A 57,671-nucleotide genomic window follows, 5' to 3' on the forward strand; every position below is an offset into this window, starting at 1 on the left:
CGTCTTCATCCTCGCGTTCGGCATCATGGGCGCGATCGCCTCCGCCGGTGAGGAGTTCTTCTCCCGGGCGGACATCTGGGCGCTCTGGCTGAAGACGAACATGGCGTTCTCGCTGCTGTCGATCGTGCTCGGCGCGATCCTGGTGGCCGGCTACGTGATCGGCGGCGACATCAGCCACTGGATCAACTACTACGGCAGCTGGGTGCTGCTGGCCGGTGGCCTGGCCGGGATGGCGGTCATGCAGACCGAGCTGAACGTCATGAACTGGTCCATGGTCAATGTGATCGTGTCGCTGGTCTTCGGCACGCTGATCCTGACGGCGGGGCTCTACGACAAGGCCGGTCCCCGCGAGTCGGCCGACGCCGAGGAGGCCTTCCGGCACAACCGCGCGGCCCCGGCCAAGGGCTGATCCCGCGCGCCTTCGCTCTGCTTACCTGGACGAATCGGACACGCCGCGAACGCGGATATATCGCCCGTGCCGCGTCGTGGGGCGCCGGTGGGGCGGCCTCGCGGCGGCGAGGTAAGCAGAGCAAATCGGGCTTACGGCAGCCGGTAAGCACAGCAAACCGGGCACGGGTCTCGCGGCGGGCGGGTAAGCAGAGCGACGGGGCTCGGGTCGGGGTGACCGGGTGCGGGACGTGCAGGGAGGCCGGCCACGGCCGACCGGTGCCCGCGGGAGCATGCGGACCGGGACCGCGCCGGAAGCGGGTATATCGGGAATGTGGTGGTCGGCTATCGGCCGGGGCGGGTGATGAGGGTCGGCTTGGCGTCGAGGTTGGAGAGGCCGTTCCAGGAGAGGTTGACCAGGTGGGCGGCGACCGTCTCCTTGCGGGGCTTGCGGACCTCGAGCCACCAGCGGCCGACCAGCGCGACCATGCCGACCAGTGCCTGCGAGTAGAGCTCGGCGAGCTTGGGGTCGTAGCCGCGGGACTTGAACTCGGCGCCGAGGATGTGCTCGACCTGGTGGGCGACGTCGTTCATGACGCTGGAGAAGTTGCCGGCGGCGATCAGCAGGGGGGACTCGCGGGTGAGGACGCGGAAGCCGTCGGTCTCCTCCTCGATGTAGTCGAGGAGCGCGAGGGCGGCCTGTTCGAGCAGTTCGCGGGGGTGGCCGGCGGTGAGCGCGGTGGTGATCCGGTCGAGCAGCGCGCGGACCTCGCGGTCGACGACGACGGCGTAGAGGCCCTCCTTGCCGCCGAAGTGTTCGTAGACGACCGGCTTGGAGACCCGGGCGCGGGCGGCGACCTCCTCGATCGAGGTGGCGTCGAAGCCGCGCTCCGCGAAGAGCTGGCGGCCGATCGTGATCAGCTGTTCGCGGCGCTGGGCGGCGGACATGCGCACCCGGGACGCGCCCTTGGCGGTGCGGACGGACGCGCGGGAGGCCTCCGGGGTGCGGACGTGGTCGCTCTGCGTGTCGTCGGCCATCCGCCCATCCTGCCAGGTATGCCGGGCGGGCCGGTTTCCGGCGGCGGCGCGGGGCAATGTCGATTCCGTGCCGGTGGCGGGAGGCGCTAGGCTGACGGGGCGCTGCGATCGGCCGTGGTGTAATTGGCAACACTTCGGGTTTTGGTCCCGACATTCTAGGTTCGAGTCCTAGCGGCCGAGCTTCTCGATCATCCTCCGGCCCGGCACTCGATCGGGGTCACCGTCCGATTCGCGACTTGGGGGGATGCCCGGCCCCGTGGCCCCATCTGGCCTAGCATGGGGCCGCACCCCGCCCCCACGCGGAGAATCGGAGCATCCCGTGAGCCAGGCCCGGCCCCGCACCGTCATCGTCCTCGCCGCCGGTGAGGGCAAGCGGATGAAGTCCCGCCTTCCCAAGGTCCTGCACCCGCTGCTCGGCCGCACGCTGGTCGGCCACGTGCTGGCCGCCGCCGCGTCCGCCGGCGCGGACCGCACGCTGGTGGTCGTCGGCCACGGCGGCGACGCGGTGCCGAACCAGCTGGCCGAGATCGCGCCGGACGCGCTGACCGTGCGCCAGGAGCGGCAGAACGGCACCGGGCACGCGGTCCGCATCGCGCTGGAGTCGCTGGACGCGGGCCTCACCGGCACCGTGGTGGTGCTCAACGGCGACGTGCCGCTGCTGCGCGGCGAGACCGTGGCCGCGCTGATCGAGGCGCACGAGACCGCCGGCGCCGCCGCGACCGTGCTGGCCGCGTCCGTGACCGACCCGACCGGGCTGGGCCGCATCGTGCGCGCCGCGGACGGCGGGCTGGAGCGGATCGTGGAGGAGCGCGACGCCTCCGCGGCCGAGCGCCTGATCGCGGAGGTGAACGCGGGCATCTACGCGTTCGACGCCGCGATCCTGCGGACCACGCTCGGCAAGCTGTCCACCGACAACGACCAGGGCGAGGAGTACCTGACCGACGTGTTCGGGCTGCTCGCGGCCGCGGGCGAGCCGGTCGGCGTGCACGTGGCCGCCGACCCGGAGGAGACGCTCGGCTGCAACGACCGGGTGGAGCTGGCCGGGCTGCGCGCGCGGTTGCGCGACCGGATCAACACCGCGCTGATGCGCTCCGGCGTCGCGATCCTGGACCCGGCCACCACCTGGATCGACGTCACCGCGAGCGTCGAGCCGGACGCGGTGATCGACCAGAACACCCAGATCCGGGGTACGTCGTCCGTGGCGGCCGGCGCGACGGTCGGCCCGGACGTGACGCTGATCGACACCACCGTGGGCGCCGGCGCGACCGTGCTGCGCGCGCACGCGGTGGGCGCGGAGGTCGGCGCGGGCGCGAGCGTGGGGCCGTACGCGTACCTGCGCCCGAAGTCGCGGCTGCACGAGAAGGCGAAGGTCGGCACGTTCGTCGAGACGAAGAACTCGGAGATCGGCGCCGGCAGCAAGGTGCCGCACCTGTCGTACGTGGGCGACGCCACCATCGGCGAGCAGACCAACATCGGCGCGGCCACGGTGTTCGTCAACTACGACGGCGTCGACAAGCACCGCTCGGTGATCGGCGCGCACGCGCGCACCGGTGCCGACAACATGTTCGTGGCTCCGGTCACCGTGGGTGACGGTGCCTACACCGCGGCCGGATCGACGATCACCGAGGACGTGCCGCCCGGCGCGCTGGGCGTCTCCCGCGCGCGGCAGCGCAACATCGAGGGCTGGGTGGAGCGCCGGCGGCCCGGCACCGCGGCGGCCGAAGCCGCAGGCAGGGCGCGCGCAAGCCAGGGTGAGGCTTCTAACGACGTTGCGGACCCCGATGGATCGGGTAGCTGACGGGGAGATACTGCATTCTGCTGGCGACGATGATGTCCGCTGGTGACAGTGACCTCAGTCAGACCCTCGATCGGGGAGCGTTACGCCGATGGGCAGCATCGTCGCGGAGAACCGTAAGAGCTTGATGCTCTTCAGCGGCCGGGGGTTCCCGGAACTCGCGCAGGAGATCGGCAAGACCCTCGGGGTCGCGCCGACGCCGTCCGACTCGTACGAGTTCGCGAACGGCGAGATCTTCGTCCGCTTCAAGGAGTCGGTGCGCGGATCGGACGCGTTCGTCGTCCAGTCCGTCACCGAGGGTGTGAACCGCTGGGTCATGGAGACCCTGATCATGGTTGACGCGCTGAAGCGCGGGTCGGCCAAGCGGATCACCGTGGTGCTGCCGTTCTATCCGTACGCGCGGCAGGACAAGAAGCACCGCGGCCGGGAGCCGATCTCCGCGCGGCTGGTCGCCGACCTGCTGAAGACCGCCGGCGCCAACCGGATCTTGACCGTGGACCTGCACACCGCGCAGATCCAGGGCTTCTTCGACGGGCCGGTCGACCACCTCTTCGCGATGGACACGCTGGCGTCGTACGTCGAGCAGAAGTACAAGGGCCGTCCGATGACCGTGGTCGCGCCGGACTCCGGCCGGGTGCGCGTGGCGGAGCGCTGGACCGACCGGCTGGGCGGTTGCCCGCTGGCGTTCATCCACAAGACCCGCGACCCGATGAAGCCGAACCAGGTGGTGGCGAACCGCGTGGTCGGCGACGTCGAGGGCCGGGTCTGCCTGATCGTGGACGACATGATCGACACCGGCGGCACGATCGCGAAGGCCGCGGACATCCTGCACGACTCCGGCGCGGCGGACATCGTGGTCGCGGCGACGCACGCGCTGCTCTCCGACCCGGCCACCGAGCGGCTGAAGAACGGCCCGATCAGCGAGATCGTGGTCACCAACACGCTGCCGCTGCCGCCGGAGAAGACGCTCGACAAGATCACCGTGCTGTCCATCGCGCCGCTGCTGGCTCGCGCGATCCGGGAGGTCTTCGACGACGGCTCGGTCACCACGCTGTTCGGTGGCCTTTCCTAGGGTTCGACCCGTTCTTCCTGGCGAAAACCCTCCGCCGGTTGTGGCTGATGGTGTCAACTGACACCGGTAGGACTGTCGCCGGTCGGGCCCCCTGACCGGCGACAGAGCGTTTGTGCGGACGGTCGCGATCAGCCGCGGCGTGCGGAGCAACGGGGGTCACGTCGGGGCGGCGAATCGCCGTGGGTAAACTGGTCAGGTTGCCACGGCGAGGGTGCCCTGCGGGCCGATGCTGACGAAGCACTGGCCGCATGGAGGCATCGTGATCGACGCGGTGTTCCGGGCTCGTTCGAGAGCCTTGGGCCCCGCGCCCAGCGCGCCTCTCGCCCGGCACCGCAGCCACTTCATCCGGTCGTGACCGGGTGAGCATCGCACACGAGCCCGACGAAAGCATCAGGAGTTACTTCCGTGTCCGAGGTAAAGATCAGCGCCGAGCTTCGCACCGAGTTCGGCAAGGGCGGCGCCCGCCGCACCCGCCGTGCCGGCAAGGTCCCCGCCGTGCTGTACGGGCACGGCGAGAAGCCCCAGCACATCGCGCTCCCCGCCCGTGAGTTCGCCGCCGCCATCCGGCACGGTGGCGCCAACCAGATCTTCGCGATCGACATCCCGGGCGGCAGCCCGATCCTGGCGCTGGCCAAGGCGATCCAGCGCGACCCGATCAAGGACTCGTTCGACCACGTCGACCTGCTGATCGTCAAGCGCGGCGAGAAGGTCACCGTGGACATCCCGGTCACGCTGACCGGCGAGGCCGCGAAGAACACGCTGATCGTGCACGAGAGCGACACGCTGTCGGTCTCGGCCGAGGCTCTGCACCTGCCGGAGTCGCTGGAGGTCTCGATCGACGGCCTGGAGGCCGGCTCGCAGATCACCGCCGGTGACATCCCGCTGCCGCAGGGCACCGAGCTGGTCGCCGACCCGGCCCAGGTCATCGCGCTCATCTCGGCCTCGCCGACCGCCGCCGACCTGGAGGGCGACACCGCCGAGGCCGGCGCGGAGCCGGCCGAGGCCACCGCCGAGTAACACCTTTCGCTTTCGTCGCGAGCCATGTGAGGCGCCCGCTCCCGGACCGGGGGCGGGCGCCTTCAGCCTGAGGGGGAGTCATGATCGACGAGACCGTCGACGCGCCGTGGCTGATCGTGGGCCTGGGCAACCCCGGTAAGGAGTACGCGGGGAACCGGCACAACGTCGGCTTCATGATCGCGGACCTGCTGGCGCGGCGGGTGGGCGGGAAGTTCGGCCGGCACCGGCGCGCGGTGGCGGACGTGGCCGAGGGGCGCCTCGGCATCGGCGGACCGCGGCTGGTCCTGGCGAAGCCGCTGACCTACATGAACCTCTCCGGCGGGCCCACGGCCGCGCTGGCGCAGTTCTACAAGATCCCGGTCGAGCACGTGATCGCGGTGCACGACGAGCTGGACATCCCGTACGGCGAGCTGCGCGCGAAGCGCGGCGGCGGCGAGGGCGGCCACAACGGGCTGCGTTCGATCTCCAAGTCGCTGGGCACCAAGGAGTACGCGCGCGTCCGCTTCGGCGTGGGGCGCCCGCCCGGCCGGCAGGACCCGGCCGACTACGTGCTCTCCGACTTCTCCGGCGCCGAGCGCAAGGAGCTGGAGTTCCTGGTGGACCGCGCGGCCGACTTCACCGAGATGATCATCGAGAAGGGCCTGGAGCCCGCGCAGAACCACTACCACGCGCGCTGAAAGTCCACATCCTCCGCGCCGGAGCCGTGACGCCGCCAGGTGATCGAGAGTTGGTCACCTGGACGGACCGGTACAAACCGGCCGTCATCGCAGGCTGCGGGGGTGAGGCACGGTGGAGCAGGGGCGGGTGCGCGACGCGGACGCCACCTGGCCGGTGCTCTACCGGGTGACCCCGGACGGCATCCTGGTCGAGGAGGTCCATCCCCCGGAGCCTCCGAGCCCGTCGCCGGCCGCGCCGCCCCGGCAGCCCGCGAAACCGCCCCGGACCTGGCCGGACGGCACGCCCGCCGGGTGGGACGACGCCGCCACGGTGTCGATGGAGCGGATCCAGGCCGAGTTCGACCGCACGGTGGCGCCGGTCAGCCCGGTGGTGTCCGAGGAGCCGACCCGCCCGCGCCGCCGCACGCCGGGCCGGCACGCGGCCACCTCGCGGCGGTACGGCTGGGAGGGCCGCTACGTCCGGCAGTTGCTCGGCGCGGATCTCACGGTCGGCGTGCTGGCCGGCGCACTCGCGTTCGGGCTGCGCTTCGGCCAGGTGGTCACCACGCACAACCAGGTCTACGCGCTGCTCTCCGTGCTGCTGCCGATCGCGCTGATCACGGTGCTGGCGATCGGCCGCTGCTACGAGCGCCGCTTCCTCTACGTCGGCATCGACGAGTACCAGCGGGTGATCCGGGCCGGGCTCGGGCTCACCGCGACGGCCGCGATCGTCTCGTACGCGCTGGAACTGCCGCTGGCCCGCTCCTACGTGCTGATGGCGCTGCCGGTCGCCACCGCGGCCACCGTCACGGTCCGCTTCGTGCTGCGCCGGCGCCTGCACCTGGCGCGTACCCGGGGACAGTGCCTGCGCCGGGTGATCCTGGTCGGGCACGAGCTCGCCGTGATCCACATGAGCCGTCAACTGCGCCGCGAGCGCTACCACGGGTACGAGGTGGTCGGCGCCTGCCTGCCGCCCCGGCACGACGGCGCGGTGGGGCTGCCGGTCTACGGCACGTTCGACGACGTGGCCGAGGCGGTGGACGCCGCGTCCGCGGACACCGTCATCGTGCTGAGCTGCCCGGAACTGGACGGCCAGGCGCTGCGGCGGCTGGCCTGGCGGCTGGAGCGCAACGAGGCGGACCTGATCGTGGCGAGCGCGCTGATCGACGTGGCCGGCTCCCGGACCACGGTGCGGCCGGTCGACGGGCTGCCGATGCTGCACGTGGACCACCCGCGGCTGGACGGCGCCACCCGGGTGGTGAAGGAGATCGTGGACCGGGCCGGCGCGGCCGTGCTGCTGCTGGCCGGCGCGCCACTGATGCTGCTGCTCGCGGTCGCGGTGCGGCTCACCTCGCCGGGGCCGGTACTGTTCCGGCAGGTCCGGGTCGGTCGCGACGGGCGCGAGTTCCTGATGTACAAGTTCCGCAGCATGTACCCGGACGCGGAGGCCCGGCTGGCCGAACTGCGCCACCTCAACGAGCACGACGGGGTGCTCTTCAAGATTCGTGACGATCCCCGGGTCACGCCGGTCGGGCGCTGGCTGCGCCGGCTCTCCCTGGACGAGCTGCCGCAACTGCTGAACGTGCTGCGCGGGGAGATGTCGCTGGTGGGACCGCGGCCGCCGCTGCCGGCCGAGGTGGCCGCGTACCCGGACGACGCCCGGCGCAGGCTGGTGGTCAAGCCGGGGATGACGGGGCTGTGGCAGGTGTCCGGCCGCTCGGATCTCACCTGGGACGAGGCCGTGCGGTTAGATCTGAGTTACGTGGAGAATTGGTCACTGTCACTGGATTTGACGATCCTGCTGCGCACGGTGGCCGTGGTGGCCCGCTCCTCCGGCGCCTACTGAGACGGCGCCCGCGAGGGGCTTCGAGGCGAATGGTGGACGAGGCATGGGTGAGAGTCCGAGTAACGAGAGCCCGCCGGTGATCGACGGCGAGTTCGCCCGGTGGCTGGCCGGTCGCGCCGGTCAGCTGCTGATGGAGGTGCGCGCGGAGGTGGGTCACGAGGACCCGGCCGCGCTGAAGGCCGCCGGTGACAAGCGCGCCCACGACTTCCTGCTGTCCGAGCTGGCCCGGTGGCGGCCGTCCGACGCGGTGCTCTCCGAGGAGGACGACGGCGCGCGCGGCGTGCTGGCCGGCGGCGGCACCCGGCTCGACGCGAAGCGGGTCTGGATCATCGACCCGCTCGACGGCACGCGCGAGTTCTCCGAGGCCGGCCGCGTCGACTGGGCCGTGCACGTGGCGCTGTGGAGCGCGGACTGCGCGCACCGGCACCGGCTGGCCGCGGGCGCGGTGGCGCTGCCCGGGCAGCACCGGGTGCTGGCCACCGATCACCCGCCGGCGTACCCGCCGATGCCGGTCGGGTCCGCCACCGGTGGCCGGATCCGGCTGGCCGCGAGCCGGTCCCGCCCGCCCGCGTTCCTGACCGCGCTGGCCGAGGAGGTCGGCGCGGAGCTGGTGCCGATGGGGTCGGCCGGCGCCAAGATCGCGGCGGTGATCGGCGGGGAGGTCGACGCGTACGTGCACGCGGGCGGCCAGTACGAGTGGGACTCGGCCGCGCCGGTGGCTGTGGCGACGGCCACGGGCCTGCACGCTAGCCGTGTGGACGGCTCTGCGCTGGAATATAACGGCGCCAATCCCCGGCTCCCGGACCTGGTCGTCTGCCGCAAGGATCTCGCTCCTCGGTTGCTTTCCGCACTCCGCGGCCACCTGCGGGTACCGTGATGGACAGACTTCAGCACTTGACCAACCGGCTTAGTCGGGAATTGGAGAAGGGTCGGGAATGAGCCAGACTCCGACATATAGGGTCTCGCACCTGGATGCCCTCGAGGCGGAGAGCATCTTCGTGATGCGCGAGGTGGTCGCCGAGTTCGAGCGCCCGGCGCTGCTCTTCTCCGGTGGCAAGGACTCGATCGTGATGCTGCGCCTGGCGGAGAAGGCGTTCGCCCCCGCGCGCATCCCGTTCCCGGTCATGCACGTGGACACCGGCCACAACTTCCCGGAGGTCCTGGAGTACCGGGACCGCCGGGTGGCCCAGCTCGGGCTGAACCTGGTGGTCGCGTCCGTGCCCGAGGCGATCGAGTCGGGCCTGGTCCGCGAGCCGGCCGACGGCACGCGCAACCGCATCCAGACGCCGGTGCTGCTGGCCGCGCAGGAGAAGTACCGGTTCGACGCGCTGTTCGGCGGCGCGCGCCGGGACGAGGAGAAGGCGCGCGCCAAGGAGCGGGTCTACTCGTTCCGCGACGACTTCGGCCAGTGGGACCCGAAGAACCAGCGCCCCGAGCTGTGGTCGCTCTACAACGGCCGGCACCAGCCCGGCGAGTCGATCCGGGTGTTCCCGCTGTCCAACTGGACCGAGTTGGACATCTGGCGGTACATCGCGCGGGAGCGGATCGAGCTGCCGTCGATCTACTACGCGCACGATCGCGACGTGGTGGTCCGGGACGGCATGCTCTACGCGGTGAACGAGTACCTGCACGCCCGCGACGGCGAGGAGATCGTCACCAAGCGGGTGCGGTACCGGACCGTCGGCGACGCGTCGCTGACCGCGGCCGTCGAGTCGGACGCGGACACGGTGGAGAAGGTGATCGCGGAGGTCGCGGCCACCCGGCTGACCGAGCGGGGCGCGACCCGGGGCGACGACCGGGTGAGCGAGGCGTCGATGGAAGACCGTAAGCGGGAAGGCTACTTCTAGACCATGACTGCACCTGCACCTGCACCGGTGGCGGACGAGAGCCGTACCGTGGACCTGCTGCGCTTCGCCACCGCCGGCTCGGTGGACGACGGCAAGTCCACGCTGATCGGCCGGCTGCTCTACGACACCAAGTCGCTGTTCACCGACCAACTGGAGGCCGTCGAGGCGGTCTCCGCGGCGCGCGGCGACGAGTACACCAACCTCGCGCTGCTCACCGACGGCCTGCGGGCCGAACGGGAGCAGGGCATCACGATCGACGTCGCGTACCGGTACTTCTCCACCCCGCGGCGGAAGTTCATCATCGCGGACACGCCCGGGCACATCCAGTACACGCGGAACATGGTGACCGGCGCGTCCACCGCCGACCTGGCGCTGATCCTGGTGGACGCGCGCAAGGGCCTGGTGGAGCAGTCCCGGCGGCACGCGTTCCTGTGCTCGCTGCTGCGTGTGCCGCACCTGGTGCTGTGCGTCAACAAGATGGACCTGGTCGACTGGGACCAGGCGGTCTACGAGCGGATCGCGGACGAGTTCACCTCGTTCGCGGCGAAGCTGGACGCGCCGGACCTCTCGGTCGTGCCGATCTCCGCGCTGCACGGCGACAACATCGTCACCCGGTCCGAGAAGTCGCCGTGGTACGACGGCCCGTCGCTGCTGCACCACCTGGAGCGCGTGCACATCGCCTCCGACCGCAACCTGGTCGACGTGCGCTTCCCGGTGCAGTACGTGATCCGCCCGCAGTCGACCACGGTCACCGACTACCGCGGCTACGCCGGCCAGGTCGCGTCCGGCGTGCTCAAGCCGGGCGACGACGTGATGGTGCTGCCGTCCGGCCTGACCTCGAAGATCGCGTCGATCGACACCGCGGACGGCCCGGTCGCGCAGGCGTTCCCGCCGATGTCGGTGACCGTGCGGCTGGAGGACGAGATCGACATCTCCCGCGGCGACATGATCTGCCGCCCGCACAACCAGCCGACGCCGGCCCAGGACATCGAGGCCATGATCTGCTGGATGGACGAGTCGCGGCCGCTGACCGTGGGCGGGAAGTACGCGATAAAGCACACCACCCGGACCGCGCGGGCCGTGGTGCGCGGCCTGCAGTACCAGATCGACGTGAACACGCTGCACCGCAACGAGGGCGCGACCGAGCTGCGGCTGAACGAGATCGGCCGGGTGCGGCTGCGCACCACCGTGCCGCTGCTCGCCGACGAGTACCGGCGCAACCGCACCACCGGCGGCTTCATCCTGATCGACGAGACCACGAACCGGACCGTCGGCGCGGGGATCATCCGCGAGGCCGGCTGAGCGCCGCACCGGGGCCGCTCCGCATGGGGCGGCCCTTTCGCGTACCCGTGATGTTTGAATCTGTTGACTCTTGAGCGAATGTGGTGGAACTATGATCGGAGCCTGGGACCCTCACCGACAACCAGGTCCGACCTAGGAGGCCACGGACGTGAAACTGCTCGTCACCGGCGGTGCCGGATACATCGGCAGCGTCGTCAGCCGGCTGCTGCTCGACGCCGGGCACGAGGTGACCGTCCTCGACAGCCTGATCACCGGGCACGCCGAGTCGGTCGCCCCGGACGCGACGTTCGTCCAGGCCGACATCAAGGACGCTGCCACGGTACTCACGCCGGGCGCCGGGTTCGACGGGGTGCTCCACTTCGCCGGGCTGATCGCGGCCGGTGAGTCGATGGTCAAGCCGGAGCTCTACTGGCAGCACAACGTGGTCGGCTCGCTGGCGCTGCTCGACGCGGTGCGCGCGGCCGGCGTGCCCCGCTTCGTCTTCTCGTCCACCGCCGCCTGCTACGGCAACCCGGCCGAGATCCCGATCACCGAGGCCGCCGAGACGAAGCCGACCAGCACGTACGGTGCGACCAAGCTGGCCTTCGACATGGCGCTCACCTCGGAGGCGTTCGCGCACCAGCTCGGCGTCACGTCGCTGCGCTACTTCAACGTCGCGGGGGCGTACATCCGGGACGACCGGGCGATCGGCGAGCGGCACGACCCGGAGACGCACCTGATCCCGATCGCGCTGGAGGTGGCGGCCGGCAAGCGGGAGAAGCTCACGCTGTTCGGCGACGACTACCCCACCCCGGACGGTACCTGCGTGCGCGACTACATCCACGTGGAGGACCTGGCCCGGGCGCACCTGCTGGCGCTGGAGACGTCCAAGCCGGGCGAGCACCGGTTCTACAACCTCGGCAACGGCCAGGGCTTCTCCAACCGCGAGGTGGCGGAGACGGTCCGCGAGGTCACCGGCCACGAGCTGCCGGTCGAGGTGGCGCCGCGCCGCGACGGCGATCCGGCGATCCTGGTCGCGTCGTCCGGCCGGGCGCGCGCGGAGCTGGGGTGGGTCCCGGCCAAGCCGACGCTCCAGGCGATGATCGGCGACGCCTGGACCTTCTACCGGGAGCATGTGGCGGCATGAGCGAGCGTGCGAGTGAATCATCGGCTCAGCGCCGACCACACGAATACCGCGGCGGCAAGGACGGTCCGGCATGAGCTTCGGGGACATCTTCGGGGGTGTGCCGGAGGGCACGTGGGTGGCGCCGGGGCGGGTAAACCTGATCGGGGAGCACACCGACTACAACGACGGGTTCGTGCTGCCCTTCGCCATCCCGCAGCGCACCGAGGTGGCCGCCGCCCGCGGTGAGGACGGCGTCTGGGAGGCGTGGTCCGCGCTGACCGGCGAGACGATCCGGTTCACCGTGGACGACCTCACGCCCGGTGCGGTGGAGGGCTGGGGCGCGTACGTGGCCTCCGTGGTGTGGGCGCTGCGCGAGCGGGGGTACGAGGCGCCCGGCGCCCGCCTGGCGATCACGTCGGACGTGCCGCTCGGCGCCGGCCTGTCCTCCTCCGCCTCGCTGGAGTCCGCGGTGCTCGGCGCGCTGATCGACCTCGGCGGCCTGGACGTGCCGGTGGAGGAGCGGCCCGCGATCGCGCAGCTCGGCGAGAACCGGTACGTGGGCATGCCCAGCGGCATCCTGGACCAGTCCGCGTCGATCCGCTGCCGGGAGGGCCACGCGCTGTTCCTGGACTGCCGCAGCCTGGAGGTCGAGCACATCCCGTTCGACCTGGCCGCGGCCGGCCTCGCCATCCTGGTGATCAACAGCAACGCGCCGCACCAGCTCGTCGACGGCGAGTACGCGGCCCGGCGCGCGAGCTGCGAGGCGGCCGCGTCCGCGCTCGGCGTGCCCGCGCTGCGCGACGTGCCGCTGGACGGGCTGGACGACGCGCTGGCCCGGCTGGACGACGAGGTGCTGCGGCGCCGGACCCGGCACATCGTCACGGAGGACGACCGGGTGCTGCGCACGGTGGAGCTGCTGCGCGCGGGCGACGTGCGCGGCATCGGCCCGCTGATGACCGCGTCGCACGCGTCCATGCGGGACGACTTCGAGATCACGGTGGAGCAGGTGGACGTGGCCGTGGCCGCGGCCCTGGAGGCCGGGGCGTACGGCGCCCGGATGACCGGCGGCGGCTTCGGCGGGTGCGTGCTCGCGCTGGTCGAGACGTCGGCGGCGGACGAGGTCCGGGGCGCGGTGGAGAAGGCGTACGCGGCCCGCTCGTTCACGCCGCCGACCACGTTCACCGCCACCGCCGCGCCGGGCGCGCACCGGCTCTGAGCACGAACGGCGCGGCCCCGGGCGGGTGCCCGGGGCCGCGCCGCGGTTCGCGCTCAGAAGGGCGAGCGCGTCAGGTGATCCAGAGCTTTCGCCAGGTGACGCCGTCGGTGGAGAACGCGACGTAGCCGGCGCTGTAGAGGTCGTCGGCGACCCACCCGGCCGCGGTGCGGCGCAGCTCGCCGACCGGCGGCAGCGCACCGCTGAGCCTTCCGAACGTGGTGCCGTGGTCGGAGCTGACCCACCACGTCCCGTCGCCGCCGGCGATCAGCAGCCGGCCGTCCGGCAGCGGCACGGCCTCGCCGGAGACGGAGCCGGGCTGGGCCTGGGCGCCGCCGGTGCGGGTGCGGTCGAAGTGGTCGCCGTCCGTGGAGTGGTGGATGGCCCGCAGCGCGCCGTCCGCACCCGTGACGATCACGTAGACGTCCCGGTCGTGCACCGCGACCGAGATGCCGCCGACGTCGCCCTCCTCGAACGACCGCAGCCGCCAGCTCTTGCCGGAGTCGTAGGTGACCGCGACCGCGGCCCGGCCGTCGTGGTCGACGCCCGCGACCCACCAGGCGCGCGCGGCGGTGGCGGCCGGCGCGACCCAGCGCACGTCCAGCGCGGGCTGGGTGGCGAGCGCGACCGCGCGCCCGCCGGTGGAGAGCGCCGCGGTCTTGAACGCGCCGTCCTGCCGGCGGCGGCACATCACGTCGCCGTCGGTCATCGCGCCGGTGGACGCGCCCTCGTGCGGCACCCGCCGCCAGTCGCGGCCGGAGTTGTCGGAGACCAGCGACCCGTAGGCGGTGCCGAGCACCACGGTGCCGCCGGGGAACGCGTTGAGCTCGGTGACCTCCACGTCCGGGTCGACCGGGCTGGTCTCCCAGTGCCGGCCGCCGTCCGTGGTGCGGGCCAGCGTGCGCGCGCAGGCCGGGTCGCCGGTGCAGTCGTTCAGCACGTAGCCGGTCGACTCGTCCACGAACGCGACCTGGCCGATCCGGCCCGGCAGGTTCGCCACCTCGGCGCCGTCCTCCAGGCCGATCAGCGTGATGCCGCCGCTGGTGATCCGGAACTCGCTCGGCGACGGCGCCACGGAGACCGGCGCGGCCGCGATGCCCGGCTCCCGGTCCGTGCCGTCGCCGCCGAGCTGGGGGCGCAGCGCGACCGCGCCGCCGGTCAGGACCGCGAGCGTGGCGACCGCGGCGGTGGCGACGCGGCGGCGCCGGACGCGGTGGGCGTGCGCCCGGGCGCGCAGCGCGCCGATCGGCGGCTGGTCGATGCGGCCGAGCACATCGTTGCGGGCGGCGTCGAGGCGCGCGTCCAGGATGTCGTCGTCGTGCCGGTCAGCGGGCACGGACCACCTCCACCCCCGCGGCCGCGACCTGGCCGGGCAGGGTCGCGGGCGTACGTCGTACCGTCGCTGGTCTCGGCATGGTCTTCTCCGGCGCCGCGGGCGCCTGTTCCGGTGCGTGCCCGGGGTAGTCCGCGAGCAGTTCGGACATCGCGGCCCGGCCCCGGTGGAGGCGGGACTTGACCGTGCCGGTGGGCAGGTCGAGGAGCTGGGCGATCTCCTCCACCGGCAGGTCGGCGAAGTAGTGCAGGGTGATCACCTGACGGTAACCGGCCGGGATCCGGGCCAGCGCCGCGTGCACGTCCGGGCGCTCCGGGCCGGGCGGCGGCGAGACGGCCTCGATCAGCGGGCGGTCCCGCATCAGGATCGTGTCGAGCAGCTTCCGCCGCCGCCAGCGCCGGCGGATCACGTTGATCGCGACGGTGCGCAGCCAGGCCTCCGGGTTGTCCAGCGAGGTGAGCGTGCCGGGCCGGGCCAGGGCGCGGGCGAAGGCCTCCTGCACCACGTCCTGCGCCTCGGTCAGGTCGGTGGTGAAGGCGTAGACCTGGGTCACGAGCCGCCGGTAGCAGGCGTGGTAGATCTCGGTGAGCGCGCGCTCGTCCTCGTCGCGTGCCGACTCCCGGCCGACTCCCTCGTCGCGTTGTGCCAACAACCGTGGCCTCCCGGCGTCCGTCAGCTTAGTTGAATCTTCAACCTACTCTCTCCACGCAGGGTACGACCCATACCTGTGTGACAAGGTTCCCGGCGCGCTGACAGAATGGTGTCCATGTCTGAAACGCCGCGTCCCCGGGTGCTCTCCGGCATTCAGCCGACCGCCGACTCGTTCCACCTCGGCAACTACCTGGGTGCGCTGCGTAACTGGGTTCCGCTGCAGGACACGCACGACGCGTTCTACATGGTGGTCGACCTGCACGCGATCACGGTCGCGCAGGACCCGGCCGTGCTGCGCCAGCGCACCCGCGTCTCCGCCGCCCAGCTGCTCGCGATCGGCCTCGACCCGGAGCGGTGCACGCTCTTCGTGCAGTCGCACGTGCCCGAGCACGCGCAGCTGGCCTGGGTGATGAACTGCATCACCGGCTTCGGCGAGGCCGGGCGGATGACGCAGTTCAAGGACAAGTCGCTGAAGCAGGGCGCGGACAGCACGTCGGTCGGCCTGTTCACGTACCCGATCCTGCAGGCCGCGGACATCCTGCTCTACCAGGCGGACGCGGTGCCGGTCGGCGAGGACCAGCGGCAGCACCTGGAGCTGACCCGCGACCTGGCGCAGCGCTTCAACCACCGGTTCGGCCCGACGTTCACGGTCCCGGCGCCGTTCATCATCAAGGACACCGCGAAGATCACGGATCTCCAGGAGCCCACCGCGAAGATGTCGAAGTCGGCGTCCTCGCCGAACGGCATCATCGAGCTGCTGGAGACGCCGTCCCGGGCCGGCAAGAAGATCAGGTCGGCGGTCACCGACACCGGCCGCGACATCGTCTTCGACCCGGAGCAGAAGCCCGGCATCTCCAACCTGCTGACCATCTACTCCGCGCTCACCGGCCGGACGATCGAGGACCTGACCGCGGCGTACGACGGCAAGGGCTACGGCGACCTGAAGAAGGACCTGGCCGCCGTGGTGGTCGACGTCATCACGCCGATCCAGGAGCGCACCAGGGCCTACCTGGACGATCCGGCGCAGCTGGACAAGGTGCTGGCCGCGGGCGCGGCGAAGGCGCGGGAGGTCTCGGCCGCCACGCTGGCGACCGTCTACGACCGCGTCGGCTTCCTCGCGGGGAAGGCGTAGGTGCCGCGCACCACCAAGGTCGGCGTGGCGGTGGACATCCCGGAACCCTGGGGCAGCGTGCTCACCGAGCGCCGCGCCCAGGCCGGTGATCCGCAGGCCGCGTTCGTGCCCGCGCACGTCACGCTGCTCGGCCCGACCGAGGTCGACGCGGACGCGCTGCCCGCGATCGAGAAGCACCTGGCCGCGGTCGCGTCCGCGCACCCGTCGTTCGAGCTGCACCTGCGCGGCACCGGCACGTTCCGGCCGCTGACCCAGGTGGTGTTCGTCGCGGTCGCCACCGGCATCGGCGAGTGCGAGCGGCTGGCCTCGGCGATCGCGGCGGCGGACGAGATCGACCGGCGGCTGAAGTACCCGTACCACCCGCACGTCACGATCGCGCAGGACGTGACGCCGGAGGCGCTGGACGCGGCGTACGAGGATCTGGCGGACTTCGAGGCGCGCTTCGAGGTCGACTCGTTCACGCTGTTCCTGCACGGCGGCGAAGGGGCCTGGCAGCCCCGGCGCGACTTCCCGCTGCGCTGAGGCCGGGTTCCACATGGGGCGCGACGTGCTCGGCAGGGCGGTCCGGGCGGTCGACGGCGCCGTCCTGCGCGCCCGCCGGGCCAACCGGGTGTTCGACCACTTCTGGCGCGCCCAGGAGCGGTACGGCGAGGTGCTGGCCGGCCGGTGCGCGGCCGCGATCGCCTACTACTCGTTCTTCGCGCTGTTCGCGATCGGCCTGCTGGCGTACTCGGTCTTCGGCTTCCTGCTCAGCTTCAACCTGGACCTGTTCGACGCGGTCCGGCACTACCTGTCGCAGAACATGCAGATCATCGACCCGAACGCGATCCTGGACAGCCGCGGCCGGGTCGGGCTGATCGGCCTGGTCGGCCTGCTCTTCTCCGGCATCGGCTGGGTCGAGGCGATCCGCTCCTCGCAGCGGCTGATCTGGAAGCTCGACCAGCAGCCCGGCAACCTGGTCGTGCGCCGCCTGGTCGACCTGGGCGTGCTGCTCGGCATCCTGATCATGCTGGCCGCGTCGATCGCGGCGGTGGACGCGCTGGAGGGCCTGATCGGCTGGCTGGCCGGCGGGCTCAGCGTGCTGACCACGGTGTACGCCTGGCTGATGCAGCTGGCGCTGAACATGCTGCTGGCCGCCGCGCTGCTGGTGGCCGTGCCGCGGCTGCGGATGACCATGCGCCGGGTGGCGCCACCGGTGCTCCAGGTCGGCATCGGCGTGACGCTGCTCAACACGGTCGGCCGGTACTTCATCGGGCTGGCCCAGCACAATCCGGCGTACACGGTGGTCACCGGCGCGGTCGGCCTGCTGGTCTACCTGTACCTGCTCAACCAGATGCTGCTCTTCGCCGCCGCGTGGGCCGCGACCAGCCCGCACGGCTCCGTGTGGGACTACTCCGGCGGCCCGGTGGAGAATCATGACGAGGACCGGCTCCACTTGGCATGATGAGGCCCATGGGGGCTTTGGTGACGTTGGACCTGCCGGACGATTCGCCGACGCTGGACCTGCCGTGGATCATCACGTTCGGGCCGCTGTCGGACGACGACGAGTGGGAGCCGGTGGTCTGCGGGCCGTACGAGCGGCAGCACGCGCTGTCGCTGGCCGAGTCGGTGGTGGCGGACGAGCAGCTGATGGCGGTGGTGGAGCCGCTGCTGCCGTCCACGGCGGCCGGCGAGATCCGCGACGAGATCGAGAAGGCGCGGCGGCTGGCGGAGGAGGAGCCGCCCCAGCTCGGGGACGAGAGCTTCGGGGACGCGGGGCTGACCGGCCTGCTCGACGAGGAGGCCGACGCGCACGATCACGACCACCTGGAGGCGGAGCCGCCGACGCCCGCGGAGATCAAGGCCGGCATGCGGCGGATCGCGGCGAAGCTGTCCGCCTAGGGCGTCTGGCGGGTCACGCCGGGACGGCGAGGGAGGCGCGGGCCGCGGCGGTGGAGCCGCGGACCACGAGCTCGGGGCGGAAGACGTATTCGGAGCGCGGGGCCGCGTGGCCGTTGATCTCGTCGACCAGCGCGCGGACCGCGGCCACCGCCATCGGGCTGACCGGCTGGCGCAGCGTGGTGAGCGGTGGGTCGGTGAACGCGGTCAGCGGTGAGTCGTCGAAGCCGACCACGGAGAGGTCGCCGGGGACGGAGAGACCGCGGCGGCGGCCGGCCCGCACGGCGCCCAGCGCCATCAGGTCGGAGCCGGAGATGATGGCGGTCACGCCCGCGTCCAGCAGCCGGGTGGTCGCGGCGTCGCCGCCCTCCACGCCGAACAGCAGGGACAGCGAGATCAGCGCGTCCAGGTCCGCGTCGGGGATGCCGGTCAGCCGCCGCATGGCGGCGCGGTAGCCGTCTATCTTGCGGCGGACCGGCGTGAAGCGGTCCGGGCCGGAGACGAAGCCGATCCGCCGGTGGCCGAGCGCGACCAGGTGGGACACGGCCAGCTCGCCGGCTTCGCGGTCGTCGCAGGAGATGAACGGCGCGTCGACGTCCGGCGTGTAGCCGTTGATCAGCACGATCGGCAGCGGGCGGGCGGTGAGCCGGCGGTACCGCTCCAGGTCGGCCGTGGTGTCCGCGTGCAGGCCGGAGACGAAGACGATGCCGGAGACCTGGCGGTCCAGCAGCATCTCCACGTACTCGTCCTCGGTGACGCCGCCGGGCGTCTGCGTGCAGAGCACCGGCGTGTACCCGGTCTGGGACAGGCTCGACTCGATCTCCTGCGCGAACGCCGGGAAGATCGGGTTGTTCAGCTCCGGCACGATCAGGCCGACCAGACCGGCGCTGCGCTTGCGCAGGCGGGCGGGGCGCTCGTAGCCCAGCACGTCGAGCGCGGTGAGCACGGCCTGCCGGGTGTCGACGGCGACGCCCGGGCGGTCGTTCAGGACGCGGGACACCGTCGCCTCGCTGACCTGCGCCTGCTGGGCGATGTCCGACAGACGTGCGCGCATTCGAGAACAGTAACCCATCGGCAACTTCTTGCGGCACGCTTCGCAAGACCTTGCAACGGGTGTCCATTGTGAAGTTTGTGTTGCAAGGCGAACGCAGGGTGGTCGTAACCTCACATCGGGCTGGTGTTTGTCGTTTGCAAATGCTTCGATATCGAGGAACGGCAGCACCGCATGCCGTCCTGATCGAAGGGCAGTGTGTATGACCAGCCACACCCCACGAGGGTTACGCAGGCTCAGTCTCGCCGGGCTCGCCGCGACCGCCGCCACGCTCGTGGCCGTGGCCGCGGCGCCCTCCGCCGCCTACGCGGAGATCCCCGGTGTCGACGAGATCGTCTCCAGCGACAACCTCACCCAGCTGGCGAACGTGCCGAAGTCGGCCGGCTTCGACTCGCTCAACTCCGACCTGGCGTTCCAGGGGAAGTACGCGTTCTCCGGGAACTACAACGGCTTCGTCATCTACGACATCAGCAACCCGTCGGCGCCCGCGGTGGTCAGCGAGGTGCTCTGCGTGGGCGCCCAGAACGACATCTCGGTCCTCGGTGACCTGCTGTTCCTCTCCACCGACTCGTCGCGCAGCGACGACTCGTGCAACAGCACCGCCCTGCCCGCCTCGGACAAGGCGGCCTGGGAGGGCATCAAGATCTTCGACATCAGCGACAAGGCCGCGCCGAAGTACATCAAGTCGGTGGAGACCAACTGCGGGTCGCACACCCACACGCTGGTCCCGGGCAAGAAGGACGCGTACCTGTACATCTCGTCCTACTCGCCGTCCTCGACGTACCCCGACTGCCTCCCGCCGCACGACGCGGTGTCGATCGTCAAGGTGCCGCTGAAGAAGCCGGCGGACGCCGCGGTGATCGCCGCGCCGAACCTGTTCCCGGACGGCGGCAACCCGGGCGGCAACGGCAGCTCCAACACGACCGGCTGCCACGACATCACGGTGTACCCGGCGAAGAAGATCGCGGCGGGCGCCTGCATGGGTGACGGCATCCTGATGGACATCTCCGACCCGGAGAAGCCCCGGGTGACCGAGCGGGTGCGGGACACCACGAACTTCGCGTTCTGGCACTCCGCCTCGTTCAACAACGCCGGTACGAAGGTGGTCTTCACGGACGAGCTGGGTGGCGGCGGCGGCGCGACCTGCAACCCGGAGATCGGGCCGAACCGGGGCGCGGACGCGGTCTACGACCTGGTGGGCGGCAAGCTCACGTTCAAGAGCTACTTCAAGATCCCGCGGGAGAACGGTCCCACGGAGAACTGCGTGGCGCACAACGGGTCGATCATCCCGGCGATGGGCCGCGACATCCTGGTCCAGGCCTGGTACCAGGGCGGCGTCTCGGTCTGGGACTTCACCGACTCGGCGAACCCGGTGGAGCTCGGCTTCTGGGAGCGCGGGCCGCTCAGCACCACCACGGCGACCACCGGTGGCTCCTGGTCCGCGTACTACTACAACGGCCTGATCTACTCCAACGACATCGCGAAGGGCTTCGACGTGCTGAAGCTCGACGACCCGGCGACGAACAGCGCCAAGGCCGTCCGGTTCGGCGCGCTCAACGTCCAGACGCAGCCGGAGTACCCGGTCTGCACCACGGTGGTGCGCGACGCCTCCCGTGGCATCTCCGCCAGGTCCGGGGTGACCTGCGTGGACGGCGGCGTGATCCGCGGCCGGGTGGAGATCTCCAAGGGCGCGAAGCTGCTGGCCTACAACGCCACCGTGGCCGGCGACGTGCGCGTCACCGGCGGCGGCACGCTCTCGCTGGTCGACAGCCGGATCGTCGGCGACGTCTGGGCGGACGAACTGGCCGAGGTCTACGTCGCCGGCAACCGGATCTCCGGTGACCTGGACGTCTACGACACCACCGGCACGGTCGTGGTCTCCGGGAACACCATCTCCGGCAGCCTGGAGTGCGCGTACAACAAGACCGCCCCCACGAACGACGGCGTGAAGAACGTCGTCGACACGCGTGAGAAGGGGCAGTGCCGCACGCTGTAGCGGCGCGATCGTCAGCGAGGGCCCGCTCCAGGCGAGGAGCGGGCCCTCGTGCGTCCCGGTCAGCCGACGATGATCTCGCTCATCCGGTCGATCTCGACGGCCTGCTCGTGCGCGACCGAGGTGGCGATCTGGGCGACCCAGGGGTTCTCACCCGCGCGCAGCGCCTCGTCGGCCATGGCGATCGCGCCCGCGTGGTGGTCGGTCATCATCTCCACGAAGCGCCGGTCGAACTCGTCGCCGGACATCGCGGTCAGCTCCGCGATGCGCTCCGGGCTCTGCATGCCGGGCATCGTGGCGTGGTCGTGGCCGGGCAGTTCCTCGCCGAGGTTGCGCTGGGTGAGCCAGCCGCGGTAGGCGTTGATCTCGACGGTCTGGGTGTCCGCGATCCGGTCGGCCAGCGCGACGATCCGCGGATTCCCGGCGCGGGTGGCGGCCAGCCCGGAGATCTCCACGGCCTGGCGGTGGTGCGGGATCATCTTGCGCAGGAAGTCGGCGTCGGCCTGGTTCCACGGGTCGGACGCGCCGGGCGCGCCGGGCCCGCCCGAGGGCGGCGTGGGCAGCACCACCCGGGCGGACTCGCCGGGGCGGCCGGGCAGGATGGCCGAGCGCTGCGGCACCGGCGCGGCACTGGCCGTGCCCGGGGCGGCGACCGGGTCCTCGCCGTCCGATTTGGACGTCAGTGCGATGCCGGTGGCGGTGGCGGCCAGCACCACGATCGCTCCGGCACCGATCAGGACCCGCCGGTCCGTCAATCGCATGTGGACTCCCCTCACCTGCGCATCAATCCGATCCTATCCGGTCGCGGCGCGCCAACCGATAGTGATCGATCCCGCAATGTCGCAAGATCCAGCGGGTACGGGGATCGCGGGCGGGGAGCGGCCGGGCGCCGGTGCGCGGCGGCTGGGCGGCGAGGGCGGCCGGATGAGGCCGGGCGGCGGTCGGGTGTGGGTGGGCGGCGAGGTGGCCGGGTGCGGCCCGCTGTGACGGTGGCCGGAGGCGGCCGGCGGTGGCGGTGGCCGGGGCGGCCGGGCGGAGACGGCGGCCGGGTGGGGATGGCGGTTGGCGGAGGGAGGCGGGGGTTCGTACCCTCGGATGTTTTTGATCTTGGGGGTGGGGGTCCGCGTTACCGGTTCGTAAAATTTTTTCGCGGTGGTCATGTTTTGTTCGGTCACCGTTGTGTCACAGTGCGGTCTCGGCGCGGCCGGTGACGAGCGCGCGACATGTGGCGAATTCGCCCACGAAGCCCCTGATCGGCGGTGCAAGGTTGATCAGGAGAGTTACGTGGGGGTAACGGTGCTCCAACAGGTAGCGCACGGTTGTCCGACCCGTGACCTGGGGCAGCGTACGCTCACCGTCTCGTGGGAACCACCGCTCGTCGTGCGGTGTGCAGTGTATGGAAGGAGACCCTCTTGCGCGCTGCGCGTGGGATTCAGATGCTTGCGGTGCTGGCGGCCTCCGGGCTCGCCCTCTCCGCGTGTGGCGAGGCTCCGGAGGAGAACGCCGCCGGTGGCAGCACGGCCGCCGAATACAACGCCTGCATGGTGACGGACACGGGTGGCATCGACGACAAGTCGTTCAACGCGTCCGCCTGGGCCGGCCTGGAGGCCGCCAAGGCCGAGGCGAGCAACATCAAGACGAAGTACACCGCGTCCAGCGCGATCGCGGACTACGAGCCGAACCTGACAGACTACGCGAACCAGAAGTGCAGCTTCATCCTCGCGGTCGGCGGCCTGATGGCGGACGCCACGAAGAAGATCGCGGCGGCCAACCCGACCGCGCAGTTCGCGATCGTCGACGCGGCGATCCCGGACCAGACGAACGTCTACCCGCTGCAGTTCGACACCGCGCAGGCGTCGTACCTGGCCGGTTACCTGGCCGCCGGCTTCTCGAAGACCGGCACGGTGGCGACCTACGGCGGCATGAACATCCCGCCGGTGACCATCTTCATGGACGGCTTCGTCGACGGCGTCGCGAAGTACAACGAGGCCAAGGGCAAGAACGTCAAGGTTCTCGGCTGGGACAAGGCGACCCAGAAGGGCACCTTCGCGGAGGACTTCACCAGCCAGGCCAAGGGCAAGGCGATCTCCGACACGTTCGTCGGCCAGGGTGCGGACGTCATCCTGCCGGTCGCCGGCGGCGCCGGCCTGGGCACCGCGGCCGCGGCCAAGGAGTCGAACGGCAAGTACAGCGTGATCTGGGTCGACTCGGACGGCTGCGCGGTCGCCGCGCAGTACTGCTCCGCGTTCCTGAGCACGGTCGTGAAGAGCGTCGAGGGCGGCGTCAAGGAGGCCGCGCTGAAGGGCGCGAAGGGCGAGAAGCTCGACGCGGCCGCCGGCTACAAGGGCACGCTGGAGAACGGCGGCGTGTCGCTGGGCGCGTACCACGAGTTCGACAGCAAGGTCCCGGCCGAGCTGAAGTCCGAGATCGAGCAGCTGAAGGCGGACATCATCGCCGGCACGATCAAGGTCGAGTCGGCGGCCGCGCCGAAGTGATGATCTGATAACCCCGCACCATCCGGCCGCCGCGCGGACACCCGCGCGGCGGCCGGCCCGGATGTGCCCCCGGCGGGGCCGCCGGCCACCCGCGTGCGGCGGGTGACCCGCAGCATCGCCGGCCGAACACCGCCTCACCCCCACGGCGGCCGTGCGCCGCCCGAGGCACCGGATCCAGGAGGTCCGCCCTGAAACTTGAACTGCGTGGCATCACCAAGCGGTTCGGTGACCTGGTCGCCAACGACCACATCGACCTGACGGTGGAGCCGGGAGAGATCCACGCCCTGCTGGGCGAGAACGGCGCGGGCAAGTCGACGCTGATGAACGTGCTCTACGGGCTGCTGCAGCCGGACGAGGGCGAGATCGTCGTCGACGGGAAGCCCGTGCAGATCAAGGGACCGCGGGACGCGATCGCGGCCGGCATCGGCATGGTGCACCAGCACTTCATGCTGGTCCCGGTCTTCGACGTGGCGGAGAACGTGATGCTCGGCGCCGAGCAGGTCAAGGGCGGCCGGCTGGGCTGGCTGGACCGCCGCCGGGCGCGCAAGGAGATCAAGGAGGTCTCCGAGCGGTACGGCCTGCGCGTCGACCCGGACGCGCTGGTCGAGAACCTGCCGGTCGGCGTGCAGCAGCGCGTCGAGATCATCAAGGCGCTGACCCGCAACGTCGACCTGCTGATCCTGGACGAGCCGACCGCCGTGCTCACGCCGCAGGAGACCGAGGAACTCCTCGCGGTGATGCGCACGCTCAAGGAGTCCGGCAAGTCGATCGTCTTCATCACCCACAAGCTCCAGGAGGTGAAGGCGATCGCCGACCGGATCACCGTGATCCGGCGCGGCCGGACGGTCGGCACCGCCTCCCCGGAGGCGAGCAAGGACGAGTTGGCCGCGCTGATGGTCGGCCGCGACGTCGTGCTGGAGGTGCGCAAGCAGCCGGCGACGCCGGGCGACGCGGTGCTGGAGGTGTCCGGGCTGACGGTCCGCGACGACCGGGGCACCGTGCAGGTCGCCGGCGTGGACCTGACCGTGCGGGCCGGCGAGGTGCTGGGCATCGCGGGCGTGCAGGGCAACGGCCAGACCGAGCTGATCGAGGCCATCATGGGCCTGCGCGAGATCGAGGCGGGCACGGTCGCGCTGGCCGGTGCGCCGCTGGCCGGTCGGTCCACCAAGCAGGTGCTCCGGGCCGGCGTCGGCTACGTGCCGGAGGACCGCAGCGTGGACGGCGTGGTCAAGGAGTTCAGCGTCGCGGAGAACCTGGTGCTGGACCTCTACGACGTGGAGCCGTACGCGAGGGGCATGGTGCTGCGGCCGGACCGGATCGCGGCCAACGCCACCGAGCGGATCGAGCGGTTCGACGTGCGCACGCCGTCCGCGGAGGCGCCGGTCGGCACGCTCTCCGGCGGCAACCAGCAGAAGGTGATCGTGGCGCGGGAGATGTCCCGGCCGCTGAAGCTGCTCGTCGCCTGCCAGCCGACCCGCGGCGTGGACGTCGGGTCGATCGAGTTCATCCACGCGCAGATCGTGCACGAGCGGGACATCGGCACCGGCGTGCTGCTGGTCTCCAGCGAACTGGACGAGGTCATCGGGCTCGCGGACCGGATCGCGGTCATGTACCGCGGACGAATCCTGGCGATCGTCGGCCCGGACACCCCCGTAGAGAAGATCGGCCTGCTGATGGCCGGCGTCACGGACGAGCCCGTTGAGGATGCGGAATGAGCGTGCTTGCGAGCGAATCATCGGCTCAGCGCCGACCACGCTGGAATCGGAACGTCGCAGGGAGCCCGGCATGAGCACTGAGGCCCCTGAAAAGCCGCGGGAGAGGTCGGCGGCGAGCGTCGTCCAGGCGATCTGGTCGGCGAACACGGTCACGGTGACCGTGCTGGCGATCGTGGCGGCGCTGCTGATCGGCGCCGTGCTGATCATCGTGTCGGATCCGGACGTGCTGGCCACCTACGGCTACTTCACGGCGCGGCCGTCGGACGCGCTGACCGGCAGCTGGGAACTGGTCAGCGAGGCGTACGCGAACCTGTTCAAGGGTGCCATCTTCGACCCGGAGGCGGCGTCGGTCACGGCCGCGTTCCGGCCGATCTCGGAGACGCTCACCTACGCGGCGCCGATCGTGTTCACCGGGCTCGCGGTCACGCTGGCGTTCCGTGGCGGCCTGTTCAACATCGGCGCGCAGGGCCAGGCCGTGATGGGCACGATCCTGGCCGCGCTGGCCGGCTTCCTGATCCCGCTGCCGATCGGCGTGCACCTGGTGGTGGCGCTGGTCGCGGGCGCGGCCGGCGGCGCCTTCTGGGGCTTCCTCCCCGGCATCCTGAAGGCCCGGTTCGGCGCGCACGAGGTGATCACCTCGATCATGCTCAACTACATCGCCGGGCTGTTCCTGGGCTGGATCATCATGCAGGCCGGCGTGCACGACCCGAACCGGCAGGACGCGATCAGCAAGCCGGTGGACGCCTCCGCGCAGCTCCCGACGCTGCTCGGCGACCAGCGCGTGCACCTCGGCATCGTGCTGGCCGCGCTCGCCACCTGGGGCGTGTCCTGGCTGCTCAACCGGTCCACGTTCGGCTTCGAACTGCGCGCGGTCGGCGCCAACCCGGACGCGGCGCGGACCGCCGGGATCAGCGTGACCGGTACGTACACGATGCTGATGGTGGTCTCCGGCGGCCTGGCCGGACTGGGCGGCGCCACGCAGCTGCTGGGCACCAGCTACTCGCTGAACCCGCTGGTGGCCGGCAACATCGGCTTCGACGGGCTGCTGGTCGCGCTGCTCGGGCGTGGCAAGCCGTGGGGGGTGCTGTGGGCCGCGATCCTGTTCGGCGCGCTGCGCGCCGGCGGCAACCGGATGCAGTCGTACGCCAGCGTGTCGCTGGAACTGGTCACCGTGCTGCAGGCGCTCATCGTCATCTTCATCGCGGCGCCCGCCCTGGTGAAGGCCATCTTCCGGCTCCGGGCCGCGCGCGCGGCCCGGCTGTCGACCAGCATCGCGAAGGGTTGGTGACCATGTCCACGACCCTTCTCACGGTGGACGATCTGGCGCCCGCGAAGTTCTGGACGCGCCAGCGCCGCAGCGGGGCCGTGCTGGCCGGCGTGGGCCTGGTGGCCGCGGTGGTGTTCGCGCTGCTGGCCGAGTCCGCGCCGGCCCGGTTCACGCTCAGCGAGGACGCCGAGGGCGCCGCGCTCAGCATCGACGGCAAGGTCGGGGCGGCGCTGTTCGGCGTGATCACGGTCGTCGCGGGCGGGGCCCTGCTGGCCGGGGTGGCGCGGCGCTGGTTCAACGTGCTGCTCGCGGCCGGCGTGCTCGGCTTCGTGCTGTCGTTCCTCTGCTGGCAGGTGGCCGGCAGCTTCATGCCGCTGGTCGGCACCGCGAGCGGCTCGCTGGACCTGGCCGTGCCGCTGATCCTGGGCGCGCTCTGCGGCGTGCTCTGCGAGCGCACCGGCGTGGTGAACATCGGCATCGAGGGTCAGCTGCTGATGGGCGCGTTCGGCGCGGCGCTGGTCGGCACCATGACGGCGAGCGTCTGGCTGGGCGTGGTCGGCGCGATCGCCGGCAGCGTGCTCATCGCGGCGCTGCTGGCCGTGCTGGCGATCCGCTTCCTGGTGGACCAGGTGGTGATCGGCACGGTGCTGAACCTGCTGGCGCTGGGCGTCACCGGCTTCCTCTACGAGCGGCTGATGCAGACCGACGCGGCGTCGTTCAACACGCCGCCGCACATGGAGAACCTGCGCATCCCGGTGCTGGCGGACATCCCGCTGGTCGGTCCGGTGCTGTTCGACACCAGCCCGCTGGTCTACCTCGCGCTGATCCTGGTCGCGGTGATCCACTTCGGTCTCGGCCGCACCCGGTGGGGCCTGCGCACCCGCGCGGTCGGCGAGCACCCGACCGCGGCGGACACGGTGGGCATCCGGGTGCGCGGCACGCGGTACCTCAACGTGCTGCTCGGCGGCGTGGTGGCCGGGCTGGGCGGCGCGTTCTTCACGCTGGTGTCGACCGGCGCGTTCGGCAAGAACATGACCGCGGGCGCCGGCTTCATCGCGCTCGCGGCGCTGATCTTCGGCGGGTTCCGGCCGGTGGGTGCGCTCTTCGCGGCGCTGTTCTTCGGCTTCGCGAACACGCTGGCGATCTACCTGAGCGCGATCGGCAGCCCGGTGCCGAGCCAGTTCCTGAACATGCTGCCGTACATCGCGACGATCGTCGCGGTGGCCGGCCTGGTCGGCCGCGTGCGCGCTCCCGCCGCGGACGGCAAGCCCTACGTCACGAGCTAGCGTTGCGGGTTCCCCGGGCGTCCATGGGTATGGACGCCCGGGGACCGTGCGCATACGTCAGGATTGAGGGCGTGACTATGGAGATCAACTGGCCCGAGCTGCGTGCCGCCGCCGTCGAGGTGATGCAGCGGGCGTACGCGCCCTACTCGCGCTTCCCGGTCGGCGCGGCCGCGCTGGTGGACGACGGCCGGGTGATCGTCGGCTGCAACGTGGAGAACGCGGGGTACGGCGTGGCGCTCTGCGCGGAGTGCGGCGTGGTCTCCCAGCTGCACGCCGGCGGCGGCGGGCGGATCGTGGCGCTCTCCTGCGTGGACGCGACCGGCCAGCCGATCATGCCGTGCGGCCGGTGCCGCCAGCTGCTGTGGGAGAACGGCGGGCCGAACTGCCTGGTCGAGGCATACCCGCGGCCGCTGACCATGGACGAGCTGATGCCGCACGGCTTCGGCCCGGCGGATCTGGCCGTGGTGACCAGCTCGCCGGCCCCGAGCGTGCCGGTGCGGCTGTCGAAGTGGATCGGGCAGGGCACCGTCTTCGTCCACCCGGAGCTGGACGGCGGCAAGCAGGTGTGGACCGGCTACTGGGACCGCTCCAGCGGCGCCGAGGAGTCCGAGCGCGCCGGAATCCTGGAGGAGGGCCCGATCTGGCGGGACACCGAGGAGGGTGTCCGGTGGGGCCGGGCGCGGACGCCGCGGGTGATCGTGGTGGACGCGGAGGGCGCGATGTCGTGGGCGGGCGAGGGTGACCCGCCGGCGGCGTTCAACGAGGGGATTCCGGCATGAGCGAGCTTGCGAGCGAATCATTGGCTCAGCGCCGACCACACGGATACGCCAGCGGTAAGGATGATCCGGCATGAGCGAGCTTGCGAGCGAATCATCGGCTCAGCGCCGACCGTACGGATACCGCACCCGGAAGGACGGTTCGGCATGAGCATCACGGCGATCGAGGTCATCCGGGCCAAGCGGGACGGTGGCGTGCTGAGTGACGCGCAGATCGACTGGGTGATCGACGCGTACACCCGGGGCGTGGTCGCGGACGAGCAGATGTCCGCACTGGCCATGGCGATCCTGCTGCGTGGCATGACCGGGGCGGAGATCGCGCGCTGGACCGCCGCGATGATCGCCAGCGGCGAGCGGCTGGACCTGAGCGCGGCCGGCCGGCCGACCGCGGACAAGCACTCCACCGGTGGCGTCGGCGACAAGATCACGTTGCCGCTCACGCCGCTGGTGGCCGCGTGCGGCGTGGCGGTGCCGCAGCTGTCCGGCCGGGGTCTCGGCCACACCGGCGGCACGCTGGACAAGCTGGAGTCGATCCCGGGCTGGCGGGCCCGGCTGAGCAACGAGGAGTTCCGCACCCAGCTGCGCGACGTGGGCGCGGTGATCTGCGCGGCCGGCGACGGGCTGGCGCCGGCGGACCGCAAGCTCTACGCGTTGCGCGATGTGACCGGCACGGTGGAGGCGATCCCGCTGATCGCGAGTTCCATCATGAGCAAGAAGATCGCCGAGGGCACCGGCGCGCTGGTGCTGGACGTGAAGGTCGGCTCCGGCGCGTTCATGAAGAACCTGGACGACGCGCGCGAGCTGGCCCGCACCATGGTGGAGCTCGGCGGCGCGCACGGCGTGAACACGGTGGCGGTGCTGACCGACATGTCGGTGCCGCTCGGCCTGGCGGTCGGCAACGCGGTCGAGGTCGAGGAGTCGGTCGAGGTGCTGGCCGGCGGCGGACCGGCGGACGTGGTGGAGCTGACGCTGATCCTGGCCCGGGAGATGCTGGCGGCGGCCGGCCGCACCGACGTGGATCCGGCGGACGCGCTGGCCGGGGGCCGGGCGATGGACCGCTGGCGGGAGATGATCCGCGCGCAGGGCGGCGACCCGGACGCGCCGCTGCCGGTGGCGCCGGAGATCGAGACGCTGACCGCCGACGCGGACGGGTACGTGACCGCGATGGACGCGTACGACATCGGGGTGGCCGCCTGGCGGCTCGGCGCGGGCCGGGCGCGCAAGGAGGACGCGGTCAGCGCGGGCGCCGGGATCGTGCTGAAGGTGAAGCCCGGCGACCCGGTGCGGCGCGGCCAGCCGCTGCTGGAGCTGCGCGCCGACGACCCGGCGCGGATCGAGTCGGCCCGCGAACTGGCGCGCGGTGCGATTGCCATCGCCGGCCGGCCGGCGGAGCGCTCGCCGCTCATCATTGAGCGGATTGGACTCCCCATGGTGCGGACGTCGCTGACCAGCTAAGGTTTCCGGCCGAGAGCATTGGGGTGCTGTGTCGACAGTCCCGGCGATGTGTACCGCGGGTGGGGGAGCGCCGGTGGGGTCGCCGGGCAGGACGCGATGGGGAAGGATGCTGTGGTCCTAGCCGTTCCCGACCCCCAGGCGGTACGCGCGGCCAGTCTCGAGGAGCTGCGCCGGCTGCGGTTGCCGTTGCCGCCGGACGGGTTTCCGTTGGTGTGGGAGCCTGGCGACGAGGTGGAGCTGCGCCCCACCGATCAGGTGGAGGCCCGCGCCGCCATCCTGCACGTCGTGCTGGCCCGCTGTTTCGGGATGCCGCCGGACGCCGCGATGAGCTGGCTGCTCGGGTCGCATCTGGTGGAGAGCGTCACCGGCCCGGAGTGGCAGTTCGTGATGGGTGGGCGCGGCGACCACCGGTCGTTCGTGCTGCACCACGACGCGGTCTTCGCGCTGGCCTGGGTGTTGGGCCTGACCAAGCACCTGGACCCGATGGAGCCGCCGGACGGGCGCCTGATGGGCCTGTTGCCGAACCTCGCGGCCGGGGAGACGTACCGGCAGTGGCGGTCCCGCACGCTGGTCGCGCCGCGGGACGCGGTGGAGGCCGCGGCCCTGCTCGACCTCTACTACTGCCTGGACTACGCGTACCTGGAGGCGGAGCGGCTCGGGCTGCCGTCGCCCGGCGCGATCGACGCGAACGCGATCGGGCAGCGGCGCTGGGCGCTGGAATGGGCGATCGTGTTCCGCGGGCCGTACCACGAGCCGCCGGTCGGCTGGGAGGAGATCGACCTGTCAGTCTGACGGCCGCCACGTGCCGATGCGCACCGCCGCGGTCACGGTCGCGGGACCGGTCGCGCCGGCGTGCGCATGCCACGCGCTGGGCCCCATGCCGACCACGGCGGCGACCTCGGCCGCGGTCAGCGTGAGCGTCCGCCGGTGCGTGCCCGCGGCCGTCTCGGTGAAGTGGCCGCCCAGGCCGCGGGCGATCTTCTCCGGCTTGTCCGGGTCCACGCGGAGCAGGCCCAGCGCGTCGACCAGCTCGCCCAGGTGGTCCGGCTCCGGCGTGACCACCAGCAGCCGCCCGTCCGGCCTCAGCACCCGCCGGAACTCCGCGCCGTTGCGCGGCGCGAACACGTTCAGCACCAGGCCGGCCGCGCCGTCCGCCAGCGGCAGCCGCTGCCAGGTGTCGGCCAGCGCGGCCGGGACCCGCCGGGCCGCGCGCCGCAGCGCCGGCTTGGACACGTCGAGCGCCAGGCCCGCGACCCCCGGCAGGCACGCCAGCACGCCGGCCAGGTGCCGGCCGGTCCCGGCGCCGGCGTCCACCACCAGACCCGCACCGGGGTACGCCGTGCGCGCGGCCTCGGCGAGCGCGTCCACCACGAAGTCGTAGTGGCCCGCGCCGAGGAACTCCTCGCGCGCCGCCACCATCTCCGCGGTGTCCCCCGAATGGGGAGTGCGGCCGGTGGCGAGGTTCACGTACCCCTGCCGCGCCACGTCGAAGGCGTGCCCGGCCGGGCAGCGCAGCGCGTTCCCGCCCAGCGTGAGCGGGGTGCCGGAGCCGCGGGCGGCGCAGACCGGACAGCGCAGCGCGGCGATCACGGAGGCGTTCAATACCGGGCTTTTTCCTCTCGGACACGTGCGACGGCCCCGCCGGGCACTAATGTCTCTCCATGGTCGCAATCCCGTATGACGAGATCGTCAAAGCTCCCAAGGCCCTGCTCCACGACCACCTCGACGGGGGTCTGCGGCCCGCAACGATAGTCGAACTGGCCGACGCCATCGGCCACCCGCTCCCGGAGACCGACCCGGGCGCGCTCGGCGAATGGTTCGTCACCGCGGCGAACTCGGGCTCGCTGGAGCGCTACCTGGAGACGTTCGCCCACACGGTCGCCGTGATGCAGACCGAGGAGGGCCTGCACCGGGTGGCCAAGGAGTGCGCGCTCGACCTGGCGGCCGACGGCGTGGTCTACGCCGAGGTGCGCTACGCGCCGGAGCAGCACCTGGAGCGTGGGCTGACGCTGGACGCCGTGGTCGAGGCCGTGCTGGCCGGGTTCCGGGACGGCGCGGCGGAGGCGGCCGCGGCCGGCCGTACGATCCGGATCGGCACGCTGGTCACCGCGATGCGGCACGCCGCGCGCTCGCAGGAGATCGCGGAGCTGGCGGTTCGGCACCGGGACGCGGGCGTGGTCGGGTTCGACATCGCGGGCGCGGAGGCGGGCTTCCCGCCCACCCGGCACCTGGACGCGTTCGAGTACCTGCAGCGCGAGAACTTCCACTTCACGATCCACGCGGGCGAGGCGTTCGGCCTGCCGTCGATCTGGCAGGCGATCCAGTGGTGCGGCGCGGACCGGCTCGGTCACGGCGTGCGGATCGTCGACGACATCACCGGCGGGAGCGAGCCCGTGCTGGGCCGGCTCGCGTCGTACGTGCGGGACAAGCGGATCCCGCTGGAGCTATGCCCGTCGTCGAACGTGCAGACCGGCGCCGCGCCCTCGATCGCGGAACACCCGATCGGGGTGCTTCGGGATCTGCGTTTCCGGGTCACGGTCAACACGGACAACCGGCTGATGAGCGGGACGTCCATGTCGCGCGAGATGGCGCTGCTCTCCGAGGCGTTCGGGTACGGCTGGGCGGAGATGCAGTGGTTCACGATCAACGCCATGAAGAGCGCGTTCGTGCCGTTCGACGAGCGCCTTTCGATCATCAATGAAGTGATCAAGCCGGCCTACTCAAAGTTGATCTCCGAGCAGCCGCTGTAAAAGATCGGTTACGACTTTCTTTCCGGTTCCTTAGCTCATCGCGCCGTCACGTGGTCGCGGGCTCGCCGTGCGTCCCGGTGGTCTCCGGGGCGCCGGCCATCGCCCGCACCTCCCGCACGATCCGCCCGGCGCTCGCGGCCCGGCAGCCGAGCGCCACCTGACGGCGGAGCACCACCGGCTCCGCGCGCAGCAACTGGATCCCGCGGCGGACCAGGAGGGCGGGCGGCTTGCGCCGTTCGGTCAGATCGCGACCGAGCCGGCGGGCGAACGTCACCGTCCGAGGTCGCCGAAGCGCATATGCCTCCGCGAGTAGCCCTAGGTCCCGCAACTCGCGTACGATCTCGGCGGCAAATATCCCCTCGGCTATAAAAATTGGCGAACCGGCCAGATCGAGTAGCCGAGTGGCTATCCGCCGATCTACCCCAATCGCGTAAACCGGCACTTCGGCCCTACCGGTCTCGGCCAGGCGGGCGATCGTCTCGACCGCCATGGCAGAATCCCAGGCTTGAGGCGACTCCCAATCCGTACCTTCGGACGTCCGAGGTAGCGTCGGGTCGTCGCCATCCTTGTAAAAGTCGTCAAGGCAAAGCACAGGAAATCCGGCTCGCCGGGCTATGTAGGACTTGCCGGACCCGGAAGGGCCGGCCAGCAGAACGACGCGGGCAGGAGAACTGGTCACTATGGGTAGCTCCGGGAAGACACGTTGCAGTCAAACGTCATGAACATCCCATCACACTCCCAGTCCGACCCAACCTGGGCTTTCTCTTTGACACTCGTCGTGATGGAATCTCGAAGGTTCGGCCCGCCCGGGTCGAACTATGTTCGGCGGCCACCCACACGGGGTGGCGCGGATGCTGAGGGGCGGTGACGTGAGCGAGCAGCCAAAGAAGAAGGCGCCTGGGGGCGCCGTCTCTTCGCGTCTCCGATGGCCGGGCAGCCGACTCCGCGACCTGCCGATCTGGTCCAAGCTCGGACTGATCATGATCGTGCCGACGATGGCGACGATCGTCGTGGGAACCAGCGGTCTGATCGACCACATCGAGGAGGCCCGTGACGCCGATCAGGCGCGGACGATCGCGCAGCTGGAGCAGTACTCCGGCGAGCTGGTCGACAGCCTCCAGACCGAGCGGGCCGCCGCCGCGCGATTCCTGAGCACGCCGACGTCGCAGCGCGATGAGAAGGCCGGCCTCCTCGAGGCGTTCAACCAGACGCACGCCGTCGTGGACGCCGCGAAGAAGCCGTACTCGCAGCAGCGCACGCTGCTCACCGACCTGCCGGACAGCAACTTCGAGACGCTGCTGGACAACGCGGACGCCAACCTCGAGGAACTGCCCGCCACGCGCAGCCAGGTGAGCAACAACTCCCTGCAGCTGTCGTTCGCGATGCAGAGCTACGACGGCATCATCAACGGGCTTCTCCAGATCCGCACCTCCGCGTCCCAGCTCGCCGGCGACACCGGCCTGAGCGACCGGATGCGCGCCAGCGCGGCCCTCGCGCAGGAGAAGGAGTACCTCTCCACCCAGCGCGTCATCATCCACAGCGCGTTTGCCCAGGGCGAGATCACTCAAACCCTCCGCAAGGACTACATCGCGACGCTCACCGGCCAGCAGCAGGCCGCCGCCACGTTCGAGACCGTCGCCAGCCGCGAGGACCGGGACTACAAGCGCCAGGAGGTCGCCGGTCCGGACGAGCGCGAGGCGAAGGCGAACACCGGTAAGATCGAGGCCAACCAGGACGGCGACATCAACTCCCTCGGCTTCACCGCCCAGCAGTGGGACGAGGGCATGGCCGGCAAGAACGACCTGCTCCGCAAGGTGGAGAAGCGACTGGACGAGGAGACCGTCTCCCAGGCCACGACGCTGCGCAACGATGTGCAGCGGCGAGTCCTCGTGGAGACCGGCGTGCTGCTCGGCATGCTGCTCCTCGCGATCCTCTTCGCCTGGCTCGTCGCCCGGTCGATGGCCCGCTCGCTCCGCGAGCTGCGGCACGGCGCCCTCTCCGTCGCGCAGTACGGTCTGCCGCAGGCGGTGGCCCGGCTCCGTGACCCGGCCATCTCCTCGCAGCTGTCCCCGGTGCAGGTGGCGAACCAGATCGCCGAGCCGCTGCCGGTCCGCAGCCGGGACGAGTTCGGCCAGGTGACCGAGGCGTTCAACGCGGTCCACCTGGAGGCGGTCCGCACCGCGGCCGAGCAGGCCGTGCTCCGCGCCTCCGTCTCCACCATGTTCGTCAACCTCGCCCGCCGTTCGCAGATCCTGGTCGACCGGCTCATCGGTCACCTGGACCGGCTGGAGCGCGGCGAGGAGGACCCGGACCGGCTCGCCGAGCTGTTCCAGCTCGACCACCTCGCCACCCGGATGCGCCGCAACGACGAGAACCTCCTGGTCCTCGCCGGCGCGGACTCCACCCGCGTGCAGCGCGAGCCGGCCGCCCTGATCGACGTGCTCCGCGCCGCGCAGTCCGAGGTCGAGCACTACACGCGCATCGACTTCGGCAACATCGACAAGGACATCGAGGTCGCGGCGCACGCCGTCAACGACCTCGTGCACCTGGTCGCCGAGCTGTTCGACAACGCGACCGCGTTCTCCCCGCCGGACTCGCAGGTCGTGGTCGAGGCGCGCCTCACCGGTGACCGTGCCGTCCTGGTCGTCGAGGACCGCGGCATCGGCATCGCGCCGGACCAGATGCGCGACCTGAACGAGCGGCTCCAGCGCCCGCCGACCGTGGACGTCACGGTCTCCCGGATGATGGGCCTGGTCGTGGTCGCCCGGCTGGCGGTCCGGCACGGCGTCAAGGTCGAGCTGCGCCCGGCCAAGGAGCGCGGCACGGTCGCCGACGTCACGCTCCCCGCGGGCGTGCTGGTCTCCCACGCGGCGGTCGCCGGCGGCCGTACCCCGGCCGCGGTGGGCGGCGCCCGGCCCGAGCCGGCGGCGTTCGGTGGCGGCCAGGGCGGCTTCGGCTCCCCGCTGGCGCTGGAGGGTGGCTCCGGCCGTCCCCCGTCGCAGCGCGAGTCCGCGCCGACGCTCGGCGGTTTCTCGGCCGAGCCGCTCCCGTCGTCCTTCGCCGGGTTCGGCAACGACCCGGCGCCGACCTCGGGCGCGCCGTCCCGCTCCATGCCGGCCTGGTCCGACCTGACCGGTGCCGCGCCGAGCGGCGGGCACGCCCCGGCCGGCGGCGCGAACGGGTCGAACGGCAACGGAAACGGCTTCGGCGGCTTCAACGGGTTCGGCGGCAACGGCGGCGGCCCGCGCAACGGCCGCGCCACCGACGCGTTCGGCACGAACGGCAGCCGCGGTGAGGGTCTGCCGCAGCGTCCGCGCACGGACGAGCCGATGCCGATGGACGACTTCGCCGGCCCGGCGTCGCCGACCATCCCGCGGCAGAAGCCGGCCACGCCGGAGCAGCAGCGCGGCCCGCAGGGCCCGATGGGCGGCGGCCCGGTGCCGCCGATCTCGGTCCCGCCGGTCGCCTCGGCCCCGCCGGCCTCCGGCCCGGTGTCGCCGTCGGCTCCGCCCGTGTGGCCGCCGATCGCGCCGTCGGAGAGCCAGTCGCCGGCGGTGCCGGAGAAGCTCTCCTCGTCGCTGGACCTGACCGCCGAGATCCCGCGCTACCGGCCGGAGAACGGCGCACCCACGGTGCCGCCGATCGCCCCGGTCTCCGCGATCCCGTCGTCGGCGCAGCCGATCCCGTCCCCGGTGGCCCCGGCCACGCCCGCTCCGCCGGCCGCCCAGGCCGCGCCGAAGCCGGTGGTGGACGAGACCATGGAGCTGCCGATCTTCCGGGAGCTGGAGTCCGCCTGGTTCCGCACGCAGCGGAACTCCGGCGGCGGCAAGCCGGCGACCGGCCCGACGGGCGCGGCGCCGACGCCGAGCCCGGCGGCCACGCCGGCCACGGCCACCAGCGCCCCGACGGAGCAGTACGGGACGATCGCGGCGAAGAAGCCGGAGCCGGCGCGCAGCCTCCCGACGCCGGGAGCACGCACGCCGGAGCCGGTCGCCGCGGCCGACACCACCGCACAGCGCATCTCCACCGAGCCCGCCGGCTGGCGTACCGCGGCCGACGAGGGCTGGCGGACGGCCGCCTCGGTCGCCGCGGCGGCGGGGGAGTCGGCGTCTGAGACCACCCAGGCGGGCCTGCCGAAGCGCAAGCCGATGGCACAGCTCGTTCCTGGTGGAATCGAGAAGGGGACCCCGACCGTCAACAAGCGGTCGCCCGAGGGGGTGCGCGGGCTGCTGTCCGCCTACCACCGAGGCGTTCAGCGCGGACGGACGAGTCCCAAGGACAACCCGACCGGTTCAGAGGGAACATTGGACGGGCAGCAATCCTCGCAGGCTGGCAAGGAGCATGAGGGATGACAACAACGCAGGACCTCGGTTGGTTGCTGGCGAACTTCGCCGACCGTGTTCCGGGTGTCGCGCATGCGGTCGCCGTATCCGCCGACGGTCTGCTTCTCGCCGGGTCCCGTGACCTTCCGCGGGACCGGGCTGACCAGCTGGCGGCTATCGCCTCCGGCCTGGTCAGCCTGACGCAGGGCGCGGCCCGCTGCTTCGAGGGCGGTGCGGTGCTCCAGACGGTCGTGGAGATGGACAACGGGTTCCTGTTCCTGATGTCGATCTCCGATGGCTCGTCCTTCGCCGTGCTCGCCGCGCGGAGCTGCGACGTCGGCCAGGTCGGGTACGAGATGGCCCTGCTGGTGGACCGGGTGGGCGATGCCCTGACCCCGGCTCCGCGCACCGCAGCCGGGATGGTTGGCTGAACAAGCCAAGGCGATGGCCGGCGCGAGCCGGCCGGAGCAATGAATACATGCGACGGGTAACCGCGATCTTGAAACCGCTATCCAGGAAACAGAGGGGGTGAACGGCGACGATGGCCGAACGCGAAGAGCCGACCGGCGCGCTGGTCAGGCCGTACGCCGTTACCCGAGGCCGAACCCGGCCACGGTTGGAGATCGCACTCGAAGCGCTGATTGAGACGACGGTACGGGGCCGGTCCGCCGGTTCCAACAACGGCGGACACGGTCGAGAGCATCAATACATAGCCGCGCTGTGTGACGGCCGGCTGCAGTCACTCGCGGAGATCGCCGCGCGGATGTCACTTCCGCTCGGGGTCGCTCGGGTCCTCATCGCTGACATGGCCGCGGACGGCCTGGTGGCGGTGTACGAGCCGACGTCCCTGGAGGATGCGAACGACGCGGTGGGCACGGAATTGCTGGAGAGGGTGCTGAGTGGACTTCGCAGGCTCTGACACGGCGCACCGCCCTATGGCCGGGCGCGTGACATCGGCGAAGATTGTCATCGCCGGTGGGTTCGGCGTCGGAAAGACGACGCTGGTCGGCTCGGTCTCGGAAATCACTCCGCTGACCACCGAGGCCATCATGGCGTCGGCGGGCGTGGGCGTGGACGACACCCGGCAGGTGCCGGGCAAGACCACCACCACGGTCGCCATGGACTTCGGTCGGATCACGATCGATCGCGACCTGATCCTGTACCTGTTCGGTACGCCGGGTCAGACGCGTTTCTGGTTCATGTGGGATGAACTGGTGCGCGGCGCGATCGGTGCGGTGGTGCTGGTGGACACCCGCCGGCTCGCGGACTGCTTCGCGGCGATCGACTTCTTCGAGCACCGGCGGCTGCCGTACCTCGTGGCGATCAACTGCTTCGACGGGATGCAGTACCACAACGCGCAGGATGTGCGGGACGCCCTCGCCATCTCGAGCGAGGTGCCGGTGGTCAGTTGCGACGCGCGTAACCGCGAGTCGACCAAGCACGTGCTGATCTCCCTCGTGGAGTACGTGCTGTCGATGCGCCGGTCCCGCGCGGTCGCTCCGGCCTGACGGCCCACCGGGTCCAACGGCGCAAGACCCATCAGGGGTACGGGATGATCCCGTACCCCTGCGGGTTTTTCTCGCTCGCCCGGGTGCGACGCGAAACGCCCCGCCGTCCGCGTGTCGCGGGCGACGGGGCGTTCGGTGCATCGAGACTCAGGACGTGCGGACCCAGGCGTTCAGGTTGACGTTGAAGACACCGAGCGAACCGGGCTCCATGCCGCCGTGCCGGATCGTGGTCAGCGCGTAGGCGCCGGCCATGCCCTCCAGCGACGACCGCTCCAGGTAGGCGCGCAGTCGGCCGCGGTCCACGCTCTTGGCCTGGTAGGCGGCCTGGACCAGCAGGCTGATGGCGTCGGCCGCGTACGGCGCGAAGCCCTTGAACGAGCCGAACTGGGTCACGTACCGGCGGATCAGCTCGCGTCGGCGCTGCCCCTCCGGGCCGGTCTCGGTCAGCGACGACTGACCGAGCGACCCCGGGTTGATCGCGTAGGAGCCCTCCACCGCGTCCGCGTTCTCGTCGGAGAGCGTCTCCTCGGTGACCGCCTCCGGAGGGAAGAAGAACACGCCCGTGTAACCGGCCGCGCGAAGCGCACGAGCGGCCTTTCCGGCGTCGGGCGACATCGCCCATATGACGATGGCTCCGGGGCGCCCACGGACCGCCTCAGCGGCCGCGGCGGCGAAGTCCTGGTCGCCGGCCGGCAGCCGGACGGTGGTGCCGAGCGTGATGCCCCGTCCGGTGAGCGCGGAGCCCACGTGCCGCACGCCGGCGTCGCCGTGGCGGCCGGCGCCGGCCAGGATCGACGCCTTCGCGATCTCCTGCCGGCCCATCTCGTCGGCCAGCGCCTGGGCCACGTCGCGCGCGTCCGGCGTCACCTTGAACGTGTAGGTGCGCTCGGACAGCGGCGTGAGGATGTCGTCGGCGGACGCCAGCGACACGAACGGCACCTGCAGCTCCTGCGCCACGTCCGAGATCGCGGTGGAGGTCTCCGGGATGGTGCCGCCGATGAACGCGTTGACGCCGTCCTGGTTCGCCAGCTGCCGGGCGAGGTCGCCGGCCTTCTTCGGGTCGCCGCCGCTGTCCACCAGCTTCAGCTGGAGGTTGCGCCGCTGCGCGCCGACCTGGAAGCCCTCCGCGTTGATCTGGGGCTGGAACAGCTCCATCGCGCGGGCCTGCAGCTCGCCCATGGTGGCACCGGTGCCGGTGCGCTCCAGGATGCCGCCGACGACCAGGTCGGTGCTGGAGGCCGTGCGGGGACCGGTGGACGCGTCGTCGTCGGTGCCACAGGCAGCCACGGTGAACATGGACGCGGTCGCCACCAGCAGGCCCCGCCGCGTGATGGAGGGCACGCCAACGGTGCGGTTGAGCATGGTTCCAAGCCTTTCGCCACGGGGTGGCGACAAGGGATGTGGAGCCGCCACGCCCCCAGCAGAATCGTGCTCGTTGTCACGCCCTGTAGTCAATAGGCCGACATGTGGGCAACGACACCGAGGTCAGCGCCCAGATGTGGGGAACTACTCAAAGTGACATCAGGAGCGATATGTCGCCGGACGGAACTCGTAGTCGTTCTCGTCGTCGGCGCGCTCGCCCTGGTCCCGGGTGAAGTCCCAGCCGCCCGCGGACTCCCGTCCGGGCCGGCCGCCGACCGCGAAACCACCGATCTCCTGCCCGCGACGCCAGCCGCGGAAGTATCCGGTGGTGTTCGCCGCCAGCGACTGGGCGTCGCGGACGATGCGCAGCTGACGGTCCTCGCGGACCGCGGAACCGGGCACCAGGTTGGCCTGCGGGACCCGCTTGGGCAGACCGGCCGTGGTCTCGGCGCCGACCGCCGGGCGGGCCGCCTGCTCCGCGGCCTGCCAGCCCTGGTCCATGTGGCCCCAGTTGAGCTCCTCGGGCGCCTCCTCGACGTCCTCGCCGCGGCCGGTGAACCAGGCCGACGCGGTGGCCGAGAAGATCAGCAGGTCGCCGTCGCCCTCGTCGACCGGCAGCGGCGTCGAGCTGTCCAGCGCGTCCGCACCGGGCGAACCGCGCCGCGCCGTGTCCACCAGGCGCAGCGGCGGCGTGTACCCGTTGCCGGACGGCAGGTCGTCCCGCCGGGACGCGCTCTCCGACGGCTCCACCAGGCGCAGCACCGGCGGCTCCGGCGGCAGGTCGTCGGACTGCCACGGCGGCCGGACACGCAGCGTCTCCGCCATGGTCGGCGCCTCCGGCCCGGCCGGGCCGCGCAGCTGCGGCTGCTCACCGGTGTGTGCCCGCTCATCCGCGGTCTCCGGGTGCGTCGGCCAGGCGGCGCGGGAGCCGGGCTCCGGCGCCTGCGGTGTGGTGCGGGCCGGCGGCATGCCGCCGAGCCTTATGTCGGTCAGGCCACCGCCGGTCGCCGGCGGCGTGTTGACCCCCTCGGCGGGCGCGTCCGCGTCGCGCGAGGTCAGCTGCGACAGGCGCTGCCGGTGCTCGGCCCGGCTGCTGTTGATCGCGGCCGTGGTGAGCGGCGCGCGGAACGGCTCGCCGGAGTCGGCCGGGCTCGGCGTGCGGGCCGGCGGCTTCGGCCCGGGCCGGACGCCGGGCTGGATCGGGGTGAGGCCGGGCGGCGGGGGCGGCGGCGCGGAGACCGGCCGGTTCGCCAGACTGTCCGGACGGCGGCCGGCCGGGCTGACCGGGGCCGACTCGGCGGCCTCACGCGCGGCGCGGCGGCCGACGGTCGGGTCGATCCGCCGGAACGCGCCGGTCGTCGAGTCGAGCTGGATGGAGGACGTGTCCGGACGGCTCAGCGGGCTGAGCGAGGTGTCCGGGCCGGGCATGTCGCTGGAGGCGGCGACCGCGAACGGCGGCGGGCCGGTCGGCACCGGCGCGGCCGGCTGCTGGCCCTCGGACGCCTGGATGCGGGCGCGGCGGCTGCCCATGGCGGCAGCGGCACCGCCGCCGCGCACCGGGTGCAGCGGCGCCGCCGGCGGCGCGGCGGGAGCGGGCTCGGCCGGCGCGCTCAGCAGGCGGCGGTCGGGGGCCGGCTGCGGCGCGACGATGCGCGCGGCGAGCGTGGCCACCAGCGTCTCGCAGGCGGCGTCGCAGGCCTGGACCGCGGCGACGGCCTGCCGGACCGTCTCCGCGACGGTGGGGGCGAGCGCGCGGTTGACGCCGCGGCGGGCGGCCTCGTTGACCGAGACCTGGAGCGCGGTGATCGCGGCGTGCACCTGCTCCGCCGGGGCCACGCCGTCCGAGACGATCTGGGAGGCGATCGCCTCGGTGGCGACGGTGACCTCGCGGCCGCGGCCCGGGGTGCCGCCGCCGAGCCGGCTCGGCTCGGGAACGGCGGCGAGCACGGCCAGCGACAGCGGGTCGGCGGGATCCGGGTACGCGTGCAGGGCCGCCGGGTACAGCTCGCGGAGCACCTCGCGCAGCGCCACCGCGGTGGCGTGCCGGCCGACGGCCAGCGCGGCGTGCGCGTTGAGCACCGGCTGGTAGCCGACGAGACCGGCCGGCGGTGCCACGTTTATCGCGGTCAGCGCGCCCGCCTGCAGCGCGCGGGCGAGCCCGACGGCGCGGCGGGCACCGGGGGAGGACTGCACCTCCGCCGACTCGCCGCCCGCGAAGCGCTCGGCGAAGTCGTCGGCGTCGTCGTCGTCCGCCACGGCCAGCGGGCGACCGGCGGCCGTGAGCAGCGAGGTGACCAGGAGGTCGTCACTGTCGGCGGCGACCGACACGCTGGGAGAGCCGCTGGCGCGCTCCGCGAGCAGCGCGCTGAGCCGGGCGAACCCGGCCGCGTCGTCGCTTATCTCGGAGACGTGCAGCCGTCGGCCGGCGTCGTCCACCACGGCCACCATGAGGGTCTGACCCTCGGTTGACCGCCGGGCGGACGCATCCGCCGACGCCAGACCGCAGTACACCCGCACGAGCGCCACGGCGTCGTCCTCCTCCCAGGACACATGTCGTGTGCCAAAGACTGATGCTCCCCGTAAAGGGTCAGTCGCGCCAGTCCACGACAGCAGAGATCTTGCCGATGATGGTGCGCCAGCCGAGGCTCGCCTGTTGCGCACCGATCCGCTTCAGGCGGCGCCGGCCCATGAAGCCGCCGAGACCGCCCCGCGACGCGGACCGCAGCGCCTCGTCCAGGTCATCCAGGGGAGACCCGGGCGAGAGCGCGGTCAGCACCGGCGCCAGCCGAAGAGCGTAGCCCAGGTCGCGGGCGACCTCGCCGGCCTCGATCAGCAGATCGAGGTCCCACGTGTCGGCGCCGCCACGGAGGTTCTCCACCACCAGGTCCAGCTCATAGGCGTCCTCCTCCAGCGGAACGACGTCCGCCGGCTGAAGTCGCTCGGCCAGTGTCCCCCAAGTATCGAGCTGAGCGAGGTCGTGCGGAGCACCCGAACGGACGAATGCGACGAGCGATTCGGGGCTCTTGAAGAGGAGCAGCTTCCCCCTGTGGGAGAGGAACGCCGGGATCTCCTCCGCCTCCTCCTTGTCGTCCTTCGCCTCGTCCGGCTCGTCGGACTCCTCGTCCGGCTCGCCGTCCTTCTCATCCGGCTCGTCGGACTTCTCGTCCTTGTCGGCCTCGTCGAAGAGCTCCTTAGCCTTCTCGTCGAGGATGACGAGTTCGCCGTCCTCCTCGTCGTCGAGGTCGTCGTCCTCGTCCTCGCGGAGGCGGCGGGCACGCGCGGCGAACGGGTCGTCGTCGTCCTCCGCCTCGATCTCGGTCGGCGTCACCTCGGTGGAGGGCCGGTACGCCCGGAGGGTGTAACCGACGCCGGACGGCAGCGCGATCGACACCGGGTCGATCCGCGTCTCCTCCCAAAGCGAGCGGTCGATCTCCGCGGCGGTCACCTCGTCGTCGTCGACGGTGTCGTCGTCCGCCGCGCTCGTCACGGCATCCTCGTCAAGACCGGTCTCGGGCTCGTCGGCATCCTGCCGGTTGGGCGTCTGGGCGGCCACGGTGACCTCCGTATGGCTCTCGTGTTCGGCGCGCTGCGGCGGTGCAGGCGGCCGGATCGGTGACGTCGCGCACAGGACACCCTAGTGTGCCGTGAATGAACGTGAACGCCTCACCCCGGTCCTGTGGGAAAGCCGGGCTCTATTAGTAGCCTAGCTACTTGTGAAGGCGCACTCGCTGCACGGCCACCTCGACGCGCTGCTGCTCGCGGTCCTGGAAGGCGACACGCTGCACGGCTACGCGATCATCGAGGCGCTGAAGGCCCGCAGCGGGGGCACCCTCGACCTGCCCACCGGCACCATCTACCCCGCGTTGCGGCGTCTCGAACGCGCCGGATACGTGGAGAGCGAGTGGAGCACGGTCAACGGGCGCAACCGGCGTACGTACCGGCTGACCGGCGCGGGCCGGCGCGCGCTCGCCGGAGAGCGGGCCAGCTGGGCGGAGCTGAGCAGCACCATCGGCCGCTTCCTGGGCGGCGACATCCGGCATACGTGACGATCACGACACACGGTGTGTGAAAGCTCTCCGGCCCCGCCGGTGAGTTGCGATCGCGTTGTACCCCCTGCCGGACTCACAGGACCCGCGGCACCCCGCCGAAGGAAAGCGCGACAACGACTTTCCACACAGGGGGTACCGCCGTCTTGGCACCGATGTTCTCGCCGCTGCGTGAGCGCAACTACCGGCTCTGGGCCGCTTCCGACATCGTGTCGGTCGGCGGCACCTGGATGCAGGTCCTCGGCCTGAACTGGCTGGTGCTCAGCGCCACCGGATCCGCGACCGCGATGGGCGTCATCGTGATGCTGCAGTCGCTGCCGGTCCTGCTGCTCGGCAGCTGGGGCGGCGCGCTCGCCGACCGGCTCCCCGCCCGCCCGGTCCTGGTGATCAGCCAGGTGATCCGCGCGCTGCTGTCGCTCGGGCTGCTCGCCGCCACGGTCGCCGGCGCGGACGCGCTCTGGCCGATCTACGCGGTCGCGCTGCTCTCCGGCGTGATCAGCTCCATCGAGGGCCCGGCGCTCGGCCGGTTCGGCTCCGCGCTCGTCCCGCGCGAGTCGCTGGCACCGGCGCTGGCGCTCGGCTCCGTGCTCGGCTCCGGCGGCCGCATCCTCGGCATGGCGCTCGGCGGCGTGCTGGTCGGCATGTCCGGCCCGGGCGTGCTGTTCGCGATCAACGCGGCCAGCTTCGGCGTCGTCGTCATCGCGCTCGCCATGATGCGGCCCGCGGAGATGTACCCGCTGGCCCGCGCGCGGGCCGGCTCCGCCGACGCCGGCGTCATGGCCGGGCTGCGCTACCTCGCCACCCAGCCGGTCGTGCTGGTCACGCTGGCGCTCGCGTTCGTGATCGGCTCGCTGGGCCGCAACTACCAGGTCACCATGGCCGCCATGGTCGCCGGGCCGCTCGAGGGCGGCGCCGGCGGGTACGGCATCACCTCCACCGTCTTCGCGGTCGGCGCGGTCGTCGGCGGCCTGCTGCTCGCCTCCACCGGCAAGGCCACGCACACGGTGCTGGTCGCCGCCGGCGCCGTGATCAGCGTGCTCCAGCTGCTCTCCGCCGTCGCCCCGAACCTGCTCACCTTCTCGATGCTGATCCTGCCGATCGCGGCCGGCGCGGTCATCTTCGACACGGTGGTCAGCACCCGCATCCAGCTGGACACCCGCGAGGACATGCGCGGCCGGGTCCTGGCCTCGCTCGGCCTGATCTCCTCGATGGCCGGCATCGTCGGCGCCCCGGTCCTCGGCTGGCTCTGCGACGTGCTCGGCGCGCGTGGCGCCCTCGGCCTGGCCGGCGCCGTCACCACCGTCGCCGCGCTGGCCGGCGCGCTGGTCCTGGCCCGCGCCAAGGGCGTCCCGGTGCCGGTGCTGCGCACCGTCCGCCGCGTCGTCCTGCGCCGCATCCCGGCCGCGCCGTCCATCACCACCGCGGTCATCCCGACCGACGCCGTCGTCCCGGCCCAGCCGCTGCTCACCGCGGCCGCCGTGGTCGCCGCACCGGCCGGCGCGCTGATCCCGCCGACTCCGGGCCGCCGCCCGCTGTCCGCCGCCGCGGTCGTCCCGGCCCCGCACGGCGCGCCGCCGCACCACGGGTCCACCCACCCGGCCCCGAACCGTCCCGGCTCCTCCGCGCGCCCGGCCGTGGTCGCGCACGCGGCGGCGCAGCAGGCCGAGCAGGCGACCGGCCGCCGTCGCACGCTGCTGTCGCTCGGCACCGGCCGGCGCGGCCGGACGGTCTCGGAGGGGACGGAGCAGCGGGCGTCGTTCCGCTGACGGTCTCTCTTCCCGGCGCCCACCGCTTCGCGCGGTGGGCGCCGGTTCGTGTGCGGCCGCTTCGCTCTGCGTACCGTTTCGTCCAGGTAAGCAGAGCAAAGGCAGACGCCACCCGGGGTACGGGGAGGCGGCCGGGATGGGAGCCGTCAGGGGGAGACGGCGAGGTAGCCGCGTTCGGCGGCCTCCTGGGCGAGCCAGGTGTCGGCGTACCAGCCGGGCTGGGCGATCAGGTCGTCGTGCCGGCCGCGCTGGATGACGCGGCCGCGGTCGAGGACCAGGATCTCGTCGAACCCGGCCAGGCCGCGCAGCCGGTGCGTGACCAGCAGGACCGCGGTCCGGGGCGGCAGCGCGTCCAGCGCCTGGCGCAGCACCCGGTCGGCGGCCCGCGGGTCCAGGCCCTCGGTGGGCTCGTCGAGCAGCAGGTGAGGAGGGGCGGCGAGCAGCGCGCGGGCCAGGGCGAGGCGCTGCCGCTGGCCGCCGGAGAGCTTCGCGCCCTCCTCGCCGACCAGCGTGTCCCAGCCGTCGGGCTGCTCCTCGACCCAGTCCAGCAGGTCGGCGGCGCGCATCGCGGCGGCCTGCTCGGCCGGGTCGGTGGCGTCGCGGCCGAGCAGCAGGTTCTCCCGGACGCTGGCGTGGAAGACGTGCGCCTCGGCCAGCAGGCCGCCGACGTGCCGGGGCAGGTCCCGCTCGGGGTAGGCCGCGATGGGCACGCCGTCCAGCGTCGCCTCGCCGGACTCGGGTACGACCGTGCCGGTCAGCACGCCGAGCAGCGTGCTCTTGCCGGCGCCGCTCGGCCCGGCGAGCGCGATCCGGGCGCCGGGCGGGATGCTCAGGTCGATCCCGTCCAGCGCGGGCGCGTCGGACTCCCGGTAGCGGACCACCACGTCGCGCAGTTCCAGGCCGGTGCCGGCCGTACCCTCGGGGGTTGATCCGGCGGGTGGGGGCGGGTCGGTGAGCGACGGGGCGGACAGCAGTTCCGCGACGCGGGCCAGGCCGCCGCGCAGCTGGGCCCACTGCCGGGCGGCCACCACCAGCGCCAGGGTGGCCTCGACCGCGGCGAGGGTGCCGACCGCGAGCACGCCGACCTCGGCGCCGCCCGCGCCGGAGCGCAGCGCGGTCACCAGCACGGCGGCGGAGGTCAGGCCGGAGACGAGTACGCCGGTCCCGTCCACCGCCCAGCCGGTCAGCGCCAGGCGGCGCTCCAGCCGGGCCAGTTCGCCGGCGCGGGCGGCCGCGGCGGTGAGCGCGTCGCCGGTCGCGCCGAACGCGGCCAGGTCCGCGGCGCCGTGCGTCAGGTCGATCGCGTCGGCGGCCAGTTCGCCGCGGAGCGGGGCCATCCGGTCCGCGGTACGCCGGGTCAGCGCGACCGCGACCACCGGCAGCAGCAGGCCCGCGACCAGCAGCCCGGCCGCGAGCGGCAGCCCGGCGGCCGGCGCGATCACCGCGGTGCCGGCCAGCGCCAGCACGGCCACGCACGCGGCGGCCGCGGCCGGGACGACCACGCGGATCAGCAGGTCCTGGACCGCGTCGACGTCCGAGACGAGCCGGCTCAGCGCGTCCCCGGAGTGGGAGCCGGGCGCGGGGGTACGGCGTGCGGCCAGCGCGCCGAAGACCCGGGCGCGGACGTCCGTGAGCAGCCGCAGCACCGCGTCGTGGCTGGCCAGCCGCTCGGTGTAGCGCAGTACGCCGCGCCCGACGGCGAGCGCGCGCACGGAGACGATCGCGACGGTCAGCACCGGCAGCGGCGGCAGGTCGGCCGCGGTGATCAGCAACCAGGTCGCGGTCGCCATCAGCGCCAGCCCGGCGAGCTCGGTGGCCGCTGCCAGCAGGCCGGCGCCGATCAGCCGGGCGAGATAGGGACGCGCCATCCGCAGGACGACCAGTTCGGGCCGCCGCGCCGGGCGAGGGACGGCGGCTCCGGTGGCCGCTCCGGCCGGTGCTCCGGCGACGACGGTGCCGCCGGCTCCGGCGATACCGGCGCCCGTGCCGGCGGGGGCGGCATCGGCGCCGTCCGCGTGGACGGCACCGCCGGGCGGGACGGGACCCCGGTCGGCGCCGGCGGGGGTCATGTCGTCACCAGAGCGGGGAGTTCGGTCAGGTGGCCGTCCTCGATGCGGAGGATGCGGCCGGCCTCGGCGAGCAGGGCCGGGCGGTGCGCGACCAGCAGCGCGGTACGGCCGGTGACCAGGCGGCGGCTGGCGTCGAGCACGGCGGACTCGGAGGCGCCGTCCAGCCGGGCGGTGGGCTCGTCGAGCAGGAGCAGCGGCGCGTCGGCGCGGAGGAACGCGCGGGCCAGGGCGACGCGCTGGCGCTGGCCGCTGGAGAGGCCGTGGCCGCGTTCGCCGAGGCGGGTGCGGAGGCCGTCGGGCAGACCGGCGATCACGTCGTCGAGCAGCGCGGCGCGGGCGGCGGCGGCCACGTCGGCGTCGGTCGCGGACGGGGCGCCGAGCCGGATGTTGCCCGCCATCGTGGTGGCGAACAGGTGCGCCCGCTGCGGCACCCAGGCGAGGCGGCGGCGCCACTGCTCCGGGTCGATCGTGGCGAGGTCGGCGCCGTCCACCAGGACGCGGCCGGAGGTGGGCGTGACGAAGCCGAGGAGCAGGCCGAGCAGCGTGCTCTTGCCGGCGCCGCTCGGGCCGACGATCGCGATCCGGTCGCCGGCGGCGACGGTCAGCGAGACGTCCCGCAGCGCGACCACCCGGTCGTACTCCACGGTGACGCCCTCGAACCGGATCTCCTCGAACGCGGCGGGCGACGTGCCGGTCGCGGGGGCGGCCCCCGAGCCGTCACCGGGGGACCCGGCCGGTGCCCCGGCGGCGAGTCCGAGCGGGGTTCCGGCGGTGCGCCCGGCCGGCGTTCCGGCCGGCGGTGCGGTCGCGCGCTCGCCGAGGGTTCCGGCCGCGGGCCGGTCCGGCGTCCCGGCCGGGAGGGGGTCCTTCGCGGGGGCGGTGGAGAGGGTGAAGGCCGCGTCGAGCGCGGTGAGCCCCTCCATGCTGGCGTGGAAGCGGGCGCCGGCGGCGCGGAGCGGGAGGTACGCCTCGGGGGTGAGCAGCAGCAGGAGCAGTGCGACCTGAAGAGTGAGGGCGCCGTCCAGCACGCGCAGGCCCACCGGGACCGCGACCAGGGCGACGGAGAGGGTGGAGACCAGCTCGAGCGCGAGCGCGGAGAGGAAGGCGATGCGCAGCGTCTTCATGGTGGCGATGCGGTGGCCGTCGGCCATCCGGCGGACCACCTCGACCTGGGCGCGGGCCCGGCCGAAGACGCGCAGCGTGGGCAGGCCGGCGACCATGTCGAGGAAGTGGCCGCCGAGCAGGGAGAGCCGTCGCCACTGCCGCTCGGTGGCGGCCTGCGCCTGCCAGCCGAGCAGCGCGCCGAAGACGGGGATCAGCGGCAGCGTGGCCGCGATCGTGATGGCCGAGGTGAGGTCCGTGAAGACCAGGCGGGCCAGGACCGCGACCGGCACGGTCACGCCCATGATGAGCTGGGGCAGGTAGCCGGTGAAGTAGTTGTCCAGCGCGTCCAGCCCGCGGCCGGCCAGCGTGGCGATCTCGCCGGCCCGCTGCCCGCCGAGCCAGCCGGGGCCGCGCGCGCCGACCGCGCCGAGCAGCTCCACGCGCAGCGCGGCCTTGACGGTCGCGGCGCTGCGGGCCGCGACCACGCCCTGTGCCCAGGTCAGGCCCGCGCGCAGCACGATGATCACGACGAACGCGGCGAGCGCGGCGGTGTCCAGCCGGCCCTGCCAGGCGGCGGTGAGCGCGGCCGCGAGCGCGGTCGCCTGCGAGATGATCAGAATCCCGGCGGCCACCCCGAACACACCCAGCAGGGCGAGGTGGCGCCGGGTCGCGGGCACTCGCCGCAGCAGGCGGGGATCGAACGGGCGCATCGGCGTCAAGTCAACCAGAGCCGGTGGAACTCCGGCGAGTGACCTTCTACCTGACTTCGCCGGGAACTTTTCCCGGCCCAGAGGGCGAGCACGGCCAGCGGCAGCGCGGGCAGCGCCACCAGCGCCAGCAGGCGGAGCGTGGCCGGGTCGGCGAGCGCGTGCTCCCACGTCGCGCCGGCGCCCGGGGCGGGGCCGGGGATCAGCGCGTAGGGCCAGGTCAGCAGGGAGACGATCGGGACCGGGAGGGCGAGCGAGACGGTGATCGCCGCCCGCGCCGGGCGCCACCGGTGGCGGCGCGCGGCGTGAGCCGTCACCGCGAGCAGGCCGATCAAGACCACGATCAGCAGCAAGCCGGGGTACGCCGTGGGAGTTCCCACCCGTACCGCCGAGAAGAACGGAAGCACGACGAGCGCCGCGGTGGCGACACTCAGCGTGAGCAGTGCGAGTCTGGCCGTGTTTCGAGGGTCGGCCCGCAGGGCCGCGCCCTGCGTGGCGGTGAGCGCGAGCTGGACCGCGGCCAGCGCCGCGATGCCGGCCGGTTCGGCGGTCAGCAGCGCGCCGAGCAGGCCGCCCCAGCCGGCGGCCGCGGTCGCGGAGCCGAGCGCGGCCAGCCGGCGCCGGCGCAGCGGGATCGCGACCGTGGCGACGACGGTCCCGGCGAGCGCGGGCGTGACCACGGCCGCGTGCCGGGCCAGCAGCTCGCCCTCCAGCGCGGGGAACGCGCCGAACAGCAGGCCGGCGGCGGCGACCAGCCAGACCTGGCGGCCGAGGAAGCGCGGGTCGAACGGGCCGCGGTCGCCGAGCAGCGCGGGGCCGTAGTCGCGGGCGGCGAGCGTGAGGTAGCCGGCGAACAGCGCGCCGAGCAGCAGAATCCAGAACATGGTCAGGCCATCACCGTCGTGGCGGGCTCGTCGTCGCGCACCGGGCGGCCGAGCGGCGGATCGTCGAGGCCGCGGCCGGCGGCGCGGAGCAGCAGCGTCCAGTTGAGCACGCCGAGCGCGATCACCAGCACCGCGAAGAACACGCAGGACGCGGCGGCCATGGTGGGCGAGCGCGGCGTGATCGCGTCGGCGGCGGGCAGCATCCCGTAGATCGCGAACGGCGCGCGGCCGACCTCGCGGAGCAGCCACCCGCAGATCGCGGCCACGAACGGCAGCGGCGCGGCGCAGATGAGCAGCGCCAGCGACCATCGCCAGCGCAGCAGCAGGTCGCGGAAGAGCAGCGGCAGCAGGTAGAGGAAGATCGCCATGCCGAACGCGACGAACTGCATGATCTCGTACGGGACGTCGATCCAGGCCGGCGGCAGGTAGTCCGCGGGCCGCCCGCCGAACCGGCCGGCGAACGCGGTGGCGGCGGCGATCCGGTCGGCGTCCTCGCCGTACTTGGTCGGCTGCACCGTGCCGACCGGGCCGAGCTGCGCCCAGCCGGAGTTGAAACTCAGGTAGAGCCCGGCGAGGCCGGTGAGCAGGCCGAGCCGGGCCGGGCCGCGAAACGCGACGGTACGGCGGCGGAGCAGGTGCCAGGCGGAGAGGCCGGCCATCAGGAAGCCGCCGCAGGCCAGCGCCGCGCCGGCCACGTGCACCAGCGCGAGCGTGAGCGTCGGGTTGGTCAGCAGCGCGGCCGGGTCGGTGAGCACGGCCGTGCCGTCCGGGCGGATCTCGTGGCCGACCGGGTTCTGCAGGTAGGCGTTGCCAACCATGATCCAGAACACCGAGAGGTACGCGGTGAGCGCGACGCCGACGAGCAGCAGCAGGTGCGCCCACGGGCGGATCCGGTGCCAGCCGGCCAGCCAGAGGCCGAGCAGCACGGACTCCAGGGTGAACGCGACCAGCGTCTCCACGGCCAGGGGCGCGCCGACCACATTGCCGGCCACCCGGGAGACGCCGCTCCAGTTCAGCCCGAACTGGAACTCCATCACGATGCCGCTGGCGATGCCGACAACGTAGTTGATCACGTAGAGGGTGCCCCAGAAGCGGAGGGCGCGCAGTGCGCCGGGGCGCTTGGTGATCACCCAGGCGGCTTCGATGATCACCAGGAGGGTGACGAGCCCGAGGGTGACCAGGACGAAGAGGAAGTGCATCCCCGCCGTTACGCCGAACTGCACCCGCGCCCACTCGACCGCGTCCATGCCTTCAGTCCTCCCCGTGGCTGTGTGTCCACAGGCTACATGTAGCGGTCCTACGTATGGGATCGGGTTTTTCCCGGAGGGGACGACGGCATGCAGGTGGCTTTGCTCTGCTTACCGGGACGAATCGCCCCCGGATGAGGGCGGTGATATGCCCCGGACCGGGCAGGTGAGCCGAGACGTGGGGGTGGGTCAGGAGAGGAAGAGGGAGATCGGAAGGGCGACCAGGGTGGTGGCGGCGGCCAGCGCGACCGCGCCGCGGACGCGGGCGGGGCGGCGGCGGGCGAGCAGGCGCTGTACGCGTGCCTCGACGTCGCGGTCGGCGGCACCGAGGGCGCCGGACGGGGTGAGTCGCGGGCCGGCGGTGGCGAAGCGGAGCAGGGCGGAGGCGAGCGGGCCCTCCGCGTGCTTGTCCAGGGCGCGGTCATCCGCGCGCATCTCCACCAGCAGCGCGACCATCGCGGCGGCGGCGTGCAGCCAGGCGGCCCAGGGCAGGGCCCGGCAGAGCGCGGTGAACGGGAGCAGCACCAGGTCGTGGCGCTCGTCCGCGTGCGCGCGCTCGTGTTCCAGCACGGCGGCGAGCTGGGCGCGGTCGAGCAGGTCGAGCGTGCCGGCGCTGACCACGACGCGCGGGTGCAGGCCGGGCAGGCAGTACGCGGCGGCGCTCGGGTGGTCGAGCACCAGCGCGCCGGGCGCGGCCGGGTCGTCCCGGGCGACCAGGGTGAGCAGGTCGCGGTGGCGGCGCTGGGCCCGTACCGCCCGGATCAGGCTGTTGATCGTGGTCCCGGCGAGCGTGGCGCCGATGCCGAGGCTGACCGCGATCGCGGCCAGGTGCCCGAGGCCGAGCCCGGCCGGCAGCCGCCCGCCCAGCAGGTCCGCGGCCAGCATCCGGAGCGCCGTGCCGGGCGCCGCGTCGTAGGGGTCGAGGCCCAGAGCCAGCGGTACGCCGATCGCGCTCAGCCCGAACCCGAGCCCGATCAGCTGCCAGCAGACGATCGCCACCCGGGGGATCCGCCACGTCCACCGGGCCCGCGCCAGCACCCGCGCGGTCAGGTAGGCGAGCAGGGCCCCGCCGGCGAAGTGCAGCGCGTGGATCATTGTTTCCCGCCCCCGGCCTCGTCGGACAGCGCGCTGCGCAGCACCTCGGCCTCGGTCCCGCTCACCGACCGCGCGAACCGCACCAGCGCCGCGTCCCGGCTCCCGGCCAGGTCCAGCGCGTCCAGCATGAGCTGCGCGATATACGCCTCACGTGGCGCCGCCGCCCGGTAGCTCCAGGCCCGGCCCGCGCGCTCGCGCTCCACCATGCCCTTGCCGGCCAGCCGGTCCAGCACCGTCATCACGGTCGTATACGCCAGCCCGCGATCCTTCAGCGCGTCCGCGACGTCCCGCACCGTGTGACCCCCGCCGGCCCCGTCCCACAGGACGTCCATCACCGCACGCTCGAGGTCACCCAGCCGTATCACGCACTCAATCCTACCGCCCGTAGTACATGCGCTCCGGTCAGCCGAGGCCGTTCTTCTCCAGGTCGGTCAGCGTGGACTTCTTGCGCTCGACATATTCGTGACTGCCCGACATGGTTCGGGCGAGCTCAAAGATCGTGATCTCGGCATCCCACGGATCGCCTTCGCCGTCGAGCGGCTTCGCCAGCCAGTAGGTCGAGACGCCTTGTTCGGCGTACCAGCGCGGCGCGTGATCCCTGGCATCCGATGAGGGCGACCACACCTCTACCGCCAGAGCGATCTTCGCCGCGTCGTGCCAGGTCTCGTGCGGGTTGGTAGGTGCCTCGTGGAACACGCCCACGTCGGCCACGCGGGTATCTCGATTGCTCCGCCGGACTCCGACCTCGGTATCCGCGAACCGCCCCGCCTTTTCGAGCAGGTTGGCGATGCGCCGGGCGACCCGCTGATGCCAGAGCCGGGCCGGCGACATGATGACTAGCCGTCCGTCGTGAATCTCATAGCGAAGCTTTGAGGGCAGGCCCTCAAGATCGTCAAGGGTGAATCCATCCTCGACGACATCAGGCAGGTGGAGCGTAGTCATCGGCGCCTCCGTTCGCTGCCCCAAGGGTACGGGCTACACCCCCTTGGGGTGCCAGACGGTTTTGGTTTCGAGGTGGGCTTTGAGGCGGCGGAGGCCGGGGTCGGCGTACCAGTCGGGGGTGTCGGGGCGGAGGACGCGCTTGAGGGTGTCGGCGGCGGCGGTCTCCAGGGTGCGGGCCAGGTCCGGGTCCGCGCCGGCCAGGTCGAGGGCGTTGACGTCGGCGTGGGAGGCGAGCCAGGGTGCGGTCTCGGCGGGGCGGCCGGTGAGGATGTTGACGACGCCGGCGGGGACGTCGGAGGTGGCCAGGGCCTCGGCGACGGTGACGGCGACCAGGGGATGCGCCTCGGCGGCGAGAACCACGGCCGTGTTGCCGGTGACGATCGCGGGGGCGATCACGGAGACCAGGCCGAGCAGTGCGGAGTCGGCGGGGGCGAGCAGGCCGGTCACGCCGGTGGGCTCGGGAGCGGAGAGGTTGAAGTAGGGGCCGGCCACCGGGTTGGCGCCGCCGAGCACCTGGGCGATCTTGTCGCTCCAGCCGGCGTACCAGACCAGCCGGTCGATCGCGGCGTCGACCTCCTCGCCGGGTACGCCGAGCGACCGGAACTCCTTGCGGCGCGCCTCGACCATCTCGGCGATCCGGTAGACGACCTGGCCGCGGTTGTACGCGGTGGCGCCGGACCAGCCGGGGAAGGCCTTGCGGGCGGCGGTGACCGCGTCCCGCAGGTCCTTGCGGGAGGCGAGCGCGACGTTGCTGTCGTTCACGGGATAGGTCCGCCCTGACTCGCTGCGCGGGAACTTTCCACCGATGTAGAGCTTGTAGGTCTTGCGGACGGCAAGGCGGGAGCTGGAACGTGAGGCCCGGTTTTGGCCTCGCGTTTCAGCGTCCGGGTTCTGGCTGGTCAGCTCGGAACGTGAGGCCCGGTTTTGGCCTCGCGTTTCAGCGTCCGGGTTCTGGCTGGTCAGCTCGGAACGTGAGGCCCGGTTTTGGCCTCGCGTTTCAGCGTCCGGGTTCTGGCTGGTCAGCTCGGAACGTGAGGCCCGGTTTTGGCCTCGCGTTTCAGCGTCCGGGTTCTGGCTGAGGTCACTGGACATCGAGGTATGCCTCCAGGCCGTGGCGGCCGCCCTCGCGGCCGTAACCGGACTCCTTGTAGCCGCCGAACGGCGAGGTGGGGTCGAACTTGTTGAACGTGTTGGCCCAGACCACGCCGGCCCGCAGCTCGTCCGCGACCGCCAGGATGCGCGAGCCCTTCTCGGTCCAGATGCCGGCGGACAGCCCGTACGGCGTGTTGTTGGCCTTCTCGATCGCCTCGGCCGGGGTGCGGAACGTGAGCACGGACAGCACCGGGCCGAACACCTCGTCCTGCGCGATCCGGTGCGACTGGGAGACGCCGGTGAACAGCGTGGGCCGGAACCAGAAGCCGCGGTCCGGCAGCTCGCAGGCCGGGGACCAGCGGGTGGCGCCCTCCGCCTCGCCGACCTCGGACAGCTCCGCGATCCGGGCGAGCTGCGCGGCCGAGTTGATCGCGCCGACGTCGGTGTTCTTGTCCAGCGGGTCACCGACGCGCAGCCGTGCCATGCGCCGCTTCAGCGCGTCCACGAACTCGTCCGCGATCGGCTCCTGGACCAGCAGCCGGGAGCCGGCGCAGCAGACGTGTCCCTGGTTGAAGAAGATGCCGTCGACGATGCCCTCGACCGCCTGCGAGATCGGCGCGTCGTCGAACACGATGTTCGCGGCCTTGCCGCCCAGCTCCAGCGTGAGCCGCTTGGTGGTGCCGGCCACGGTGCGGGCGATCTCCCGGCCGACCGCGGTGGAGCCGGTGAACGCCACCTTGTTCACGCCCGGGTGGGACACCAGGTAGCGGCCGGTCGCGCCGGCGCCGGTGACGATGTTGACCACGCCGGCCGGCAGCTCGGCCTGCTGGCAGAGCTCCGCGAACAGCAGCGCGGTCAGCGGCGTGGTCTCGGCCGGCTTGAGCACCACGGTGTTGCCCGCGGCCAGCGCCGGCGCGATCTTCCAGGCCAGCATGAGCAGCGGGAAGTTCCACGGGATGACCTGGGCGGCCACGCCGAGCGGGCGCGGGGACGGCCCGAGGCCCGCGTAGGGCAGCTTGTCCGCCCAGCCCGCGTAGTAGAAGAAATGAGCGGCGACCAGCGGTACGTCGACGTCGCGCGACTCCTTGATCGGCTTGCCGTTGTCGAGCGACTCCAGCACCGCGAACTCGCGCGCCCGCTCCTGCACCAGCCGCGCGATGCGGAACAGGTACTTCGCCCGCTCGGCGCCCGGCATCGGGCCCCACACCGTCTCGAACGCGGTGCGGGCCGCGGCCACGGCGCGGTCCACGTCCGCCTCGCCGGCCTCGGCGACCTCGGCCAGGACCTCCTCGGTCGCCGGGTTCACCGTCTTGATCATCCCGCCGTCCCGGGGCCCGGTGAACGTACCGTCGATGAACAGGCCGTAGGCCGGCTGGATGTCGACGACCGACCGGGACTCGGGCGCGGGTGCGTACTCGAAGGCTGCCATGGCTTCAGTCCAGGGTGACGTAGTCGGGGCCGGTGTAGTGGCCGGTGGCGAGCTTGGCGCGCTGCATCAGCAGGTCGTTGAGGAGCGTGGACGCGCCGAACCGGAACCGGTCCGGGTCCAGCCAGGTCTCGCCGGCCGTCTCGTCGACCAGCACCAGGTATTTGATCGCGTCCTTGGTGGTGCGGATGCCGCCGGCCGGCTTCACGCCGACGATCCGCCCGGTCTCGGCGCGGAAGTCGCGGACCGCCTCCAGCATGATCATCGTGACCGGTGGCGTGGCCGCGACCGGGACCTTGCCGGTGGAGGTCTTGATGAAGTCGCCGCCGGCCAGCATCGCCAGCCAGGAGGCGCGGCGCACGTTGTCGTACGTGCCCAGCTCGCCGGTCTCCAGGATCACCTTGAGGTGCGCGTCGCCGCACGCCTCCTTGACCGCCACGATCTCCTCGAAGACCTCGGTGTACCGCCCGGACAGGAACGCGCCCCGGTTGATCACCATGTCGATCTCGTCCGCGCCGGCCGCGACCGCGGCCCGGGTGTCGTCCAGCTTCACCGGCAGCGGCGCCTGCCCGGACGGGAACGCCGTCGCCACGCTGGCCAGGTGCACGCCGGTGCCGCGGAGCACCTCGTGCGCGACCGGCACCATCGACGGGTAGACGCAGACCGCGGCGACCCGCGGCGCGCCGTGACCCGGATGCAACGCCTTCTGGCACAGGTTGCGTACCTTGCCGGGGGTGTCCGCGCCCTCCAGCGTGGTGAGATCCACCATGCGGACGGCGAGATCGATCGCCCACGCCTTCGCGGAGGTCTTGATGGAACGGGTGCCCAGCGCCGCGGCGCGCTGGTCGGCGCCGACCCTGTCCACACCCGGCAGACCGTGCAGAAACGCACGTAGACCGGCCTCGGAGCGCGCCACCTCGGCGGCCAGGGCAGTCGGTGAAACCGTCATGACAGCGAGTCTACGCAGGTCTCACGTTTCATGATCAATCACGGCCGGATAGGCAGTCTTCATCGTTCTGAGAGGTAATTGACACTTGACGT

The 57,671-nt window shown here is 72.3% G+C and carries 49 protein-coding genes, 1 tRNA gene and 1 pseudogene (1 of these 51 running past the window's edge); 31 read left to right on the forward strand and 20 right to left on the reverse strand.

What is annotated here, in order from left to right:
* Positions 1-409: the 3' portion of a DUF4383 domain-containing protein gene (locus J2S41_RS37190; RefSeq protein WP_310375354.1), read on the forward strand. The gene continues 65 nt to the left of window position 1, outside the view; 409 of the gene's 474 nt are visible here — the last part of the coding sequence; its start codon lies beyond the left edge, outside the window; its stop codon occupies positions 407-409.
* A 323-nt stretch (positions 410-732) separates the two neighbouring features.
* Here J2S41_RS37190 and J2S41_RS37195 read toward each other — a convergent pair whose 3' ends face one another.
* Positions 733-1,425 carry a TetR family transcriptional regulator gene (locus J2S41_RS37195; protein ID WP_374728226.1) on the reverse strand — a complete coding sequence of 231 codons (693 nt, stop codon included), beginning with the start codon at positions 1,423-1,425 and terminating at the stop codon, positions 733-735.
* Positions 1,426-1,533: 108 nt separating this feature from the next.
* Here J2S41_RS37195 and J2S41_RS37200 point away from each other — a divergent pair.
* From J2S41_RS37200 to galK, 11 genes are all read left to right on the forward strand, one after another.
* A tRNA-Gln gene (locus J2S41_RS37200) sits at positions 1,534-1,605 on the forward strand.
* Between the two features lie 139 nt (positions 1,606-1,744).
* Positions 1,745-3,223: a bifunctional UDP-N-acetylglucosamine diphosphorylase/glucosamine-1-phosphate N-acetyltransferase GlmU gene (gene glmU, locus J2S41_RS37205; RefSeq protein WP_310375355.1), complete on the forward strand. Its 1,479-nt coding sequence runs from the start codon at positions 1,745-1,747 to the stop codon at positions 3,221-3,223.
* A gap of 88 nt (positions 3,224-3,311) precedes the next feature.
* A complete protein-coding gene (locus J2S41_RS37210; protein ID WP_310375358.1) occupies positions 3,312-4,292 on the forward strand; it encodes a ribose-phosphate diphosphokinase in 981 nt (326 codons plus the stop codon).
* Between the two features lie 405 nt (positions 4,293-4,697).
* Entirely contained in the window at positions 4,698-5,309 is a 612-nt protein-coding gene (locus J2S41_RS37215) for a 50S ribosomal protein L25/general stress protein Ctc (protein ID WP_310375360.1), read from the forward strand.
* 80 nt (positions 5,310-5,389) lie between these two features.
* Positions 5,390-5,986: an aminoacyl-tRNA hydrolase gene (gene pth, locus J2S41_RS37220; protein ID WP_310375362.1), complete on the forward strand. Its 597-nt coding sequence runs from the start codon at positions 5,390-5,392 to the stop codon at positions 5,984-5,986.
* Positions 5,987-6,098: 112 nt separating this feature from the next.
* Positions 6,099-7,811 (forward strand): sugar transferase, encoded by a 1,713-nt coding sequence (locus tag J2S41_RS37225; protein ID WP_374728227.1) that lies wholly within the window; start codon positions 6,099-6,101, stop codon positions 7,809-7,811.
* A gap of 43 nt (positions 7,812-7,854) precedes the next feature.
* Positions 7,855-8,688 (forward strand): 3'(2'),5'-bisphosphate nucleotidase CysQ, encoded by an 834-nt coding sequence (locus J2S41_RS37230; protein WP_310375364.1) that lies wholly within the window; start codon positions 7,855-7,857, stop codon positions 8,686-8,688.
* A 58-nt stretch (positions 8,689-8,746) separates the two neighbouring features.
* The gene (gene cysD, locus J2S41_RS37235; RefSeq protein WP_310375366.1) at positions 8,747-9,658 is read left to right on the forward strand and encodes a sulfate adenylyltransferase subunit CysD; all 912 of its coding nucleotides are present in this window, start codon (positions 8,747-8,749) and stop codon (positions 9,656-9,658) included.
* Between the two features lie 3 nt (positions 9,659-9,661).
* The gene (gene cysN / locus J2S41_RS37240) at positions 9,662-10,960 is read left to right on the forward strand and encodes a sulfate adenylyltransferase subunit CysN (protein WP_310375367.1); all 1,299 of its coding nucleotides are present in this window, start codon (positions 9,662-9,664) and stop codon (positions 10,958-10,960) included.
* 148 nt (positions 10,961-11,108) lie between these two features.
* The gene (gene galE, locus J2S41_RS37245; RefSeq protein WP_310375368.1) at positions 11,109-12,086 is read left to right on the forward strand and encodes a UDP-glucose 4-epimerase GalE; all 978 of its coding nucleotides are present in this window, start codon (positions 11,109-11,111) and stop codon (positions 12,084-12,086) included.
* Between the two features lie 70 nt (positions 12,087-12,156).
* Positions 12,157-13,281, forward strand: coding sequence for a galactokinase (gene galK / locus J2S41_RS37250; protein ID WP_310375369.1), 1,125 nt, complete (start codon positions 12,157-12,159; stop codon positions 13,279-13,281).
* Between the two features lie 70 nt (positions 13,282-13,351).
* Here the strand turns inward: galK and J2S41_RS37255 are convergent, their stop codons facing one another.
* Together J2S41_RS37255 and J2S41_RS37260 are read right to left on the reverse strand one after the other, a co-directional pair.
* Positions 13,352-14,614 (reverse strand): beta propeller repeat protein, encoded by a 1,263-nt coding sequence (locus J2S41_RS37255; protein ID WP_310375370.1) that lies wholly within the window; start codon positions 14,612-14,614, stop codon positions 13,352-13,354.
* Positions 14,604-15,263 carry an RNA polymerase sigma factor gene (locus J2S41_RS37260; protein WP_310375372.1) on the reverse strand — a complete coding sequence of 220 codons (660 nt, stop codon included), beginning with the start codon at positions 15,261-15,263 and terminating at the stop codon, positions 14,604-14,606. Before J2S41_RS37260 ends, J2S41_RS37255 begins: the two co-directional genes overlap by 11 nt.
* Before the next feature lie 114 nt (positions 15,264-15,377).
* Between J2S41_RS37260 and trpS the strand changes: the two genes are divergently transcribed.
* From trpS to J2S41_RS37280, 4 genes are read left to right on the forward strand one after another with little or no spacing between them, the layout of a single operon-like run.
* Positions 15,378-16,394, forward strand: a complete 1,017-nt coding sequence (trpS, locus tag J2S41_RS37265; protein WP_310375375.1) for a tryptophan--tRNA ligase — start codon at positions 15,378-15,380, stop codon at positions 16,392-16,394.
* Positions 16,395-16,916, forward strand: coding sequence for a 2'-5' RNA ligase family protein (locus J2S41_RS37270; protein WP_310375377.1), 522 nt, complete (start codon positions 16,395-16,397; stop codon positions 16,914-16,916). It abuts the gene before it with no gap.
* Between the two features lie 13 nt (positions 16,917-16,929).
* Positions 16,930-17,838, forward strand: coding sequence for a YhjD/YihY/BrkB family envelope integrity protein (locus J2S41_RS37275; protein ID WP_310375379.1), 909 nt, complete (start codon positions 16,930-16,932; stop codon positions 17,836-17,838).
* Between the two features lie 8 nt (positions 17,839-17,846).
* The gene (locus J2S41_RS37280) at positions 17,847-18,275 is read left to right on the forward strand and encodes a hypothetical protein (RefSeq protein ID WP_310375381.1); all 429 of its coding nucleotides are present in this window, start codon (positions 17,847-17,849) and stop codon (positions 18,273-18,275) included.
* A gap of 13 nt (positions 18,276-18,288) precedes the next feature.
* Here the strand turns inward: J2S41_RS37280 and J2S41_RS37285 are convergent, their stop codons facing one another.
* Entirely contained in the window at positions 18,289-19,344 is a 1,056-nt protein-coding gene (locus tag J2S41_RS37285) for a LacI family DNA-binding transcriptional regulator (RefSeq protein ID WP_310375383.1), read from the reverse strand.
* 181 nt (positions 19,345-19,525) lie between these two features.
* Here J2S41_RS37285 and J2S41_RS37290 point away from each other — a divergent pair.
* Positions 19,526-20,893 (forward strand): annotated as a pseudogene (locus J2S41_RS37290) (LVIVD repeat-containing protein); the annotation flags it as partial.
* A gap of 485 nt (positions 20,894-21,378) precedes the next feature.
* Here J2S41_RS37290 and J2S41_RS37295 read toward each other — a convergent pair.
* Complete coding sequence (locus J2S41_RS37295; protein WP_310375385.1) at positions 21,379-22,077, reverse strand: DUF305 domain-containing protein; 699 nt, start codon at positions 22,075-22,077, stop codon at positions 21,379-21,381.
* A gap of 675 nt (positions 22,078-22,752) precedes the next feature.
* On the opposite strand from J2S41_RS37295, the gene J2S41_RS37300 reads away from it, so the two are divergent.
* From J2S41_RS37300 to J2S41_RS37330, 7 genes are all read left to right on the forward strand, one after another.
* A complete protein-coding gene (locus J2S41_RS37300) occupies positions 22,753-23,811 on the forward strand; it encodes a BMP family lipoprotein (RefSeq protein WP_374728309.1) in 1,059 nt (352 codons plus the stop codon).
* A gap of 248 nt (positions 23,812-24,059) precedes the next feature.
* Entirely contained in the window at positions 24,060-25,526 is a 1,467-nt protein-coding gene (locus tag J2S41_RS37305) for an ABC transporter ATP-binding protein (protein WP_310376819.1), read from the forward strand.
* A 70-nt stretch (positions 25,527-25,596) separates the two neighbouring features.
* Positions 25,597-26,814 (forward strand): ABC transporter permease, encoded by a 1,218-nt coding sequence (locus J2S41_RS37310; RefSeq protein ID WP_310375387.1) that lies wholly within the window; start codon positions 25,597-25,599, stop codon positions 26,812-26,814.
* A 2-nt stretch (positions 26,815-26,816) separates the two neighbouring features.
* Complete coding sequence (locus J2S41_RS37315; protein ID WP_310375388.1) at positions 26,817-28,079, forward strand: ABC transporter permease; 1,263 nt, start codon at positions 26,817-26,819, stop codon at positions 28,077-28,079.
* Between the two features lie 77 nt (positions 28,080-28,156).
* Positions 28,157-28,858: a cytidine deaminase gene (locus J2S41_RS37320; RefSeq protein ID WP_310376821.1), complete on the forward strand. Its 702-nt coding sequence runs from the start codon at positions 28,157-28,159 to the stop codon at positions 28,856-28,858.
* Between the two features lie 144 nt (positions 28,859-29,002).
* Positions 29,003-30,310: a thymidine phosphorylase gene (locus J2S41_RS37325; protein ID WP_310375390.1), complete on the forward strand. Its 1,308-nt coding sequence runs from the start codon at positions 29,003-29,005 to the stop codon at positions 30,308-30,310.
* 96 nt (positions 30,311-30,406) lie between these two features.
* Positions 30,407-31,102 (forward strand): DUF4272 domain-containing protein, encoded by a 696-nt coding sequence (locus tag J2S41_RS37330; RefSeq protein WP_310375392.1) that lies wholly within the window; start codon positions 30,407-30,409, stop codon positions 31,100-31,102.
* On the opposite strand, the gene J2S41_RS37335 is transcribed toward J2S41_RS37330, so the two are convergent.
* Positions 31,094-31,912, reverse strand: coding sequence for a putative RNA methyltransferase (locus J2S41_RS37335; protein ID WP_310375394.1), 819 nt, complete (start codon positions 31,910-31,912; stop codon positions 31,094-31,096). The two genes, J2S41_RS37330 and J2S41_RS37335, sit on opposite strands and share 9 nt — an antisense overlap.
* 59 nt (positions 31,913-31,971) lie before the next feature.
* Here J2S41_RS37335 and J2S41_RS37340 point away from each other — a divergent pair, with 59 nt between their 5' ends.
* Positions 31,972-33,060 carry an adenosine deaminase gene (locus J2S41_RS37340; RefSeq protein ID WP_310375396.1) on the forward strand — a complete coding sequence of 363 codons (1,089 nt, stop codon included), beginning with the start codon at positions 31,972-31,974 and terminating at the stop codon, positions 33,058-33,060.
* Between the two features lie 46 nt (positions 33,061-33,106).
* Here J2S41_RS37340 and J2S41_RS37345 read toward each other — a convergent pair whose 3' ends face one another.
* Positions 33,107-33,739: a uridine kinase family protein gene (locus tag J2S41_RS37345; protein WP_310375398.1), complete on the reverse strand. Its 633-nt coding sequence runs from the start codon at positions 33,737-33,739 to the stop codon at positions 33,107-33,109.
* Between the two features lie 172 nt (positions 33,740-33,911).
* Between J2S41_RS37345 and J2S41_RS37350 the strand changes: the two genes are divergently transcribed.
* The 4 genes from J2S41_RS37350 to J2S41_RS37365 all read left to right on the forward strand — a co-directional run bounded on the left by J2S41_RS37350 (position 33,912) and on the right by J2S41_RS37365 (position 38,890).
* Positions 33,912-37,412, forward strand: coding sequence for a sensor histidine kinase (locus J2S41_RS37350; protein ID WP_310375401.1), 3,501 nt, complete (start codon positions 33,912-33,914; stop codon positions 37,410-37,412).
* Positions 37,409-37,813: a roadblock/LC7 domain-containing protein gene (locus J2S41_RS37355; RefSeq protein ID WP_033343732.1), complete on the forward strand. Its 405-nt coding sequence runs from the start codon at positions 37,409-37,411 to the stop codon at positions 37,811-37,813. Before J2S41_RS37350 ends, J2S41_RS37355 begins: the two co-directional genes overlap by 4 nt.
* Before the next feature lie 110 nt (positions 37,814-37,923).
* The gene (locus J2S41_RS37360; protein WP_310375406.1) at positions 37,924-38,301 is read left to right on the forward strand and encodes a DUF742 domain-containing protein; all 378 of its coding nucleotides are present in this window, start codon (positions 37,924-37,926) and stop codon (positions 38,299-38,301) included.
* Between the two features lie 16 nt (positions 38,302-38,317).
* Positions 38,318-38,890, forward strand: coding sequence for a GTP-binding protein (locus tag J2S41_RS37365; RefSeq protein WP_310376823.1), 573 nt, complete (start codon positions 38,318-38,320; stop codon positions 38,888-38,890).
* 147 nt (positions 38,891-39,037) lie between these two features.
* Here the strand turns inward: J2S41_RS37365 and J2S41_RS37370 are convergent, their stop codons facing one another.
* The 3 genes from J2S41_RS37370 to J2S41_RS37380 all read right to left on the reverse strand — a co-directional run bounded on the left by J2S41_RS37370 (position 39,038) and on the right by J2S41_RS37380 (position 43,805).
* Positions 39,038-40,231, reverse strand: a complete 1,194-nt coding sequence (locus J2S41_RS37370; RefSeq protein WP_310375408.1) for an ABC transporter substrate-binding protein — start codon at positions 40,229-40,231, stop codon at positions 39,038-39,040.
* A 180-nt stretch (positions 40,232-40,411) separates the two neighbouring features.
* Positions 40,412-42,700, reverse strand: a complete 2,289-nt coding sequence (locus J2S41_RS37375) for a transposase (RefSeq protein WP_445343940.1) — start codon at positions 42,698-42,700, stop codon at positions 40,412-40,414.
* A gap of 139 nt (positions 42,701-42,839) precedes the next feature.
* On the reverse strand, positions 42,840-43,805 hold the full coding sequence (locus J2S41_RS37380; protein WP_310375410.1) for a SatS C-terminal domain-containing protein: 966 nt from the start codon (positions 43,803-43,805) through the stop codon (positions 42,840-42,842).
* Between the two features lie 160 nt (positions 43,806-43,965).
* On the opposite strand from J2S41_RS37380, the gene J2S41_RS37385 reads away from it, so the two are divergent.
* Both J2S41_RS37385 and J2S41_RS37390 read left to right on the forward strand, forming a co-directional pair.
* Positions 43,966-44,298, forward strand: a complete 333-nt coding sequence (locus J2S41_RS37385) for a PadR family transcriptional regulator (protein ID WP_310375412.1) — start codon at positions 43,966-43,968, stop codon at positions 44,296-44,298.
* A gap of 155 nt (positions 44,299-44,453) precedes the next feature.
* Entirely contained in the window at positions 44,454-46,064 is a 1,611-nt protein-coding gene (locus J2S41_RS37390) for an MFS transporter (protein WP_310376825.1), read from the forward strand.
* Positions 46,065-46,210: 146 nt separating this feature from the next.
* Here J2S41_RS37390 and cydC read toward each other — a convergent pair whose 3' ends face one another.
* The 10 genes from cydC to deoC all read right to left on the reverse strand — a co-directional run bounded on the left by cydC (position 46,211) and on the right by deoC (position 57,579).
* On the reverse strand, positions 46,211-48,133 hold the full coding sequence (gene cydC, locus J2S41_RS37395) for a thiol reductant ABC exporter subunit CydC (RefSeq protein ID WP_310375414.1): 1,923 nt from the start codon (positions 48,131-48,133) through the stop codon (positions 46,211-46,213).
* A complete protein-coding gene (cydD, locus tag J2S41_RS37400; RefSeq protein WP_310375415.1) occupies positions 48,130-49,947 on the reverse strand; it encodes a thiol reductant ABC exporter subunit CydD in 1,818 nt (605 codons plus the stop codon). Before cydD ends, cydC begins: the two co-directional genes overlap by 4 nt.
* A 5-nt stretch (positions 49,948-49,952) precedes the next feature.
* Positions 49,953-50,828: a cytochrome d ubiquinol oxidase subunit II gene (locus J2S41_RS37405; protein ID WP_310375417.1), complete on the reverse strand. Its 876-nt coding sequence runs from the start codon at positions 50,826-50,828 to the stop codon at positions 49,953-49,955.
* Positions 50,829-50,830: 2 nt separating this feature from the next.
* Positions 50,831-52,075 carry a cytochrome ubiquinol oxidase subunit I gene (locus tag J2S41_RS37410; protein WP_310375419.1) on the reverse strand — a complete coding sequence of 415 codons (1,245 nt, stop codon included), beginning with the start codon at positions 52,073-52,075 and terminating at the stop codon, positions 50,831-50,833.
* Positions 52,076-52,264: 189 nt separating this feature from the next.
* A complete protein-coding gene (locus J2S41_RS37415) occupies positions 52,265-53,170 on the reverse strand; it encodes a M56 family metallopeptidase (RefSeq protein ID WP_310375420.1) in 906 nt (301 codons plus the stop codon).
* Positions 53,167-53,535, reverse strand: a complete 369-nt coding sequence (locus J2S41_RS37420; protein ID WP_310375421.1) for a BlaI/MecI/CopY family transcriptional regulator — start codon at positions 53,533-53,535, stop codon at positions 53,167-53,169. The genes J2S41_RS37415 and J2S41_RS37420 overlap by 4 nt, the downstream gene beginning before the upstream one ends.
* A 37-nt stretch (positions 53,536-53,572) precedes the next feature.
* Entirely contained in the window at positions 53,573-54,112 is a 540-nt protein-coding gene (locus J2S41_RS37425; protein ID WP_310375422.1) for a Uma2 family endonuclease, read from the reverse strand.
* Positions 54,113-54,145: 33 nt separating this feature from the next.
* Entirely contained in the window at positions 54,146-55,015 is an 870-nt protein-coding gene (locus J2S41_RS37430) for an aldehyde dehydrogenase family protein (protein ID WP_310376826.1), read from the reverse strand.
* Positions 55,016-55,193: 178 nt separating this feature from the next.
* Positions 55,194-56,633, reverse strand: a complete 1,440-nt coding sequence (locus tag J2S41_RS37435; RefSeq protein WP_310375423.1) for an aldehyde dehydrogenase family protein — start codon at positions 56,631-56,633, stop codon at positions 55,194-55,196.
* 4 nt (positions 56,634-56,637) lie between these two features.
* Entirely contained in the window at positions 56,638-57,579 is a 942-nt protein-coding gene (gene deoC, locus J2S41_RS37440) for a deoxyribose-phosphate aldolase (protein WP_310375424.1), read from the reverse strand.
* Positions 57,580-57,671: the final 92 nt, after the last annotated feature.

Source organism: Catenuloplanes atrovinosus, assembly GCF_031458235.1.
GTDB classification, from domain to species: Bacteria; Actinomycetota; Actinomycetes; order Mycobacteriales; family Micromonosporaceae; genus Catenuloplanes; species Catenuloplanes atrovinosus.

Bases quoted from the DNA above. Each gene is read 5' to 3' on its own strand.
- J2S41_RS37195 (WP_374728226.1), bottom strand. From the start codon at position 1,425: ATGGCCGACGACACGCAGAGCGACCACGTCCGCACCCCGGAGGCCTCC.
- J2S41_RS37210 (WP_310375358.1), top strand. From the start codon at position 3,312: ATGGGCAGCATCGTCGCGGAGAACCGTAAGAGCTTGATGCTCTTCAGC.
- pth (WP_310375362.1), top strand. From the start codon at position 5,390: ATGATCGACGAGACCGTCGACGCGCCGTGGCTGATCGTGGGCCTGGGC.
- J2S41_RS37230 (WP_310375364.1), top strand. From the start codon at position 7,855: ATGGGTGAGAGTCCGAGTAACGAGAGCCCGCCGGTGATCGACGGCGAG.
- cysD (WP_310375366.1), top strand. From the start codon at position 8,747: ATGAGCCAGACTCCGACATATAGGGTCTCGCACCTGGATGCCCTCGAG.
- cysN (WP_310375367.1), top strand. From the start codon at position 9,662: ATGACTGCACCTGCACCTGCACCGGTGGCGGACGAGAGCCGTACCGTG.
- galK (WP_310375369.1), top strand. From the start codon at position 12,157: ATGAGCTTCGGGGACATCTTCGGGGGTGTGCCGGAGGGCACGTGGGTG.
- trpS (WP_310375375.1), top strand. From the start codon at position 15,378: ATGTCTGAAACGCCGCGTCCCCGGGTGCTCTCCGGCATTCAGCCGACC.
- J2S41_RS37275 (WP_310375379.1), top strand. From the start codon at position 16,930: ATGGGGCGCGACGTGCTCGGCAGGGCGGTCCGGGCGGTCGACGGCGCC.
- J2S41_RS37280 (WP_310375381.1), top strand. From the start codon at position 17,847: ATGGGGGCTTTGGTGACGTTGGACCTGCCGGACGATTCGCCGACGCTG.
- J2S41_RS37285 (WP_310375383.1), bottom strand. From the start codon at position 19,344: ATGGGTTACTGTTCTCGAATGCGCGCACGTCTGTCGGACATCGCCCAG.
- J2S41_RS37295 (WP_310375385.1), bottom strand. From the start codon at position 22,077: ATGCGATTGACGGACCGGCGGGTCCTGATCGGTGCCGGAGCGATCGTG.
- J2S41_RS37300 (WP_374728309.1), top strand. From the start codon at position 22,753: ATGCTTGCGGTGCTGGCGGCCTCCGGGCTCGCCCTCTCCGCGTGTGGC.
- J2S41_RS37310 (WP_310375387.1), top strand. From the start codon at position 25,597: ATGAGCACTGAGGCCCCTGAAAAGCCGCGGGAGAGGTCGGCGGCGAGC.
- J2S41_RS37315 (WP_310375388.1), top strand. From the start codon at position 26,817: ATGTCCACGACCCTTCTCACGGTGGACGATCTGGCGCCCGCGAAGTTC.
- J2S41_RS37320 (WP_310376821.1), top strand. From the start codon at position 28,157: ATGGAGATCAACTGGCCCGAGCTGCGTGCCGCCGCCGTCGAGGTGATG.
- J2S41_RS37325 (WP_310375390.1), top strand. From the start codon at position 29,003: ATGAGCATCACGGCGATCGAGGTCATCCGGGCCAAGCGGGACGGTGGC.
- J2S41_RS37330 (WP_310375392.1), top strand. From the start codon at position 30,407: ATGGGGAAGGATGCTGTGGTCCTAGCCGTTCCCGACCCCCAGGCGGTA.
- J2S41_RS37340 (WP_310375396.1), top strand. From the start codon at position 31,972: ATGGTCGCAATCCCGTATGACGAGATCGTCAAAGCTCCCAAGGCCCTG.
- J2S41_RS37350 (WP_310375401.1), top strand. From the start codon at position 33,912: ATGCTGAGGGGCGGTGACGTGAGCGAGCAGCCAAAGAAGAAGGCGCCT.
- J2S41_RS37355 (WP_033343732.1), top strand. From the start codon at position 37,409: ATGACAACAACGCAGGACCTCGGTTGGTTGCTGGCGAACTTCGCCGAC.
- J2S41_RS37360 (WP_310375406.1), top strand. From the start codon at position 37,924: ATGGCCGAACGCGAAGAGCCGACCGGCGCGCTGGTCAGGCCGTACGCC.
- J2S41_RS37365 (WP_310376823.1), top strand. From the start codon at position 38,318: ATGGCCGGGCGCGTGACATCGGCGAAGATTGTCATCGCCGGTGGGTTC.
- J2S41_RS37375 (WP_445343940.1), bottom strand. From the start codon at position 42,700: ATGGTGGCCGTGGTGGACGACGCCGGCCGACGGCTGCACGTCTCCGAG.
- J2S41_RS37390 (WP_310376825.1), top strand. From the start codon at position 44,454: ATGTTCTCGCCGCTGCGTGAGCGCAACTACCGGCTCTGGGCCGCTTCC.
- cydC (WP_310375414.1), bottom strand. From the start codon at position 48,133: ATGACCCCCGCCGGCGCCGACCGGGGTCCCGTCCCGCCCGGCGGTGCC.
- cydD (WP_310375415.1), bottom strand. From the start codon at position 49,947: ATGCGCCCGTTCGATCCCCGCCTGCTGCGGCGAGTGCCCGCGACCCGG.
- J2S41_RS37405 (WP_310375417.1), bottom strand. From the start codon at position 50,828: ATGTTCTGGATTCTGCTGCTCGGCGCGCTGTTCGCCGGCTACCTCACG.
- J2S41_RS37410 (WP_310375419.1), bottom strand. From the start codon at position 52,075: ATGGACGCGGTCGAGTGGGCGCGGGTGCAGTTCGGCGTAACGGCGGGG.
- J2S41_RS37415 (WP_310375420.1), bottom strand. From the start codon at position 53,170: ATGATCCACGCGCTGCACTTCGCCGGCGGGGCCCTGCTCGCCTACCTG.
- J2S41_RS37425 (WP_310375422.1), bottom strand. From the start codon at position 54,112: ATGACTACGCTCCACCTGCCTGATGTCGTCGAGGATGGATTCACCCTT.
- J2S41_RS37435 (WP_310375423.1), bottom strand. From the start codon at position 56,633: ATGGCAGCCTTCGAGTACGCACCCGCGCCCGAGTCCCGGTCGGTCGTC.
- deoC (WP_310375424.1), bottom strand. From the start codon at position 57,579: ATGACGGTTTCACCGACTGCCCTGGCCGCCGAGGTGGCGCGCTCCGAG.